At 53.4% G+C, this 57,671-nt stretch carries 44 protein-coding genes and 1 pseudogene (1 of these 45 running past the window's edge); 20 read left to right on the plus strand and 25 right to left on the minus strand.

Annotated features, from left to right (window positions below; translation table 11 throughout):
• Together EK22_RS06010 and EK22_RS23050 are read right to left on the minus strand one after the other, a co-directional pair.
• Positions 1-247 (minus strand): annotated as a pseudogene (locus tag EK22_RS06010) (IS110 family transposase); the annotation flags it as partial.
• A 468-nt stretch (positions 248-715) separates the two neighbouring features.
• Positions 716-1,252 carry a lysozyme inhibitor LprI family protein gene (locus EK22_RS23050; protein ID WP_051961712.1) on the minus strand — a complete coding sequence of 179 codons (537 nt, stop codon included), beginning with the start codon at positions 1,250-1,252 and terminating at the stop codon, positions 716-718.
• Between the two features lie 614 nt (positions 1,253-1,866).
• Here EK22_RS23050 and EK22_RS06020 point away from each other — a divergent pair.
• The 18 genes from EK22_RS06020 to EK22_RS06105 all read left to right on the plus strand — a co-directional run bounded on the left by EK22_RS06020 (position 1,867) and on the right by EK22_RS06105 (position 29,163).
• Positions 1,867-2,505, plus strand: coding sequence for a Pvc16 family protein (locus EK22_RS06020; RefSeq protein ID WP_020160899.1), 639 nt, complete (start codon positions 1,867-1,869; stop codon positions 2,503-2,505).
• The gene (locus EK22_RS06025) at positions 2,502-3,518 is read left to right on the plus strand and encodes a hypothetical protein (protein ID WP_036249006.1); all 1,017 of its coding nucleotides are present in this window, start codon (positions 2,502-2,504) and stop codon (positions 3,516-3,518) included. Before EK22_RS06020 ends, EK22_RS06025 begins: the two co-directional genes overlap by 4 nt.
• 33 nt (positions 3,519-3,551) lie before the next feature.
• Complete coding sequence (locus tag EK22_RS06030; RefSeq protein ID WP_036249009.1) at positions 3,552-5,555, plus strand: phage tail sheath C-terminal domain-containing protein; 2,004 nt, start codon at positions 3,552-3,554, stop codon at positions 5,553-5,555.
• 52 nt (positions 5,556-5,607) lie between these two features.
• On the plus strand, positions 5,608-6,045 hold the full coding sequence (locus tag EK22_RS06035) for a phage tail protein (RefSeq protein ID WP_020160896.1): 438 nt from the start codon (positions 5,608-5,610) through the stop codon (positions 6,043-6,045).
• Between the two features lie 13 nt (positions 6,046-6,058).
• Entirely contained in the window at positions 6,059-6,496 is a 438-nt protein-coding gene (locus EK22_RS06040; protein WP_020160895.1) for a phage tail protein, read from the plus strand.
• Between the two features lie 36 nt (positions 6,497-6,532).
• Complete coding sequence (locus EK22_RS06045) at positions 6,533-6,724, plus strand: DUF5908 family protein (protein WP_036249011.1); 192 nt, start codon at positions 6,533-6,535, stop codon at positions 6,722-6,724.
• Positions 6,724-7,407 carry a CIS tube protein gene (locus EK22_RS06050; RefSeq protein ID WP_036249013.1) on the plus strand — a complete coding sequence of 228 codons (684 nt, stop codon included), beginning with the start codon at positions 6,724-6,726 and terminating at the stop codon, positions 7,405-7,407. The genes EK22_RS06045 and EK22_RS06050 overlap by 1 nt, the downstream gene beginning before the upstream one ends.
• Before the next feature lie 19 nt (positions 7,408-7,426).
• Positions 7,427-9,190: a type VI secretion system tip protein VgrG gene (gene vgrG / locus EK22_RS06055; RefSeq protein ID WP_036249223.1), complete on the plus strand. Its 1,764-nt coding sequence runs from the start codon at positions 7,427-7,429 to the stop codon at positions 9,188-9,190.
• A 15-nt stretch (positions 9,191-9,205) separates the two neighbouring features.
• Positions 9,206-9,475: a PAAR domain-containing protein gene (locus EK22_RS06060; protein ID WP_020160891.1), complete on the plus strand. Its 270-nt coding sequence runs from the start codon at positions 9,206-9,208 to the stop codon at positions 9,473-9,475.
• 1 nt (position 9,476) lies between these two features.
• Positions 9,477-9,920, plus strand: a complete 444-nt coding sequence (locus EK22_RS06065) for a GPW/gp25 family protein (RefSeq protein WP_020160890.1) — start codon at positions 9,477-9,479, stop codon at positions 9,918-9,920.
• Positions 9,921-9,922: 2 nt separating this feature from the next.
• Complete coding sequence (locus EK22_RS06070) at positions 9,923-13,645, plus strand: baseplate J/gp47 family protein (protein WP_036249015.1); 3,723 nt, start codon at positions 9,923-9,925, stop codon at positions 13,643-13,645.
• Positions 13,642-17,376, plus strand: coding sequence for a hypothetical protein (locus EK22_RS06075; RefSeq protein WP_036249017.1), 3,735 nt, complete (start codon positions 13,642-13,644; stop codon positions 17,374-17,376). Before EK22_RS06070 ends, EK22_RS06075 begins: the two co-directional genes overlap by 4 nt.
• 25 nt (positions 17,377-17,401) lie before the next feature.
• Complete coding sequence (locus EK22_RS06080) at positions 17,402-21,430, plus strand: hypothetical protein (protein WP_036249020.1); 4,029 nt, start codon at positions 17,402-17,404, stop codon at positions 21,428-21,430.
• Positions 21,430-22,863: a contractile injection system tape measure protein gene (locus EK22_RS06085; protein ID WP_036249023.1), complete on the plus strand. Its 1,434-nt coding sequence runs from the start codon at positions 21,430-21,432 to the stop codon at positions 22,861-22,863. The genes EK22_RS06080 and EK22_RS06085 overlap by 1 nt, the downstream gene beginning before the upstream one ends.
• Before the next feature lie 24 nt (positions 22,864-22,887).
• Positions 22,888-26,394 carry an eCIS core domain-containing protein gene (locus tag EK22_RS06090; protein WP_036249026.1) on the plus strand — a complete coding sequence of 1,169 codons (3,507 nt, stop codon included), beginning with the start codon at positions 22,888-22,890 and terminating at the stop codon, positions 26,392-26,394.
• A 23-nt stretch (positions 26,395-26,417) separates the two neighbouring features.
• Complete coding sequence (locus EK22_RS23525) at positions 26,418-27,044, plus strand: DUF4241 domain-containing protein (protein ID WP_081917778.1); 627 nt, start codon at positions 26,418-26,420, stop codon at positions 27,042-27,044.
• Between the two features lie 48 nt (positions 27,045-27,092).
• On the plus strand, positions 27,093-28,418 hold the full coding sequence (locus EK22_RS06100; RefSeq protein ID WP_036249028.1) for an ATP-binding protein: 1,326 nt from the start codon (positions 27,093-27,095) through the stop codon (positions 28,416-28,418).
• 493 nt (positions 28,419-28,911) lie between these two features.
• On the plus strand, positions 28,912-29,163 hold the full coding sequence (locus EK22_RS06105) for a hypothetical protein (protein WP_152565011.1): 252 nt from the start codon (positions 28,912-28,914) through the stop codon (positions 29,161-29,163).
• A 705-nt stretch (positions 29,164-29,868) separates the two neighbouring features.
• Here EK22_RS06105 and EK22_RS06110 read toward each other — a convergent pair.
• From EK22_RS06110 to EK22_RS06145, 8 genes are all read right to left on the minus strand, one after another.
• Positions 29,869-30,372 carry a transposase gene (locus EK22_RS06110; protein ID WP_036249033.1) on the minus strand — a complete coding sequence of 168 codons (504 nt, stop codon included), beginning with the start codon at positions 30,370-30,372 and terminating at the stop codon, positions 29,869-29,871.
• A gap of 233 nt (positions 30,373-30,605) precedes the next feature.
• On the minus strand, positions 30,606-30,803 hold the full coding sequence (locus EK22_RS06115) for a YbdD/YjiX family protein (protein WP_027147492.1): 198 nt from the start codon (positions 30,801-30,803) through the stop codon (positions 30,606-30,608).
• The gene (locus EK22_RS06120) at positions 30,803-32,875 is read right to left on the minus strand and encodes a carbon starvation CstA family protein (protein ID WP_036249036.1); all 2,073 of its coding nucleotides are present in this window, start codon (positions 32,873-32,875) and stop codon (positions 30,803-30,805) included. Before EK22_RS06120 ends, EK22_RS06115 begins: the two co-directional genes overlap by 1 nt.
• A gap of 61 nt (positions 32,876-32,936) precedes the next feature.
• Positions 32,937-33,878 carry a tRNA (adenosine(37)-N6)-dimethylallyltransferase MiaA gene (miaA, locus tag EK22_RS06125; protein WP_036249228.1) on the minus strand — a complete coding sequence of 314 codons (942 nt, stop codon included), beginning with the start codon at positions 33,876-33,878 and terminating at the stop codon, positions 32,937-32,939.
• 16 nt (positions 33,879-33,894) lie between these two features.
• A complete protein-coding gene (gene mutL / locus EK22_RS06130) occupies positions 33,895-35,712 on the minus strand; it encodes a DNA mismatch repair endonuclease MutL (protein ID WP_051961730.1) in 1,818 nt (605 codons plus the stop codon).
• Positions 35,713-35,825: 113 nt separating this feature from the next.
• Positions 35,826-37,073 carry an N-acetylmuramoyl-L-alanine amidase gene (locus tag EK22_RS06135; RefSeq protein ID WP_036249038.1) on the minus strand — a complete coding sequence of 416 codons (1,248 nt, stop codon included), beginning with the start codon at positions 37,071-37,073 and terminating at the stop codon, positions 35,826-35,828.
• 70 nt (positions 37,074-37,143) lie between these two features.
• Positions 37,144-37,560, minus strand: a complete 417-nt coding sequence (tsaE, locus tag EK22_RS06140; protein WP_020160875.1) for a tRNA (adenosine(37)-N6)-threonylcarbamoyltransferase complex ATPase subunit type 1 TsaE — start codon at positions 37,558-37,560, stop codon at positions 37,144-37,146.
• Positions 37,557-39,023 carry a bifunctional ADP-dependent NAD(P)H-hydrate dehydratase/NAD(P)H-hydrate epimerase gene (locus tag EK22_RS06145; RefSeq protein WP_027147489.1) on the minus strand — a complete coding sequence of 489 codons (1,467 nt, stop codon included), beginning with the start codon at positions 39,021-39,023 and terminating at the stop codon, positions 37,557-37,559. The genes tsaE and EK22_RS06145 overlap by 4 nt, the downstream gene beginning before the upstream one ends.
• A 109-nt stretch (positions 39,024-39,132) precedes the next feature.
• Here EK22_RS06145 and queG point away from each other — a divergent pair, with 109 nt between their 5' ends.
• Positions 39,133-40,212, plus strand: coding sequence for a tRNA epoxyqueuosine(34) reductase QueG (gene queG / locus EK22_RS06150; protein WP_036249040.1), 1,080 nt, complete (start codon positions 39,133-39,135; stop codon positions 40,210-40,212).
• On the opposite strand, the gene ppsA is transcribed toward queG, so the two are convergent.
• Entirely contained in the window at positions 40,209-42,623 is a 2,415-nt protein-coding gene (gene ppsA / locus EK22_RS06155) for a phosphoenolpyruvate synthase (protein ID WP_020160872.1), read from the minus strand. The two genes, queG and ppsA, sit on opposite strands and share 4 nt — an antisense overlap.
• A gap of 572 nt (positions 42,624-43,195) precedes the next feature.
• On the opposite strand from ppsA, the gene EK22_RS06160 reads away from it, so the two are divergent.
• A complete protein-coding gene (locus tag EK22_RS06160) occupies positions 43,196-43,717 on the plus strand; it encodes a hypothetical protein (protein WP_036249042.1) in 522 nt (173 codons plus the stop codon).
• 55 nt (positions 43,718-43,772) lie between these two features.
• Here EK22_RS06160 and EK22_RS06165 read toward each other — a convergent pair whose 3' ends face one another.
• From EK22_RS06165 to EK22_RS06230, 14 genes are all read right to left on the minus strand, one after another.
• Positions 43,773-44,501: an oxygen-binding di-iron domain-containing protein gene (locus EK22_RS06165; protein WP_036249044.1), complete on the minus strand. Its 729-nt coding sequence runs from the start codon at positions 44,499-44,501 to the stop codon at positions 43,773-43,775.
• A gap of 29 nt (positions 44,502-44,530) precedes the next feature.
• Complete coding sequence (locus tag EK22_RS06170; RefSeq protein ID WP_020160869.1) at positions 44,531-45,157, minus strand: hypothetical protein; 627 nt, start codon at positions 45,155-45,157, stop codon at positions 44,531-44,533.
• A gap of 65 nt (positions 45,158-45,222) precedes the next feature.
• Positions 45,223-46,332, minus strand: a complete 1,110-nt coding sequence (locus EK22_RS06175; RefSeq protein ID WP_036249047.1) for a protein-glutamate methylesterase/protein-glutamine glutaminase — start codon at positions 46,330-46,332, stop codon at positions 45,223-45,225.
• A 9-nt stretch (positions 46,333-46,341) separates the two neighbouring features.
• The gene (gene cheD, locus EK22_RS06180; RefSeq protein WP_036249049.1) at positions 46,342-46,980 is read right to left on the minus strand and encodes a chemoreceptor glutamine deamidase CheD; all 639 of its coding nucleotides are present in this window, start codon (positions 46,978-46,980) and stop codon (positions 46,342-46,344) included.
• 7 nt (positions 46,981-46,987) lie between these two features.
• On the minus strand, positions 46,988-47,827 hold the full coding sequence (locus EK22_RS06185; protein ID WP_020160866.1) for a CheR family methyltransferase: 840 nt from the start codon (positions 47,825-47,827) through the stop codon (positions 46,988-46,990).
• Positions 47,828-47,878: 51 nt separating this feature from the next.
• Positions 47,879-48,358, minus strand: a complete 480-nt coding sequence (locus EK22_RS06190; RefSeq protein ID WP_036249052.1) for an STAS domain-containing protein — start codon at positions 48,356-48,358, stop codon at positions 47,879-47,881.
• Complete coding sequence (locus EK22_RS06195) at positions 48,345-49,106, minus strand: ParA family protein (RefSeq protein ID WP_232216394.1); 762 nt, start codon at positions 49,104-49,106, stop codon at positions 48,345-48,347. The genes EK22_RS06190 and EK22_RS06195 overlap by 14 nt, the downstream gene beginning before the upstream one ends.
• A gap of 6 nt (positions 49,107-49,112) precedes the next feature.
• Entirely contained in the window at positions 49,113-49,607 is a 495-nt protein-coding gene (locus EK22_RS06200) for a chemotaxis protein CheW (RefSeq protein WP_020160863.1), read from the minus strand.
• 39 nt (positions 49,608-49,646) lie between these two features.
• Positions 49,647-51,983 carry a methyl-accepting chemotaxis protein gene (locus EK22_RS06205; protein WP_235209228.1) on the minus strand — a complete coding sequence of 779 codons (2,337 nt, stop codon included), beginning with the start codon at positions 51,981-51,983 and terminating at the stop codon, positions 49,647-49,649.
• Positions 51,984-52,122: 139 nt separating this feature from the next.
• Positions 52,123-52,632 (minus strand): chemotaxis protein CheW, encoded by a 510-nt coding sequence (locus EK22_RS06210; protein ID WP_020160861.1) that lies wholly within the window; start codon positions 52,630-52,632, stop codon positions 52,123-52,125.
• Between the two features lie 16 nt (positions 52,633-52,648).
• Complete coding sequence (locus EK22_RS06215) at positions 52,649-54,754, minus strand: chemotaxis protein CheA (protein ID WP_036249058.1); 2,106 nt, start codon at positions 54,752-54,754, stop codon at positions 52,649-52,651.
• A gap of 45 nt (positions 54,755-54,799) precedes the next feature.
• A complete protein-coding gene (locus tag EK22_RS06220) occupies positions 54,800-55,162 on the minus strand; it encodes a response regulator (RefSeq protein ID WP_020160859.1) in 363 nt (120 codons plus the stop codon).
• A 400-nt stretch (positions 55,163-55,562) separates the two neighbouring features.
• Positions 55,563-55,934 carry a hypothetical protein gene (locus EK22_RS06225; protein WP_020160858.1) on the minus strand — a complete coding sequence of 124 codons (372 nt, stop codon included), beginning with the start codon at positions 55,932-55,934 and terminating at the stop codon, positions 55,563-55,565.
• 1,053 nt (positions 55,935-56,987) lie between these two features.
• On the minus strand, positions 56,988-57,671 hold the 3' portion of the coding sequence (locus EK22_RS06230; protein ID WP_051961716.1) for a phage major capsid protein. The gene runs 573 nt beyond the window's last position; only the last 684 of its 1,257 coding nucleotides appear in the window; its start codon lies beyond the right edge, outside the window; the stop codon is at positions 56,988-56,990.

Here is a 57,671-nt window from a genome sequence, read left to right on the forward strand (position 1 = left end):
CCACGAAGTTTTTGACGTAACGGGCATTCAGCAGCACGACCTGATGCCCCAGCTTAGTCAGTTCTCTCCCCCAATGATGGGCTCCGCCGCAAGCTTCTATGCCAATCAGACTCGCCGGGTAATTGGCGAAAAAAGCCAGCAATTCTGCTCGCTTGAGCTTTTTCCTGATCGCTTTGCCCTCGGCGTTCAGGCTATAGCAGTGAAAGATGTTCTTTGCGATGTCCAGGCCAACTACATTATCATTCATTTCGGGCTCCTCTTTGCTCCGTTGTTTATTGTTGGGTGCATTATGACACCGTGGGAGTGAAGAGGAGTCCATATCATCATCCTATGCAAGATTCCAGTTTCAAGAAGTCATTTTTAGCCAAATCCTTAGTTAAATAAGGCATTTTCGCGTAGCAAACCGCCATTACAGACAGGCCAGCAATATTGCGGAATATGACGGTTTTAAGGCACCGTTTATTGGTGGATTGCCAAGGCAAATCCACCCTACAATTCATCCATCATCCAGATAACAGCTGCGCTGCCGACTATCACAGCGAGGACAATGAGGATTTTCAATGATCTCATGTTGAATCTAATATTGGCAGCCTATCGTCTACCCAATGCAGTCGTAAGTTTTGAAGTCAAGCGGAACGGACTTTTGCAACCTCGTCCGGCTAAAAAATCAGCGGCGATTGCGTATTGGCCTGCGAAGCACAAGAATCGCAGAAGATTAGTTGTTAGTTTCTGGATAGTTTTTTAAGTAATGCAATAGCTCAACCACTCTATTCTTTATAATGGTTGTTTGGTATGCACTGCGCGAAATAGCGGACGACGATCCAAAATTATCTAATGTCCAGTTATTATCGATAAAGCTGTACTCCGCATCGCGAAACTGAATCCATAGCCGCTGTGAGTGTAACAAGGACTGTTTGCTGTCAGCATTAAGCTGTTTGCTTAAAGCCGTATAGGCTTGGTTGAGTTCTTGATCGAGAAAGTCACTGTACTGAACATATGCCTTGAGGATTTCCTCTTGATTTTGCGCTTGTTTCTCAATAACGATCTCATATTTCTTGCTGCGCGATTCAAAGTCTGCAACGAGATCAGGCGCATCCGGATTATCGATGGCAAAGCAAAAAGAGGCCTGTGCGAGCAACCATGCCGCTAGAAAAAAGGTTTTTGCTTTCGGCCCTATTAAAATCATTGTTTCACCACTTTTTGTAAATACCTTGTGAATAAACATTCCATTCGCATGCTCTTCTATTTTCAAGCCCTTTAGTATTAGACCACCCTATAATCCCTGCCCTGAACCATCTGTTACCCTTATCACATTTAGCAATTTAAATCGGTTGACCGCTGTTGCTTTTAAGAGTAAAAAAACAACGAGAATTTATAATAATTAAATGAATAATAGGTATTTCATATCCCCCATTTGTCCTTTAATTTAATCTGCTCACGACAGGATTGGCGCTTAAAGCAAATTGAGAATATCAACATACAATAATATATGAGACAAAGGTTTAAATAATATTTATTAAAAACATACACATATTCATTTTTTAAACAGCCTTAACAATTGCGAAATATAAATCAAAATATACTAACGACGGGCAAAGAGTTTCAGAATAAAAACCAATAGGCATTGAAAAATTTACAATCCGGTTTACACTTTGAAAAACAGTCGCCATAAGGGTCTATATTTCTGCATCCGGACGATGCCGCATCATGCACAAGGTTATCAATATAATGACCATGTCATTGATTATCAAGTGTTTTATTTGGAATGCCATTTAATTCCAGGCTATTAAATAAGGAAATACAACAGATAAGACATTCAATATTACATAGACCTGTAAATATGATTTTATAAGATGGATTTATTAGATGATTGCGCATGCATTGACCATTGTAATAAATGAAATGAATCAGCATCTTGACGATGTTTTTCAGATGGCCGCGCCGATCGTCGACCTGGGTAATATAGCGGAAGGGTTTGCAGGCGGTCCGGGAAGCGGCGGCGTTGCCAGAAACAAGCTTATATTGTCTGTGGTTAATATCAAGGAAGAGAAAGCGCTAAAAAATCTGCCCAATTATGTCCGCGACGATGTCTCGCTCAAGGCCAGCTACGAAAACCCGCCTGTTTTTCTTAATCTGCAAATACTGATTTCAGCAACGCATACTAATTACAGCGATGCGTTATTGGTATTATCCCGAGCCATTTGTTTTTTTCAGCATAAGAACGTATTTACGCCGGACAATGTCTCGCCCGGCTCAATAACGGCCAATGCGCCCAATAACCCTCTGGACCAGCTGGAAGCGTTTAAGCTGATCTTTGATTTGTATTCGCCGACCATGGAGGAAGTCAATCATTTATGGGGAACCCTGGGGGGTAAGCAATACCCCTTCGTTTTGTATATGCTGCGCATGATCGATCTGAAATTCAAGGCGGTACAAAGCGAAAGCGGCCTGATTACGGAAGTGGTCAGTGATTTTCATCACAAAACCCCGCCGGCCAATCCATGACTGAACGTATCGGCAACCGGTATCGGCCTCTGTTCGAGGTACGCCTGCTGCACCATTACTGGCTGGATGAAGGCGCTGCCGTGTTTGACCTGATCAGCGACCCGTCCCGAAAGAACAAACGATTGCACGGCTATGACAGGCGGCCTTTTCTGACGGTAGTCCCAACCGCGGCCACCGCAAAAGCTTTACAGGCCCTGAATTGCGTCTATAAAGATACGGCACCGGGTTTGATAGTGGCGGCTCCCGCCCTTCAGGTCATTCCCGCCGATACGCTGTTCGAATTCATTGTCACCGTTTCCCATGCCGATTTCTTCAACTACACCGCCCTGACGCTGCCGCCCCGGGAAATTCGCGCGCTTTATCATCAACCTGAAGATAAAGCCTATCGCTATAAAACCAATGTTTTCGTTCTTTCGAATCTGACCGGCGCTGCGCGCGGCGCAGGCGCCGACAAAACGCTGTTTTTATCGAGCCCCTATTCCGCGGGCGGCGCCGGCGACAAGGTCGAATACCTGATCGATTCAGCCGGCAAGCTGATGCAGTTGACCAGCGACGGCGACGCAGCCGATCCGACTTCCCAGCTATTGAATGCGGATGCCGCCGTTTTGCCTGTGTTCGTTCATCAAGGCGACATACCCGCCATCGTACCGCCTCCCGGCCTTGCCGGCGCACCCGAGCGCGGAATCCAGTTGACGGACGCCATCCCGGACGATGTATTCGCCCTGATCCGCCTGTCGCCGGTCAGGGCCGATGATGACGACTTCAGCTTTATTGACGACAACGGCATCGCCAAAGCGCCGCACCCGGTTTTCCAGGTTCGCTTCAAGAATCGATCGACCCTCCGGCGATACTTTGACAAGAATACGGGCGCTGTGAAATCCACAGAGCCCAATCCGCTCCCATTAACCTATTTTGGCAACGCAGGCTCAAAACAGAAACCGTCGGCAGGTTTTGTTAAAGCGGAAAAAAGCGGCACCAAAATCACCCGGCTTGTTTCGGAAATTTTCACATAACATCCTCATTGTCAAAATACCAAGGTGAAAAGCATGGCAACAATGTACAAAACCCCCGGCGTTTACATCGAAGAAATCCCCCAGTTTCCGCCTTCCATCGCACCTGTGGAAACGGCAATTCCGGCGTTTATCGGCTATACCGAAAAGGCAGATCTCAGCGGCGAATCCCTGGCCAACAAGCCGACGAAAATCGAATCCATTGCCGAATATGAACTGCTTTTCGGCGGCGCGCCTTCTCAGGACGTCACCCTGCTGCTGGATACCAACAACCAGTTTGTGCGGGCCGAAGCCACGGCAAAGCATTATCTGTACGACAGCCTGCGCCTGTTTTACGCCAATGGCGGCGGCAACTGCTACATTGTTTCGGTCGGCTCTTACTCGGACAGCCTGTCCTCTGCCGACCTCGAAGCGGCTATCGACCTGCTGGAGCAGGAAGACGAGCCGACCATCATCCTTTCGCCGGACGTTGTCTCGGACACGAGCGGACCTTATGAATTCCAGAAAAAAGCCCTGGCGCACTGCAATAAGCTGATGGACCGCGTAACCCTCTGCGATCTGACCAGGGCGGTTGACAGTAACGCATTCGAGAGTTCCGTGGCCGAATTCAGGGAAAAGATCGGCATAAACCACCTGAAATACGGCGCAGCCTATGGCCCGTGGATCAGGGCAAACTTGCCGCGCACGCTCCTGCGCCGCAATGTCAAGCTGCAGCGGGACGGTGTGGGAACGTCTGTCCAGTTGAGCAGCCTGACAGCCGATGCGGAGCTTCAGAGTCTGATTGCGGACCTGATCAATGTGGAAAATTTTGTCAATGAGGCGCTGACCAAGAAAAACACCCTTTCCGGCGGCGCGGACAAAACCCTGGATGACCGTTTAAAGGGACTGCTCGATGCCTTTAACGCGGCGGCTTCAAATGCGACGGCGGCGCAGATGCAGGCGGTATTGCAGCCGATAACGGACTACATGGTCGGCATTGTCAAGGAAATAAAATTGCGCTACGACGCTGCACCGGTTGCGGCCAATAACCGCTTCAAGCTGAAAGAGGATATCGAGAAATATATCGCCGGTTCCAATATGAAAACCGCGCTCGCAACGCTGGCGAACCACCATAAATTTTTGAACGGATTGGGCGCTGCCGACAAAATTGAACTGGTAAAATCCGGCGCAGACCTCGATGCTGTGGCCGGGTTCCTGGGGTTTACCGACGGAGCCACACTGCTGACGCCTCCCCCCGCTCCTCCGGCCGAAGTGACCGGCGCATACGCTTCCGCCACAACGGCCAACCAGCGAGGCAAGGTAGCCGTAGTGCCGGCACTGGCCGCCGCCAACGAAGCCATTGCCTTTTTCCGCTTCCTGGAAGCCACGCAAAGCAATTACGAAAAGACCCTGAACGACGCGCTGCTGACGGCGTTCGGCTTGTACAAGGATCTGGTGACGAAAGCCGCCGACGCCCTCAATGTGCTGCCGCCGTCGGGCGCGATTGCCGGGATATATGCCGCGACAGACCGGGATCGCGGCGTCTGGAAAGCGCCCGCCAATATCAGCCTGAACGCGGTGGTCGGCCCGGCGGTGAAAATTTCACAATACGAACAGGAATCCTATAACGTCGACGCCAACGCCGGCAAATCCATCAATATCATCCGCGCGTTCACCGGCAAGGGCACGTTGGTCTGGGGCGCGCGCACCCTGGCCGGCAACGACAATGAATGGCGCTACGTCAGCGTCCGGCGCTTTTTCAACTTTGCCGAAGAATCGATCAAGAAAGCGACCGAGCCATTCGTGTTCGAACCGAACGACGCCAACACCTGGGTGCGCGTGCAGGCCATGATCGAGAACTTCCTGACCGTGCTCTGGCGCCAGGGGGCATTGCAGGGCATCAAGCCGGAACACGCGTTTTACGTCGCCGTAGGGCTGGGCAAGACCATGACGGCCCTGGACATTCTCGAAGGCCGCATGGTCATCGAAATCGGCATGGCCGTCGTGCGTCCCGCCGAATTCATCGTCCTCAAGTTTTCGCACAAAATGGCGGAATCCTAAGCAATGCACTGAAACGATCTATTCTTTAAATTAAAAAACAAGGATAACCATCATGGCACAAGAATATCCGATTCCCCGATTTCATTTTCAGGTCGACTGGGGCGGCGCAAAAATGAGCTTCACCGAAGTGACCGGCCTGGTCATGGAAAGGGAAAAAATCGAATACCGGCACAGCGACAGCAAAGACTTCAACAAAATCAGCATGCCGGGCATGGTCAAGAACAGCAATATCACCTTGAAACGCGGTAAATTCGAAGGCGACTTCGACTATAACACCTGGCTGGAAGACGTCGCCAACGAGCGCGTCAACGGCCGTCGAGACCTGATCATCCGCCTGCTCAACGAAAAGCACGTACCGGTCGCCGCCTGGTCGGCCACCCGCTGCTTTCCGGTCAAGGTGACCGCGCCCGATCTCAAATCGGACGCCAACGAAATCGCCGTGGAAAGCATTGAAGTGGCGCACGAAGGCCTGAAACTGATGAAAGTCTGACGGAATCCGGCCGATGATTGATTACTATCCGCCGCTGGGTTTTTATTACAAAGTCGAATTCGGCATCAGCCAGGACAAGAACGACGTGCGTTTTCAGTCGGTGTCGGGCCTGTCGGTGGAATACGACTATGAAACCTTCAAGGAAGGCGGAGAAAACCGCTTTGAGCACAAGCTGCCGGTCCGCACCAAATACGCCGACCTGGTGCTGAAGCGCGGCATGCTGACGGACTCGGCCGTGCTGAAGTGGTTTCTCGACGCCTTTCGCGACCGCACCTTCAAGCCGGCGGATATCAACGTGATTTTGATGAACGAGAAAAGCGAACCGCTCAGGACCTGGAAAATCTCCCACGCCGTGCCGAAAAAATGGCTGGTCAGCGACTTGAACGCCAACGAAAGCGCAATCGTCATTGAAACGCTGGAATTGACTTACCGCTATTTCACCATTCAGTAGAGAGCGGCGCCATGATCGACAAACCGGTAACGGACAATGCCCATTGAGATAAAAGAGCTGCACATCCACGTCTCGGTCGATACGTCGCCCGGCCCGGCGCCCGGCGCAAAACCGGCCGGCGCCGGCAAAAACGCGATCGGCGCCGACAACGATGAAGTCAGGGAAGCCATCGTCGCGGAGTGCGTCGAGCAGGTACTGCAAATATTGCAAAACAAACAGGAACGCTGATGACTGGCAAACTGGAAAAGATGCTCATCCTTGCTTTCGAAACGTCCGAAGACGCCGAAAACGGCGGTCAGCCGGAAGCCAAAGACAAATTCGAAGCCCTGATCAACCCGGAAACCTACACGCTGGACTACAAGGTCAAAACGTCGGACGGACAGGGCCAGGGCACCAGCTCTGCGCAGGCGAAATTCGAATATACGCTGCCGGAAGAACTCTCCTTCGAGTTCCTGTTCGACAACACCGGCATCATCGACGGCAAACCCAATCCCGACGGTGTATTCGACGATGTCAACCATTTCCGGCAAATGCTGACCGGCTATCAGGGGGCATCCCACGAGCCTTATCATCTGAAACTGGTCTGGGGCAATCTGATTTTCAAAGGCCGGGCTGTCGAACTCAGCATCAACTACAAGCTGTTCAACCCCAACGGCCAGCCGATACGCGCCGTTGCCAAGGTCAGGTTCAAAGGCAGCATTGAAGAGAAAAAACGCGCCCTGCAGGAGGACAAAAGCTCACCCGATCTGACCCACGTGCGCAAGGTCAAGGCCGGCGACACTCTGCCGCTGATGTGCCAGCGGATTTACGGCGATCCGAAATATTATCTCCAGGTGGCGAAAGCCAACGGCCTCGGTAATTTTCGGCATCTGGTCCCGGGAACCGACCTGGTGTTTCCACCGCTGCGTTAACCAAGCCCGCTGAATGGCCATGAACAACGAATCGACCATCCCTACCCCGGCAACACCCGACGTCTGCACCCATGCCATACTCATCGACGGCGCGCAGATCTCCGGCGAATTCCATGTGCTGTCGATTTACGTGAGCCGGGAATTGAACAGGATTCCCACCGCCACCCTTCATTTACAGGATGGCGAAGCCGCCAAGGCGACGTTCAAGGCCAGCAACACCGACCATTTCATTCCGGGCAGGAAAATTGAAATCCAGCTCGGCTACCGCTCGCAGAACGAGCCGGTCTTTAAAGGCATCATCGTCAGGCACAGCATCAAAATCCGCAAGAACGGCGCGCAGCTGATCGTGGAATGCCGCGATGAAGCGGTAAAAATGACCCACGGCGTTCACAGCCGCTATTATGCCGACCAAAAGGACAGCGACATCATGGAAGACCTTATCGGCCGCTACGGTTTGCAGAAAGACATCGCCGCCACACCGGCGGCGCTGAAAGAAGTGGTGCAGTACGATGCCAGCGACTGGGATTTCCTGCTGTGCCGCGCCGAAGCCAACGGCCTGATCGTCAAGGTTGAGGACGGCAGGATTACCGTAGCGCCGCCCGCCGCTTCCGAATCCTCCATACTTACCGTTCAATACGGTTCCACGCTGCTGGAACTCGACGCCGAAATCGACGCCCGCTGGCAAAGCAAGGGCATCACCGCCCAGAGCTGGAACGCAAGCGATCAGGAACTGCTGACCGCGGAAGCGAAAGAACCCGCCATTACCGGCGGCGGCAATCTCGAATATGCCGGCCTCGCCGATGTGATCGGCGGTGATCCTCAAACCATCAGGCACGGCGGCAAACTGAGCCAGCCCGAATTACAGGCCTGGGCCGACGGCCGGCTGCTGAGAGAGCGTCTGGCCAAAGTGCGGGGGCGGGCGAAATTCCAGGGCTTCGCCGGCGCCCTGCCGGACAGGATCATTCAGGTGAGCGGGATCGGCGAACGCTTCGAAGGCGAACTGTATGTATCCGGCGTCCGCCACAGCTTCGCCAAAGGCAATTGGGAAACCGATGTCCAGCTGGGCCTGAGCACCGAATTGTTCGCCGAAACCTACAACCTGCGCCCCTTGCCGGCCGCGGGACTGCTGCCGGCCGTCAGCGGTTTGCAGACCGGCATCGTGACCGTGCTGGAAGACCCCGAAGGCGAAGACCGCATCAGGGTGCGGCTGCCCCTGATCAGCACCGCCGAGGAAGGTGTCTGGGCGCGCGTCGCGACGCTGGACGCCGGCAAGGAACGCGGCACGTTTTTCCGCCCTGAAATCGGCGATGAAGTGATCGTCGGCTTTCTCAGCGATGATCCCCGCTACCCGGTCATTCTGGGCATGTGCCACAGCAGCGCCAAGCCCGTACCGGAACCGGCCAAGGATGACAACCACCGCAAAGGCTATGTCAGCCGTGAAAAAATGAAATTCACCTTTGATGACGAAAAAAAGATCGTCACGCTGGAAACGCCCGGCGGCAACCGGATGCGGCTGTCCGAAGAAGACAAGGGCATCACCCTGGAAGACCAGAACGGCAACAAAATCACCCTCGACGACAGCGGCATCAAAATCGAAAGCACCAAAGACCTGATCCTGAAAGCCGCCAAGGACATAAAAATCGAAGGCATGAACACCGAATTGAAAGCCCAGACCGCCTTCAAGGCATCAGGCAGCGGCAGCGCCGAAATATCGGGCGCCAGCACCACCCTGAAAGGCAGTGCCACCACGGTCATCCAGGGCGGCATCGTTCAAATCAACTGACCCGGAGCCATCAAGATGCCCCCTGCAGCACGCGTAACCGACCTGATCACCAGCACCGCGACCTCCGGCGTTCCCATGCCGATCCTGCCGCCCGGAGCGGCCACTGTGTTCATCGGCGGACTTCCCGCGGCGCGCCTGGGCGACAACTGCGGAGCCGATGCCGTCATCAAAGGTTCGGCAACCGTTCAGATCAACGGCCTGCCGGCGGCCAGAATCGGCGACCTGACCGCCGGAGGCGGCGCAATCCTGCCGCCCGGCGCATTGACTGTGTTAATCGGTGGCTGATATGGATCGTCCCTTTCTCGGCCGCGGCTGGTCCTTCCCTCCCTCCTTCGATGCCGGCAGCGCCCGGGTCGAGATGCTGGAGCAGGAATCCGATATCGCCTCCAGTCTGGAAGTACTGCTCGGCACGAGACCGGGCGAGCGGATCATGCTGCCGCAGTACGGCTGCAATCTGGACGAATTGTTGTTTGAGAATCTGGATACGCGCATGAAAACGCTGATGGCCGACAAGATCGCATCGGCCATCTTGTATCACGAACCGCGCATCCACCTGGAAAAAGTGCAGCTCAATGACAGCCGGGAGCGGGAAGGCGTGGTGCTGATAGACATCGTTTACCGGGTGAAAGCCACCAATTCGAGATTCAACTTCGTCTACCCCTACTACAAACTGGAGGGCACCGACATTAACCTCGCTACAACCGTCAACCTTTTGCCTGAGGGCGTTTAATCATGGCGAATTCAGGCAACTGCAAGCAAAACACCGATCCCTTGAAACTGGTCCACGAAGGCACCCGCCAGGATCAGCGCTTTCCCGCGCCCTTGAATCCCGCTTACGCGCCGAGCGATGAAAGAAAGCTCGAACATGCGCTGGTGTTTGCAAAAGCCTATGCCGGACATTTGAAGTTTTATGACCTCAATAACGTCGCGACCGGCGACTGGGCGCCCTTTTTCAGCCGCGATGCCTCGGTGCAACTGGCGATTGCCGCGGTACAGGACATCGATTATTACAAAAGCAGCGTCAAGGCCTCTTTCGACTTTTTGAACAATCTCGGCAACGACGCGCCTGACAAGGAAACCGAACTGAAACAACGCCTGGGCTATCTGTTCAGCATAATCGGCACGCTCGCCAGACAACTGGAACAGTTGAAGGAAGAGCTGGCGCCCGAAATCCCGCTGAAGCACACCTTGCGCAACCTGATCCGAAACCAGCTGGCGCCGGAGTTGAAAAGGCTGATCGCCTACCACGAAGCCTTTCCCAAGTCCGATACCGATTTTGCAGGCGCCCACCCCGACATGGTTCTGTTAGGCGCGCCGACAACGGATTTCACCGGCATTTACCACTATGAGTTTTCCGCAGACTGGATAACGACTTCCGATCCCGACTGGAACGCCTACCTGTCGGGCATTGCTCCGGACAGTTCGGTTTACGGCAGCGGCGCCGGCGTGTTTGAACGCATCAATCACATCGCCACGCACAATCTCTTCAAGTCCGTCTTTGACCAGTTCCTGAAAGTCTATGTCCGCACGGTCGCGGAGGCCAGACAGTCCTTGCAGCAGACCCTGACCGGCCGCGACGATCACGAACCGCACTACGCCCTGTTCCTGGCCTTTCTGCGGTTATTCGACTATGTCCGCGCGGAAACCAATACCCTGACGGCGCGCCATCTGGATTTTTATTACCGGCAGATCCTGCGCCTGAAGGAAAAACCGGCCGAACCCGGCCATGTCCATCTTCTGGTGGAACTGGCCAAACAGGCGGATAGCCACGAAATAGCCGCAGACGCGCTGTTTAAAGCGGGCAAGGACGATTCGGGCATCGATGTCTTCTATGCCAATGACCGGACGTTTGTCGCCAACCGGAGCAAAGTCACCGCGCTGAAAACCGTCTATCGGCATGCCAACGCCCAGCATGACAGTCTGCCCTACCAGAGCGGCCGCCTGTTCGCCTCGCCGGTCGCCAATTCAGACGACGGCCTGGGCGCGAAACTCACATCCGCCGATCAGTCCTGGCAGCCCTTCTTTAACAAGCTGTACAGCCAGGGCGAACTGGCCGAAATCAGAATGCCCGGAGCCGAAATCGGCTTTGCCGTGGCTTCGCACCACTTAATGCTGGCCGAAGGCGTGAGGACCATCACGCTGCGCTTCGCCATCGACCCGGCCGGCACCCTGGACGCCGATCATAAAGCGGAGGTCGCCTGTTTCGTCAGCAGCGAAAAAGGCTGGTTTCAGGCCGAAGTAACCAAATTCGCCTCGCCTGTCAACGGCCAGTTGCTGCTGACAGTCCGCCTGGGCGGCGCCGATCCGTCCGTCGTGCCTTATTCGGCCAAAACGCATGGCTACGGTTTCGGGACCGATCTGCCGGTGCTGCTGCTGAAACTGACACACAACGAAAACAGCGATTTTCTTTATGCCGGACTTGAGTCCGTCCGTGTGCAAAAAATCGATCTGGACGTCGAGGTCATCGGCCTGAAAACCCTGGCGGTTGCCAATGACTTCGGCCCGGTCGACACGTCCAAGCCGTTTCAGCCGTTCGGCGCATCGCCCGCGACTCACAGCAGCCTGGTGATCGGCTCCAGGGAAGGCTTCCAAAAGCAACTGTCATCCTGCACGCTAAACATAGACTGGCAAACCGCGCCTGCTCCCTACCCCGGCGCCACGGTCAAAATCGGCGTGGACTTTTTGCAGAACGGCCAATGGTCAGCCGTGGAAACGCTGGCTTTTGATATCGACGAAACCGAATTTGAACTGCTGAGCGGCATTGCCAGCGAGGTAAAACCGTATGTGGACAAACCTGATCTGTCGGAACAGGCGATGTTCAACACGGCGTCCCGGCATGGCTATGTGCGCCTGAAACTCTCCGGCGATTTTGGCCAGAGTTTGTATGAACAGGCCCTGGCCACTTACATAGACAATGTCATCAATCAAGTCACCCCCAATCCCAAACCCGTCCCGCCTGCCGGCCCGTTCATTACCGAATTGACGCTGGACTACACGGCGACGCAAACCCTGCTGACCGGCAGCGGCCAGCAAACCGATTTCGACGCGCGACCGGGCCGTTTCTTTCATCTGGCCCCGTTCGGCCTCGCCGAGCAGCACCCGTTTCTGACGAGCGGCGCCCCCGATCCGTCTCTCTATTTACTGCCGCAGTTCAGGCATCTGAACAGCGCCGGCGGCAACGGCTTCGATAAAAAACTGCCGGCCAATCACCCCGTCCAGCATGAGGCCGAATGCTATATCGGCATCGCCGACCTGCGGCCGCCGCAGAATCTGGCGCTGTTCTTCCAGGTGGCCGACGGCACGGCCGATCCGGTATCGGTCAAACCGCAGCCGCATATCCACTGGAGTTATCTGCGCGACAACGAATGGGTCGGCTTTCCCGAAAACACTGTACAGGACGGCACGTCCGGACTTTTGAATTCCGGCATCATCACTTTCTCGGTGCCGGATGACGCTTCATCAGCCAATACCCTGCTGCCGGCCGGGCAACATTGGATCAGGGCCGCCGTCGCCGCGGAAAGCGATGCGGTATGCCGCCTGCAGATGGTCGCGGCGCAGGGCCTGAGCGCCACCTTCAAAGACAACGGCAACGATCCGGCCTTTGCCGCCCAAACCCTGCCGGCAGGCACCATCAGCAAACTGGACACGCCCCACGCCGCCGTCAAAAGCGTCAGCCAGCCGTTTCCGGGGTTCGGCGGCAAAGGCGCCGAGCAGCCCGACGCCTTTTATACCCGCGTCAGCGAGCGCCTGCGGCACAAGGACCGGGCCATCGCGCTTTGGGATTACGAACATCTGCTGCTGGAAGCCTTTCCGCAGATTTACCAGGCCAAATGCCTGAACCATACGCATTACGAACCCGATGAAGACGGCGGCATCTACCGGGAACTGGCGCCGGGCCATGTCACGATCGTCACCGTGCCGAACCAGCAATTCCATAACCTGCGCGATCCGCTGCGGCCCTATACCAGTCTGGGACTGCTGGAGGCCATCAAGGCATTCCTGCAGCAGCGCCTTTCCTGCTTCGTCAAACTGCATGTCAAAAATCCGCTGTTCGAGGAAGTCGGCGCGCAGTTCAAGGTGCGCTTCCACACCGGCTTCGATGAAACGTTCCATGCCGCCAAGCTCGACGAAGCCATCACCCGCTTCCTTTCGCCCTGGGCTTTCCCGGGCGGCGGCAGCCCGACGTTCGGCGGCAAGGTTTATCAATCCGTGCTGATCAACTTTGTGGAAGAACAGCCGTATGTGGATTACGTCACCGATTTCAGACTGTCCCATACTTATACAAAGCTCGACGGCAACGGCCAGAAAATCGAGGTCGTCGATCAGGACGCGACCGAAATAGAAGGCTCGAAAGCGGTATCGATACTGGTTTCGGCCAGGCATCACGCGATCGAAGTCATTGACCCCGCCCAGCAAACAACGGCCGACAGCACCTGTCCGTGTGAATCCGTATGAACAAGATACCCGATAGCCTGCCCAAACAGCCCGAACTGAAAGCCGCCGAGGATTACTACCGTCTCCGGCGCGAAGGCATCGGCTTTATCGAACAGATGGGCAGCCGTTTATGGACGGACTACAACACTCACGACCCCGGCATCACTCTTCTCGAAAACCTGTGTTACGCCATTACCGACCTGGCCTACCGCAGCGGCTGGGCTATCGCCGACCTGCTGACGCCCGCCTCGCCGCCGGCAGACGCCAAAACGCCCTTCCCGGATCAGGCCTTTTTCACCGCGCGCGACATCCTGACGGTCAATCCGCTGACGCCGGACGATTTCCGCCGCCTGCTGATCGACCTTGAGCCCGTACGCAATGCCTGGGTGTTCTGCAAGGATTGCGCCTGCGGCTTCAGCTATTACGCCTGGTGCCAGAACGATCAACTGCAGCTTTCCTATCAGAAACCCGACGAAGCGCTGCATCCCAAACGAGTCGAGCCGCAAGGTCTGTACGAGGTCTTGCTGGAACTGGAAGCGGCCCCCGAACTGGGCGACCTGAACGACCGCAAGATCAGGCATGCCTTCAGCGTTTTCGACGCCGAAGGCGATCCGCACCCGACAGCGATGGAAATGCGCTTCCCGGACTGGCAACTGGCAAATCCCGAACAGGGACGGCTGTTCATCGACAGCGGAGACGCCTTCTCGGGCCTGAACGGCGCTTCGTTCACCGTCAAGGTGAGCATCGGCGCCACCAAAACCTACGACGTATTGACAGACCCATTGCTGGATGACGCCGGGCGCGATAAATACCTGCGCGATCATTGGCGCCAGGTCTGGTATGTGCGCTTCGAGCTGGAACTTTTGCCGGGCGGCGAAAAAATCAGCATCGGCCCTGCCGCGCTGCGCGTTTTCGGCGATGTCACCGCCAAAAGCCAGATAACGGCCGCCGGCATGAAGGCCTTGTTCGAAGACACCACATCGGCGGGCTTCATCCGGCGTTACCGCAACAAGCTGATCGGAACGCAAGCGGCCGTCGGCGCCGCCAGGGACGCCTTGCAAAAGCACCGGAACCTGGACGAGGATTATTGCCGCATCCGGCTCGTCGATATCGAGGATGTGAGCGTCTGCGCCGATGTCGAAACCAAGCCCGATGCCGATATCGAACGGATACAGGCCGAGATCTGGCTGGCTGTCGAACGCTATTTCAATCCGCCCGTGCCCTTTTACTCCCTGCAGGAACTGCTGTCCGACAGCACGCCCGTGGAAGACATTTTCAACGGCCCCGAGTTGAGCAACGGCTTTATCAAAAAGGCGGACCTTGACGCTTCCGGTTTAAAAACCGTTTTACGCGTCTCCGACCTCATCAACAGCCTGATGGACATTGACGGCGTCATTGCCGTCAATAACCTGCTGCTCAGCAAATACGACGCCGAAGGCAATATCGTCAAAGGCGCCGCCGATCCAGGCTGGGCCAGCGACGGCAGCCCGGTATTCGACAGCGATAAAATCAGCGCGGCCTGGCTGCTGTATATCAGCCCCCTGCATCAGCCCCGTTTCCACAGGGAGCTGTCCCGGTTCCTGTTTTTCAAAAACGGCCTGCCGTTCGCGCCCAGACAAGACGAGGCCTACGACACCCTGATACAGTTGCGCGGCGAGATGGAGCGGCCGAAAATCAAAAACACGCTCAACGACCTGCCCATCCCCGAAGGCACATTCCGCGATCCCGAAGCCTATTTTCCGCTGCAATACGGTTTTCCGCTGACTTACGGCATCGGCCCGGAAGGCCTGCCGTCTCACGCATCCGGCCAGCGCAAGGCGCAGGCCCGGCAGCTCAAGGCTTACCTGCTGGTCTTCGAGCAGCTCATCGCCAACGCCCTGGCGCAGATCGCCCATACCGCCGACCTGTTCTCTCTCGACCCGACGACGGACCGCACGTATTTCTTCAAGGCATTCAGCGAATCCGTCATCAAGGGCTATGACGAGTTGACCGACGGTCTCGGTACCGCCGAGCTGGAAGCGATGACGGAAACCAAGCCGGAATTCCACGAGCGGCGCAACCGCTTCCTCGATCATCTGATGGCCCGTTTCGGCGAGCAATTTGGCGAATACGCGCTGCTGCTGTCCCGCTCGCAAGGCCAGGCCGCGCAGGATCACCTGATCAAGGACAAGCTTGCCTTCCTGACCGCCTATCCCGGCATCAGCCATGATCGCGGCAAGGCCTTCAACTACACCCTGCCGGTCTCGCAGGACAACCCGGCCGGCATCAAGAAACGCGTCAGCCTGCTGCTGGGCTTTCCCGACCTGGTGTTCAGCATGGATGCCGGCGAGCCGGCCGGCAGCCTTTATACGATAACCTACCAGCTGGTCGACGCCCAGCAGCACAGCTGGTTTGCCGGCAGCCTGGTCGTCGACGCCGGCGACGACGAAGACGCCAAACGCCAGGCCTGGCAGGCGCTGCTCGCGGCCATGAGCAATCCGGCGGCATACGACATTGCGCCCGAAGCGGCCGGCTATCTGCTCAAGCTGAAGGATGCCGACGACAACCCGCTGGGCCAGTCGGAGCCGCTGGCAAGCGAAAGCGAAGCCGAAGCGCTCAAGACCGAACTGCTCGGCTGGAGCGCCAACGAGCGCGCCATCGTCGTCGAACATCTGCTGCTGCGGCCCAAGTTCCCGGGCGATGCGCTCTACCCGGCCTGCGTCAGCGGCGGCTGCGGGACCTGCGGCGACGAAGACCCCTATTCGTTCCGCCTGACCTGGGTCATGCCCGGCTGGACGGCGCCTCACAACGACAATATGGACCTGCGCGGTTTCGCCGACCGCACCATCCGCCGGGAAACGCCCGCCCATCTGCTCGCGAAGATCTGCTGGGTCGGCAACGACGGTTTCACGGCCGATCCTTGCGATCCGATCGTCGGCAACGTGGCGAAGCTGCTGAGCGCGGCCTCGGCCAGCGCAGACGAAGAACAGGCCTGCGGCTGCGCGACGGCGCTTTACCAGCGCTTCAGCGATGCCTTCAGGCTGTGGTATCAGGACAAAATCCTGCGCAATTTCCAGCCGGATGAACTGAAAGCCGAATTGCAGACGCTGTTCGACACCCTGGACGCCAATGGCCTGGATTGCGCGGTCGTGATTGATGACGCGCTCTGGCAGCAGATTGTCGCACTGATGCTGGACTATTTTCAGCCCATCGCGCTCACCGGCTGGCAGTTCGAGCGCTTTGAAAATGCCTGGCGCCAGTGGCTGGAAGCCAACGCCAGAATCGACTGGACCGAAGAACGCCTGCCGGAACAGCTTCACGCCATCCTGTCGGCCAATCTGCTGAGCGCTTCGGCCGCGGATCTGTGCCGGTGTAGCGCCGGCATTCTGAGCGCATACGGCACGGCCTTTTACCAGTGGATGAGCGGCAACGTTCAGCAAGGCCGCGATTTCGGCGATCTCACCGATTTCCAGCCGATCACCATCAGCCTGCGTGAAGAAGGCGACGCCCAGGCGCCGGCCTTCTGTGCCGACGCCACGTTCAGAACCGGCACGGCCGCGGCCCTACAGACGCTGCTGGATGAGCGCTATGCCGGTTATCGGGAAGTGTCGTTCCGCCTGTGGCAGGTCGTCAACCTGCTGGCCGGACTGCGCAACGTTTATCCGGATGCGACCCTGCACGATTGCGACGACGGCAGCGATCAAAACCCGGTGCGCCTCGGCAGCACCGCGCTGGGATCGCTCCACGCCCGCCAGCCGGCCCAAACCCTCTGAAACTTCTGACAATAGTGACATCGCCATGCAACCACTAAAAGATAACTATCCGGTCTTCGAAGCCAATCAGGTACTGACCAATGCCCATCTGAACCAGATGTTCGGCTATCTGGACGAGCAGCAGCGCCTGACGCGGGCCAACCTGATCGGCATCGGCATCGTCTGCGGTCTGGAGATCAGGCTTGACGAAGCGCCGGGCACGATTTTCCTGTCCAGAGGCTGCGGCGTCACCTCGGAAGGCTATCTGATCATGGAACCGGACGATCTGGCGCTGGTTGCGTACCGGACCTACGAATTGCCCGCTGACATCGACTATCCGGCCTTCAAAAACAGCGCGACCAGCCAGCAATATCCGCTGTGGGAACTGTTTCCGGCCGGCGAACCCAATACCGCGCCTCTGGCCGACCCTGCGGGCTTCCTGGATGACAAGGCGGTGCTGCTGTTTCTTGAGCTGAAAAAAGCCGCCCTGCGCAATTGCAGCCCCAACAACTGCAACGACAAGGGTTCGGACGTCACCGTCAAGGTCCGGCGTCTCTTAATCGGCAAAGCCGATCTCGACAGCATCATTGCCAATGCGAACGATGCATCGGGTGATTTGGGGCCGGGCGATCTGGAAGCCAGGCTGGCGGCGCAGCTGGACCTGCCGGATCTGCGTCTGCCGCGCTTTAGCGTACCGGACAGCCAGCCGGTGACCAGCCATGACGTGCTGGCGGCCTTCCTGAAAATCTTCAGCGCCGGCGATCTGGCCGCCGCCCTCGGCGACGCGCTGACCCGCGCCTATCAGGCTTTTCAGCCCATCCTGAAAAAAGCCTATGCCAGCGATCCCTTCGGCGGCTTTATGGCCCGGTTCGGTTTTCTGGACAGCGCCCCGGCCAGCGCCGAGCAGGTGCGCTTTCTGCCCTATTACTATGATTTCTTCGACGACCTGATCCGCGCCTACGATGAATTCCGCTGGCAGGGCGTGGATTTGCTGTGCGCCTGCTGCCCGTCCGAAAAACTGTTCCCCCGGCATCTGATGCTGGGCCTGTTGTTTCCGGCCGGGGAAACCGATGCGCCCGGATATCGTCACCGCTTTCTGCCCTCCGCCGCCATCGGCGATTGCGAGCGGCGCACCCGCGAAGTCGTGCTGTTGTTCCGGCGCATGGCGGAGATGATCGACCGCTTTACGCACACGCCCGCTTTGCCGCCGGTAAAGCCGCAGCTGACGCATATTCCCATAGACTCGCAAATTCGCATCACGCCGTCCAGACTGGGCGATGTGACGTTGTCCGAAAAAGCCATTCCCTATTATTACCAGCAAACCGGCGAACCGCCGTTGTATCGGCTGTGGAATCCAGAGAAAACCCGGCGCCTCAGAGCCCATCACAACCTGAGTTACCGCGCGGACGAATATGTGCCGGCCGCGCCTGCGTTCGTCGCCCAGCCGCTGGCCTATGATCTGGAACCCTACAATTTCCTGCGGATAGAGGGGCATCTGGGTAAAAACTATCAAATGGTGCTGAATACCCTGCTGTCGATCAAGTCCAGCCATCGCCTGCCCATCCAACTCATCGCGCTGCGCACGGGGGCTTTCGACGACACCGCGCCCATTGATGTAAACAAGGAAAACTGCCGGTTTCAGGATCTTGAGACCCTTTACGACGTGACGCGCGAACAACTGCTGTGCGCCCTGATCAAGTCGCTGACCTATTTTTACCACCTGCCTTTCGATACCGACTCGCCGGTAAAGACGCCGGTGAAATCGCAATTCGCCGTCATCAACCGGTACGCGCCCGATTTTCTGGTGCAGACCAATACCCTGGGCCGCGCCTTTGAAGATTATATAACCCAGCAAGGCGGCGTCGTGCCGGACATCGACGCCAATCTGATGGCAAGCTGGATCAATATCTTTCCTCCCGGCGATATGCTGGTCTATTACAGCTTTTTTTATCTCATTAAACTGAGTGACGCGCTGCCTGACGATTTCGCCGACATCGATTTCGACGACGTCGAAACCCGTTTCAGCAATCTCGCCATTGTCGTCAAAGCCATCGAAGCAAGGCGCGAACACGGCATCGCCAATCTCGACGGCAACTCCGCTGTCCTGAACTGGGAGGAAATCGACGACCGGCTGGAGGATCTGCTGAACAATTGCCAGCCGGACGCCTTAAAGGCCCTGTACGACGAATATGCGCGCCGCGTCCGGGCGCTGAAGAAAAAGCAGTTTCTCGGCAACTTTTTGCCGGAACATCCGGGCATTCAGCACAAAGCCGGCGTACCGCTGGGCGGCACGTTCATTCTGGTCTACCATCAGAAGCCGGCGGCGAAAACCGGCCCTGCCGCCGGACTCAAAGCCGTCGTGCGGCGCGTCGAGCCTTTCTCGGCGGGCATCATTCTGCCCTTGCACGCCCATGCGGCCAACCTGAGGGATTTTGTCTTTGTCCGGCCGGAACCTGCCGCGGCCGCCCCGGTCAGAGACGCCGCAACCCGCGTTGCGGCCCGGGCCGACGGCGGACGGATGCCTGCCGACCCGGACCTGCTGGACGCCATCAAGCGCCTGCGCTTCCAGCAGCCTTCGCTCATCAACGCGGACCTTCAACGGGTGCTGGACGACCTGTCGGCGCTGATACCGGATTTTCCCGGCACGTTCGGCTCCCCCGATTTCGCCGGCAAGGCCGACAAAATCATCGCCGCAACGGTTGACGACCTGGCCGACGGCACCGTGATCGGCGACTTTTACCTACCCTATCTTTGCTGCTCCGACTGCGCGCCGATACAGTTCGTATTGCCTAAAACGCCGCCGACCTTTACCGTCGCCATCGGCTGCACGGAATCGGACCCGGCAGCGCCGGCAGCGGCAGTCACGATAACCGTCAAGGACGGCACACCGCCTTACCGGATCAAAATCGACGAACAGGATTTCCAGGATCTGGTCAACCCGGTCCGGTTGACGGCCGGCGAACACACTCTGGTCATCCAGGATGCCGGCGACGCCGTGTCGGCCCCGCAAACCGTCGTCATCCCCGAACCCTTGCGCCTCGGCGAACCGGAGTTCAAATGCTCGGAAGACGGCCAGACTTACGTCGCGACCCTCTCGATTACCGGAGGCACTCCGCCTTATACCGTCAACGACGCGCCGCTGGACGGCGCCAGCTATACCAGCGCACCGACGGCGAGCGGCGCCAGCCTGTTATTGCGCATCACCGATAAGCGGCTATGCACGGTGGAAACCATCCTCGCCCATACCTGCCAATTGCCCTGCGACTTGCCGGATGACGGACAGTCGCAACGCTGCGCCTACCGGCTCTGGCTGCAGCCCGCCATGGATGACGGGCGTTACCGGAGCTACAAACAGACCTCCAGACTCAAGCTGCGCTTTAATGGCCAGGACCTCGACCTGAGCGGCACCGACGATCTCCTGCAAATCAGCGTCGACGACCTTAACAGCGACTTCAAAACCGCGCTGGCCGCCGCCGCTGAAAAACTCAACGAAACCGTCAACAAGGCCATCAACGAGACTTTCGGCGAACTGAGCCGGGATCGTCTGACAATCAGCTATGCACCGGATGAAAGCGATCCTTTCGGTATTCTCTGGATAGAGCATTTTATCAAGGACGCCTTCAGCTTCACCTTCGAGTTCAGTTTCAGCAACTCGGCCTCTTCCGGCAATTTTTCCGTGCGCTACGGCAATGACGCCATCGGTGCAGCCCCCTTCGATGGCGCAATCTTTACCAATTTCGATCTGGACAATAAAGAAACCCGCGTGCCCGCCTTTGCCTGCAGCCAGCGCAACCAATGCACAGGCAGCGAGTTCGTCAGTCTTTGCGATGGCTTCGATCTGAAGCCCGATTTCGTTTTGAACGAGGAAGGCGACACGCGGTTCATCTTCGCCATCAGCGAGGAAATGCCCACGACCGGCATCGCCGCCTGGGTATGGGATTTTTCTACGCCGACCAAGGAGCCGTTTTATGTCGGCGAGAAAATAGCCATTGACTGGCAGCCCGGCGGCTTCATAAGACTGACTGCAATCAGCGACAAAGGCTGTTTCAGTTCAACGTTGAAAGACTTGCGCTAATGACCCACACCATCCGCCGGCACCATCTGCATATCCGGGTCAACGGCACCGAAGCCGACGGCCTGGCCTTGCATAACCGTCTGCCGGACTGGTGCCGGAACCGGCTGTTTCCTGCGATTGAAAGCGCGCTGGACCGATGCGTGCCGGCGACGGAACACTGGTCGCTGGAGCGCCTGGAGATCGATGTGGGCGAAATCGCTCTCGATCGGCTGGAGCAGGACTTGCCCGGATTGGTCGGGCGGGCGCTTGAAAAGTCGTTGCGAACGCTGCAACCGCCTGCAGGGCATGAGGCGGCAGCCGCGGGCGGCATCACGCAAAAACCATCGCCGCAGCGCATCGAGGAAGCCTGGGTTTATTTTTTGACGACCGGCACGCTGCCCTGGGGCCTGCGCCTGCCGGCAGGCGAGAATCTGGAACGAGCCCTGCTCAGGATCTGGCAGGAAAACCCTTCAAGCCGTCATTCCGGCGCTGTCCTTGCCGCGCTGGCATCGGCCGGCGCCAGGCAACGTCTGGTCCGGCAATTTTCCGAAGCGTTTCTGGCAATCCTGCTGAAGCGGCTTGCTCCCGACCTCGAAACAATCATGGCGAATATTATGCGCCAGCTGAACCCTGTCGAACTGGCGCCCGAGACCATCAAACCTTTTGCCAGACAACTGTGGGAGGCGGCGTTTGCCTTGATGACAAGCTCCGGCCCTTACACGGAAACCCGGATCATCCGCGCCGCCTGGCGACAGCTGCCGGTTACGGCGATCCAGCGCCACTATCTGGCAACCCTGCTGGAGCGCAGTTGGCCGGGCGTTATAGGCGAGCCCGAAAATCAGCCGCCGGATCAGCGTTTTCCCGCTTCTGAAAACACGATAAACGGCAATGCCCGCAACCCTGACGGCAGGGTTTCCGAAGACGCCCGGCCAGACCAGCACCCTGAAGCGGCTGAAGGCATTTATATCGAAAACGCCGGGCTGGTTCTGCTGCACCCGTTTCTGCCCCGTTTTTTCCAGGCCCTGGGCATCGCCTCCGAAAACGACGTCATTCTTCAGCCCGAACGCGCGCTGTGCCTGCTGCATTTTCTGGCGACCGGGCAGCGCATCGCGCCGGAGCATGAACTGGTGCTGCCGAAAATACTCTGCAATATTCCCTTAACGGCGCCCGCCGGGGCCGATATGGACCTGACCGATCCGGAAACGGAAGAAGCGGCCGCTCTGCTCGAAGCCGTGATCGGACACTGGGACGTCCTGAAAAACACCGGCATCGACGGCCTGCGCGGCACGTTTCTGCTGCGCGCCGGAAAAATCACCCGGCGCGATGACGGCGACTGGCGCTTGCAGGTGGAAAGCAAAGCCTTCGATATTCTGATGGACCAGCTGCCCTGGGGCATCAGCATGATAAAACTGCCCTGGATGCCACGGATGCTTTGGGTGGAATGGCGTTATTGACCTCATGACCATGGGTGGAAGAAGATGAAAGCGAGCTCAGAAAAATCGTCCACTACGGCATCGAAGACCGCGACCCAGACGGCGAACCGGCCCTTTTTCGCCAAGGCGGGCGGCGGCGATTTCTTCGCGCCGGCCAGCCCGTCTTTCGCCGCTTCCGTGCAAACGAAAATGACGGTCAACAAACCCGGCGACAAGTTCGAGCAGGAAGCCGACAAAATGGCCGACAAAGTCATGCGCATGCCTGATCCTGCCCTGGCGCCGATTAAGGAAGAAAAACTCCAGCGGCAACCGGAAGATAAACTGCAAAAGCAGGAAGAAGAAAAAATACAGAAAGCAGCCCTGCCGGAGGAGAAAATCCAGAAAGCTGCCGCGCCGGAAGAGAAACTGCAGAAAAAGGAAGAAGAAAAACTACAAAAAGCGGCCTTGCCGGAGGAAAAAATCCAGAAGGCCGAACTGCCGGAGGAAAAACTTCAGAAAAAAGAGGAGGAAAAAATACAAAAGGCCCCGGCTGAAGAAGAAAAACTGCAGCGCAAAGGCGACGCCGGCACGCCGGCTGCCAGTTCAAACATTCAATCGGCGATCCAGAACAAAACCTCCGGCGGACAACCGCTTTCCAGCGACGTGCGCGGCTATATGGAGCCGAGATTCAACGCCGATTTCAGCAACGTGCGCATCCACAGCGACCCTGAATCCGCCAGCCTGAACCAGCAACTGAGCGCCAGGGCGTTCACTTACCAGAACCACGTTTTCTTCTCCCAGGACCAATACCAGCCGGGCACCAGCGAAGGCAAGCAGCTGCTCGCCCACGAATTGACCCATACCATCCAGCAGGGACATGCCGTACAGCGCAGCCCGCAGGTCAACGCCACGACCTCGCCGCCGGCTGTACAGCGCTTTCTCGGCATCGATATCCCGTCCTGGCAGGACGTTCTGGACTGGCTCGCCGAAAAAGCCTACAACATTCCGGGCTACCGCATGTTCACTATCGTTATCGGCGTCAACCCGATCAACGGCGAAAGCGTCGACCGCAGCGCGGCCAATATTCTCCGGGCCATCGTGGAGTTCTTGCCGGGCGGCAAAATCATCACCGACGCCCTCGAGAAATACAACGTCTTCGAAAAAGCGGGCAGCTGGGTCGAAGGCCAGCTGAAGCGGTTCGCCAATCTGCTGGGGACCGTCAAATCCGCGGTCGACCAATTTATGGACGACATCGATTTTCTGGATGTCGTCCTGCATCCTGTGCGCACCTGGAATAGAGCTGTCGACATCTTTACCAAGCCCGTCAATGACATCATCGACTTTATAGGCAGCATTTTCCAGGCGATCCTGCAGTTCATCCGCGACGCGGTATTGATGCCGCTGGCGGCTTTGGCGCAGGGCAAGCCGGGCTTCGATTTGTTATGCGCGATACTGGGCAAAAATCCGATCACCAACGAGCCGGTGCCGAGAAACGCCGACACCCTGATCGGCGGTTTCATGAAACTGATCGGGCAGGAAGAAATCTGGGAAAACATCAAAAAAGGCAATGCCGTGCAAAAGGCGTGGCAGTGGTTCAATACCGCCCTGCAGGAACTGTTCGCCATGGTCGTGCAATTCCCGCAGGATTTCATCACGATGCTGAAGTCGCTGGAAGTGATGGACTTCATCATCCTGCCCAACCTGTTCATCAAGGTTTTCAAAGTTTTCGGCAACTTCGTCGTGAGATTTACCTCGTGGGCCTTCGGCACCACGCTCAGCCTGCTGGAAATCATCTTCTCGGTGGTCGCGCCCGGCGTCATGCCTTATATCGCCAAAGCCAAGGCCAGTTTCCAGAAAATCATCCGAAACCCGATCGCGTTTGTCGGCAATCTGGTCAAGGCGGGCAAAATGGGCTTCACGCTCTTTATGACCAACATCGGCAAGCACCTGAAAACCGCCCTGATCAAATGGATTACCGGGCCGTTGGGCGAAGCCGGCGTTTATATCCCCAAATCGTTCGCCTTGATGGAAATCGTCAGACTGGTCCTGTCGGTCCTGGGCTTAACCTGGCAAGCCATCCGCGGCAAGCTGGTCAAGATTATCCCCGACCCGATCCTGGCCGGCCTAGAAAAAACCGCCGGCATCCTGGTCACGCTGGTCAAAGACGGGCCGGCGGCCGCCTGGGAGCAGATCAAAGCCGAACTGAATGAACTGAAAGGCCAGCTGATCGCGCAAGTCACCCAAATGGTCGCTACCGAAATCGTCAAGGCGGCGATCACCAAGCTGGTGATGATGATCAACCCGGCGGGCGCGTTCGTGCAGGCCGTACTGGCCATCTGGAACACCATCACCTTCTTCATTCAAAAGATCCGGCAGATCGGCGCGGCCGTCGCGGCATTCGTCGACTCCATCTCCGCCATCGCCGCCGGCCAGGTCGCAGGCGCGGCAAAGAAAGTGGAAATGACGATGGCCCGAACCCTGACCGTGGTCATCGCGTTCCTGGCCAAATTCGCCGGCCTGGGCAGCATCCCGGAAAAAATCGTCGGCATCGTCAGGAAGATTCGCCAGCCGATCGATAAGGGCCTGGACAAGATTGTGGCGTGGCTGGGGAATATGTTGAAGAAAGCCGGTGGTTTCCTGGCCGATAAGGCCCAATCTCTATTGGAATGGTGGAAAAATAAAGTTTCTTTCTCCGACAAGAAAGGCCAATCACATAAACTCTTCTTTTCCGGGCAAAGCGAAAATGCCCGCCTTAAAGTAGCTAGCGTGGAAATGTTCACCGAGGAGTTTGTCGCCAGAATCGAACAGATACTCGCTCAGCCTGAAGAAGCTTTAGCCCGATCATTTGCCTTGCCTTATCTGTCCAGGGCCAAACAAAAGAAGCAAGAAATAGACAAAGTCAAAATTCAAATCGAGAGGGAAAAGAAAACCAATTCGCCCAGCGTTAAGTTTACAGAACAAAAACTCAAAAACCTGATGAATGAAATGGCGGTCAATATGGCCCCATTGTTCGATGTCTTGCCCGAAAACCGCGCGGATGACCTTCCTGCCGAAGCCTCTCCCGGAAAATTCGTGACCTTGCCCTATAAAGGCACTGAACGCAAAGCGGAAATTTTGTTTGCCAGCAAGGAACGCGTCAATTATGAAGTGCAATCACTTTCATCAAAGATGCAGTTAAAAACGGTCGACTTCAAAAAACGATGGGCGGCAGGAGAAATCCGGCCCTACGTCGAAGGAGGCTCACGCGAAAAGTATTTGGGGGATACCCCCGGAAAGGCATCGTCAACCGGTAGAGCAGTAATTGCCCGCTATAAAACCTCCGTTAATGAAAATAATGAAGTTTTGGTGCAATTAAAGGATGGCAGATGGTGGCCACTCTCGGATTGTGATATGAGTCACGACCCAATCGATGCGGTAGATTTCTGGAACAATACAGCCCGCAAAAACGGCTGGGTTCCCAAAGGTCCGGAAATAAGAGCCTGGATGTTAAATCCCGCGAATTATATTCTTGAGCCGAGCAGTGAAAACAGAAGCCGTGGCTCCAGACATAAACAAAAATACCTGGCGCCGTAAATCACTTTAAATTAAAGGAAATTATGTTGGATCTTTTTGCAAATTTTAAACCGTCAATCGCGGATTCAGTTTGCCAGACTATAGACATTGGCAAACTACATTTACCTTCCGGTCGCATTTTTTGCTGCGACCCTTTTCTCAGCGATGAAGTCAATGCCCTGGATATAACCGTTGCTCCTGGAAGTTATGACGTAAAGCTTTGCATCGCCTCTCTTCCTGAATGGGGAAAACGTGTTGCCCTTGCAGGACTGATCATTTCAAAACATGCTCCAATGCGTTGGCAGGAGGCAACCTATTCGACTGACGGTGAGCAACTTTCCGGTTTTCCCGTAGATGCCGGTTTGGCCTGTTTTATGGATCAGGAAACCAGACAGCGGTTTATTCAAATTTTCGATGACTTCTACACTGCAAATCCCGATGGCAACTATTACGATGATGTGCTCGCAGATGAATTCAAACTCAGCGCCGATCCAAACAATCCCCACGCTTGCGGCGACTGGACTTTGCATTATCCCAGCAAGGATAGCCCAATAAACATCGCGATGTTTGCCAGCGGATTGGGCGACGGATATTATCAGGCCTTCTGGGGCATGGATTTTATGGATAGACCCGCAATGCTTATTATCGATTTCGGACTGTTGGAAAACTGATACTCTAAGTAAGCACTCAATCGTAATTTCTATAAAACCGGCTACTCAATGAACTCCAATATTGCTAACCTTCAGATTGCTATCAACTGGCTGAGGGACATCGTCTCAGGCTGTCTGAATGTCTATTTTGGAACAACTGAAAGGTTTGAGAAAAAGCCTCTGAATTTTTACGATGAAAGCTCCTGGCTAGGAACATTCATAGAACATCACAACCCGGAATATGAGGAATTTATAGTCTTACTTCTTGCCATCGCTCCACACGTCCAACCCCACTTCTTTAACCGGCTCATCGCCGAACACCTCCCCGAAGGCGGCGATTTCCCCGAATTCGGCGGCGTCAAAGGCACCAACCACCGCGGCATCCTTCCCACCGGCGAAACCGCGCAGTTTATCCTGGCCGGCGACGATCTGGAAAAACGCCTCGAAATCCAGCGCATCCTGAGCAGCGAACACTGGTTCGCGCAAAAGCGCATCCTCTGGATGGAGCCGGTGCGCGAAGGCGAACCGATCATGAGCGGCCGCCTGGTCATCGATCCGGAAATCGTCGAACAGCTTACCGTCGGCACCGTCAGCAAGCCGCGCTTCAGCCTGGATTTCCCGGCGGAACACATCGAAACCGAAATGAACTGGGACGATCTGGTGCTGCACCCCACTACCCTGCGGCAAATCCACGAGATCGAAAACTGGATCGATCATAACGATACGCTGATGCATGACTGGGGCATGAAGAAAAAAATCAAGCCCGGCTACAGGGCGTTGTTTTACGGGCCGCCGGGTACAGGCAAGACCCTGACCGCGACGCTGCTCGGCAAGCAGGCCGGCAAGGACGTGTTCCGTATCGACCTGTCGCGCGTGGTGTCGAAATACATCGGCGAGACGGAGAAAAACCTGTCGCGACTGTTCGATAAAGCGGAAAACAAAAACTGGATTCTGTTTTTCGACGAGGCCGACGCGCTGTTCGGCAAAAGGACCGACATCCGCGACGCCCACGATAAATACGCCAATCAGGAAGTGGCTTATCTGTTGCAGCGGATCGAAAACTACAACGGGCTGGTTATCCTGGCGACGAACCAGCGCGCCAATATCGATGAAGCGTTCGTCCGCCGCTTTCAGACCATCATTCATTTCCCCATGCCCCGACCCGAAGAGCGTTATGAAATCTGGCAAAAAACCTTTCCGCCCCAAATCAGTATCGCGAGCGACATCGACTGGCGACAGATTGCTGCACGATACGAACTCACCGGCGCCAATATTCTGAATGTTACCCACTATTGCGCAGTCGAGATTCTGGCCGATCAATCCCTTTCGCTCGACCTGAAGCGCCTGGAAGCGGCTATATTGCGTGAATTTGTCAAGGAAGGAAAAGTGGTTTAGCCGGGAGTCCGGCTTGATTGAAAATGGCTGTTGCGCACGGACCTCTTCGTCTGAAGAACCCGGCCGCTAACTTCGCTGTTCAATGCCTCCTTGTCCGGATTGAACCATAACTCACCGGGCCAATCTGATCCTGGTTTCACCGCTCTTTATTGCTCAGGCCATCTTTGCCTGACTGTTTCGTAGGCAACTTTCACGCTGCCGGTATCTGGCAATCAGAGCCGCCATGACCTTCGGTCAAGCTTACCGTGAAAAAACATGTTGATCCGGGATAGTGGAAATGGCGATACACGGTCATAACTTGCCTACGCAGGAGACTTCTCGATCAATACGGTTCGTACCGCCTCACTTGTTATGATTGAGGAAGCAGCGAATACGTAATTTCTACAATAGCAAAATCGGATAATACGTGTAATACTGTTTGGCGCCTGAGTTTGTGACTTAGGTTATATAATTCAACAGCTATTTAATTTGTTCAATAACTTGGAGAATAAAAATGAGCCACTCAACTTACATGTTAGCATTCGCTTCAATGCTGGCTATTGCGAGCAGTGCAAATGCAGAACCTGTAACTTTATCTGATGTTCAAATGGATGGGGTCAGCGCTGGAGCAATAGTTATAGACCCACCGATTATTTCACTTCCCAAATTAAAAACAGACGTTTTCATGCCTGGCTCTACATCCCAGTATTACGAGCAAGAATACCAGTTGGTCCCCGGACGTGAGTATTCTTTGCAATTGTTCTAGGTCCCTGGAGCTGTCTCTCTCCTTAACGCTCAACACATTTAAGTGTCGGCGTTAAACAGCTCATCAATCTTTATATACGCTGTAATCAGTGGCGAGCTAATAACGAACCGTTTCTAGCAGCCGCTTTAAAGCCCTTAGTGCTTCAAGTCATGAGTAGCTTAATTTTTCGACCAAATAAGCAATCTCATGGATAGAAAGTTACGATGGGCTTTAACGATGAGCTTTATTGAGGAAAAATTTACTATAAATAATGGGTTGTAATACAGTATCACCTATTCAAGGCTGGTTTCGACTGGCCTTTTTTGTGCCTGGTACTACAGTTGTGGATTAGGTTTCTGCCTGCGCCGCCGGTAGTGGCAAGTACGGACCAAAGCTTGATGGCGATGTTTGTCAATAGTGGTCGTGTTTTCTATGCTGCCTGGTCTCCAGCTTTACTGTTCAATCCACACTCCTTGTCCGGGCTGAGCCATTCCTCATCGACAGGCGACCGATCCCTTTATCGCAACATAGCGCGTTAAAAACCGACGATGATTAAGCGGCCGTGATCAGGAACGGTTATCTGTCCGAACGTTCGATTCAAACAGGGCTCGGCGACATGGCGTCAAAGTGCGGAAGGTGCGGGACCCCAAGCGGGACGGGGTTTGTAACCCCGTCCCTAACGTTTCTATACCACCCAAGCCAAGCGGCTACGCTCAGTATAGCGCTTCACGTTACAAGTAATTTGGTAAGGAGCGGCGAGGCCGGATTAGCCGACGACCAAAACCAATATTCAGGCCTTGAAACATAACTTTTCCGCACCGGATTTTCATGGATATAGTTAAGCTTTTGCAAATAGAAAGCAGGGGTTTCAATCTTCTTCGGCGCATTGGTCTCCATCCAAAATTGATAACTGCCCTGCTCATCCACAAACAGTTTCAACACATTTGGCTCCGTGCTTTCAAGATTGCGCCTGAGTTTACCCGAAGTGAAGCGTTTGAAATCCCGTAAAAATCCCGCCACATCCGGCGAAGTCACTATGAGATGGATATGGTTCAGCATAAAAACGTAGCCGTTCAATTCCAGTCCTTTGTTGTCCTGGCAATAACGGATTGAATCGGACAGGATTTGCCAGCGGTTATGGCGATCGAACAGGTAATACCAACGTTGAACGGTTAGCGTGAGATAGTAAGTGCCGGCATTAAGCCCGGCGGCTACGCGTCGGGATGGCATGGTGAATCCTTTCTAATTTGGTTGTGATGCATGCGTATTTCCTTTCCCATATATTAAAAGAACGTCAGCGTCAAACGTTAAGGACGGGGTTGCAAACCTCGTCCTGCGTGAGTGCGCATTAGCGTTAGCGTAATGCGCCAGATGATAGAGGCCAACATGCTATAAATTGCGCCTTATCGTGTTCAGAGTACACCATCATTTAGCGACAGGCTGAAGATGAACGATCGATCTATTTAACAACACCGCTTCACCCCCCGCCACTTCTCCTCCTGCCACTGCTTGAAAAACTCCTTTTTGCTCAGCGGCTGGCAATGAACGTGCTCGGGGTCGGCCTGATGATGCCTGGCAAAGTGCTCCAGATAGCGCTCATAGGCATCGTCGCCGGAAAGGCGACGTACGATTTGCCAGAATGACTTAAACCTTCTAATCATCAATCCCTCACCCATTCCGCCGCCAACTGACTCGGACTATGCGGCACTTCGGTCAGCGGCCGTATCGGTTTGCCGGCCAGATGAAGCGCGCATACGCGCAGCATGTCGAATACGATCGTCCACAGCAGCGCGACGAAAAACAGCGTCAGATAAGCATCCAGGTGCAGGTTGAAGATCAGCTGCGGCGCGATGGCGGCTTTTTCGGGCGGCAGCGTGCCGGCTGCCAGTTTGTCGGACAGGTTGTTGGCGGCCGCGAAGAAGCCGATGCGGGTGTCGTCGCTGGTGATTTTCTGCCATGAGGCGGTGCTGGTGATGATGATCAGCCACGATAGCGGCAGGCCGGTCACCCAGGCATACCTGAACTTGCCGGACTTGATCAGAATGCCCGTCGCCACGCACAGGGCGATGGCCGCCAGCATCTGGTTGGCGATACCGAACAGCGGCCACAGGATGTTGACGCCGCCGTTCGGGTCTATGACTCCGATATAGAGGAAATAACCCCAGCCGCCCACGACTAGCGCACTGGTCAGGATGACCGAAGGCACCCATGAGGTTTCCGCCATTTTCGGCCAGATATTGCCGAGCATGTCCTGCAGCATGAACCGGCCCACGCGCGTGCCCGCATCCAGCGTCGTCAGGATGAAGATGGCCTCGAACATGATGGCGAAGTGATACCACAAGGCCAGCAGCCCGTCGCCGAAGGCGCTGCCGAAAATGCTGGCCATGCCGACGGCCAACGACGGCGCGCCGCCCGTGCGCGCGAACAGGCTGGCCTCGCCCATTTTGCCGGCCAGCGCCTGCATCTGCTCCACGGATACCGGAAAGCCCCATGATGAGATGGTGGCAACGGCCGCGGCCGCTTCCTTGCCGACAACGCCGGCCGGGCTGTTGATGGCGAAAAACACGCCTGGATCGAGCACGGTCGCCGCGATCATGGCCATGACCGCCACGAACGACTCCAGCACCATGCCGCCATAGCCGATCATGCGGATGTCGCGCTCATTGGTCAGCAGTTTCGGGGTCGTGCCGGATGATACCAGGGCATGGAAACCCGAGATCGCGCCGCAGGCGATGGTGATGAAAACGAACGGGAACAGCTTGCCGCCGAACACCGGCCCCGAGCCGTCGATGAATTGCGTTATGGCCGGCATTTTCACATCGGGCTGCAGCACGACGATCGCCACGGCCAGCAGCGTGATGGTGCCCAGCTTCATGAACGTCGACAGATAATCGCGCGGCGCCAGCAACAGCCAGACCGGCAGAATAGCCGCCGCGAAGCCGTAGGCCATGACCCACCAGGCCAGGGTCAGCCCTGCGTGATCGAACAGGCCGCGCAATGTTTCGCTGCCGTCGATCCAGCCGCCGCCCGCCACCGACAGCAGCAACAGCGTCACGCCCAGGGCCGAGGCTTCCAGCACCTGGCCGGGACGAAGATGACGCATGTAAATGCCGACGATCATCGCGATCGGGATCGTCGCGGCGACCGTGGACGTCGCCCAGGGGCTGTGCTTCATGGCATTGACGACCACCAGTCCGAGCACGGCGATCAGGATGATCATGATGGAAAACGTGCCGATCAGCGCCGCCGTGCCGCCCAGAGGTCCGAGCTCGTCGCGCGCCATCTGTCCCAGGCTTTTGGCGTTGCGGCGCGTGGACAGGAACAATATCACCATATCCTGCACGCAACCGCCCAGCACCGAGCCGAACAGCAGCCACAAGGTGCCGGGCAGATAGCCGAACTGCGCCGCCAGCGTCGGCCCGACCAGCGGTCCCGGGCCTGCAATGGCCGCGAAATGATGGCCGAAGACGATCCATTTGTTGGTCGGCACGAAGTCGCGGCCGTTGTCGAGGCGTTCGGCCGGCGTCGCGCGCGTCTGATCGACGGCCAGCACGGTCGCGGCAATCCAGGCCGCATAAAAACGGTAGGCAATCGCGTAGACGCACAGTGCAGCGGTAATGAACCACAGCGCATTGATACTTTCGCCGCGGTTCAGGGCTATGCCGCCGACCGCAGACGCCCCCAGGATAGCGATCAGTAGCCAGATGGCGTTTTTTAACAGGTTATTCTTCATAGCTTTTTATTAGGTTATTGTCATTTTATGCTTCTTGAATTTATGCCGGAGCCGGCCGCTGCTATAACTGCTTTCTGACTTCCGCCAGCACTCTCTCCAGCAAATCCGGCTGCCCGGTCTCAAAATTGGCCGCGTCGATTTCCCGGCGCAGCCAGGTGAACTGGCGCTTGGCCAGTTGCCGCGTGGCGACGATGCCTTTCTCGACCAGGGTGTCGTAATCATACTCGCCCGACAGGTAGGCCCAGACCTGCCGGTAGCCGACCGCCCGGATCGAGGGCATTTTTTCCGACAGGTCGCCGCGCTTGAACAGTGCTTCCACCTCTTCAACCAGGCCCTGCTCCAGCATGGTTCTGAACCGCCGGGCGATGATGTCGTGCAGGATCTTTCGGTCCGGCGGAGCGATAATCAGTTTGATTTTACGGTAGGGTATGTCCTGCGCCTGAGCTTCTGTGAATAAAGAGGTCATCGGCCTGCCGCTGATCTCGTACACTTCCAGCGCCCGTTGTATGCGCTGCGGATCGTTGGGATGAATCCGGGCCGCCGATTCGGGATCGACCTGGGCTAACCGCGCATGCAGGGCTTCCTTGCCGAACTGTTCCAGTTCCTGATCGAGCTTTGCCCGGACAGCTTCATCGGCTTCGGGCAGTACGGCCAGCCCGCTGTTCAAGGCGTTGAAATAGAGCATGGTGCCGCCGACCAGTATCGGCAGCTTGCCGCGTCCTGCGATATCGGCCATCAAGGCCAGGGCCTGATCCCGGAACTGGCCGGTCGAGAACGATTCCGCAGGGTCCAGTATGTCTATCAGGTAATGCGGAATGCCGCCGCGTTCGGCCAGCGTCGGTTTGGCGGTGCCTATATCCATGCCTCTGTAAACGAGCGCCGAATCGACGCTGATGATTTCGCCGTTGAGCGTCCGGGCCAATTGCACGGCCAGGGCGGTTTTTCCCGAGGCCGTCGGCCCCATCAGGAAGATGGCCGGGGGATGTTGGGTTTCTTGCGTCATACTGTCGAGATAAAGGTTATTGCCCGCGCAGGAAGAATTTGTCGAGATCATGGGTCGACAGTTCTATCCAAGTCGGCCGGCCGTGATTGCATTGGCCTATTCTTTCGGTCTGTTCCATTTCGCGCAGCAGGGCGTTCATTTCATCGACCGTCAAGCGCCGATGCGCGCGCACGGCGCCGTGGCAGGCCATCGTGGCCAGGAGTTCGTTGATCTGTTCCTGTACCCGGGTGCTCGCGCCGTGTTCGATGATGTCGGCCAGCACGTCGCGTATCAACGTTTCCATGTCGGCGTTGTTCAGCAGCGCCGGCGTCGAGCGCAGGATGAGGGTTTCGGGGCCTGAACGGTTCAGATCGAAGCCCAGCGACATGAAGAAGGGGTGTTCCTGCTCCGCCAGATCGGCTTCAGCCGGGCTGACTGTTAGCTTGATGGGCAGCAGCAGCGGTTGGCTGGGCACGTTGCCCTTGTGATACTGTTTCTTTAAACGCTCGTAGGTCACGCGTTCATGCGCCGCATGAGCATCGACCAGAATGATGCCGTTCGGGGTTTCGGACAGAATATAGATGTTGTGCAGATGGGCGATGGCATAGCCCAAAGGCGGCGCTCCTTTTGTTTGCGCGACCGGCTGCACCGGTTGTCGCGCGGACTCGGGTTTCGGATACAGCGCCGCATACGCCTGTATCGTTTCCTCGACATTCAAAGGCAGCGATGCCTGCTCCGGCGGCCTGGGGCTATAGACCGGCTTATGGGCTTCGACCGGTTTCGCCTGCGGCTGAGGCTGGGGCGTGAATTCCTGTACCGGTACGGAAGGTGTAAAAGACGGTTCCTGATGCCCCGGCCTCAGATCGGCCAGCGACCGGTGCAGCGCCGAGAACAGGAAATCATGCACCAGCCGGCCTTCCCTGAATCTGACTTCCAGTTTGGCCGGATGCGCGTTGACGTCGACCAGCGTCGGATCCAGCGTCAGGAATAGGACGAAGACCGGGTGCCGTCCGTGGAACAGCACGTCCTGGTAAGCCTGTTTGACGGCATGGGCGACCAGTTTGTCCTTGATCAGGCGGCCGTTGACATAGAAAAACTGCATGTCCTGCTGACTGCGCGAAAAGGTCGGCAGACCCACCCAGCCGGTTAGATGCAGGCCCGATGATTCGAAATCGATTTTGACGGCATTCTCGATGAAAGCCGAGCCGCAGATGCCGGCGACGCGGCGTTCCTGCTCGATCTCGGTAGCCGCCGGTTTCAGGTTCAGGACTTCCCGCTGATTATGGGTAAGCAAAAAACCGATATCGAAGCGGCTCAGCGCCATTCGTTTTATCAAGGTTTCGATATGCGCGAATTCGGTTTTTTCGGTCTTAAGGAATTTGCGCCGGGCCGGCGTGTTGTAGAACAGATCGCGCACGTCGACCGTGGTGCCTTCAGGGTGCGGGTCGGGTTGCGGATCGAAATCCCGCTCCGTGCCGTCGGCAGTGACGCGCCAGGCGCAGTCGGCGCCGGCGGTGCGCGAAATCAGCGTCAATCGGGCCACGGAGCTGATACTGGGCAATGCCTCGCCGCGGAACCCCATGCTGACGACCTGTTCCAGATCCTTCAGCGTGGCGATTTTGCTGGTCGCGTGCCGGGACAGGGCCAGCGGCAGATCTTCTTTTACGATGCCGCCGCCGTCGTCCCGGATCTTGATCAGCCGGAGGCCGCCCTGCTCGATTTCGACCGAGATTTGCCGGGCGCCCGCATCGAAACAGTTTTCAACCAGTTCCTTGACCACGGATGAAGGCCTTTCCACAACTTCGCCGGCGGCAATCTGGTTGATGAGTTGAATGGGGAGAGAATGAATACGCATGACCAGCCCGGATAAATGCTCTATTTTATATGACTGGGCATTGGCTGTGGAAATTTTAACGGCTGAATTTACGCCGTTGAAAGAAATGGGCGGCCTGACAGCCGCCCAGGTGATCACATATCAAGTTTGGTATTGGCTTCGGCCATGTGAGTCGTCGGTGTATTCCGTTGATTGAAATAGTTGACGATGCCTTTAAAAATGGCCAGCGCCATCTTCGATTGATGCGCGCTGCTGCGCAATTTCTGTTCTTCCGACGGATTCGAAATATAGGCGGTTTCAACCAGAATGGATGGAATGTCGGGTGATTTCAGCACCATGAATCCGGCTTTCTGCACCGAATGCTGATGCAATTCACCAATTTTTCCGAAGTGCTTTAATACGTTCGACGCCAGGTTAACGCTGGCATCTTGTGTGGCGGTTTGGGATAAATCCAGCAACACCGAAGCCAGAACATCGTCTTTATTGTCTAGCCTGACGCCGCCCACCAGGTCGGACGCATTTTCACTATTGGCCAACCAGCGCGCGGCTTCGCTGGAGGCGCCTTTTTCCGACAGGGTAAATACCGAGGCACCCTTGACATTGGGATCCTGAAAAGCATCGGCGTGGATGGAAATAAACAAGTCCGCCTTGGCCGCCCGGGCAATTTGCATTCTTTTGCGCAGGTTAACGAAATAATCGCCGTTGCGGACCATGACGGCGCTCATGCCGGGCTGTCTGTCGATCAGCGTTTTAAGGCGCCGGGCAATGGAAAATACGACGTCTTTCTCCAGAGTGCCGTGGGCGCCCTGAGCGCCGGCATCCTTGCCGCCGTGCCCCGCATCGATGGCAATTACGATGCCTTTGCTTTTATGCGCGACCGCTTTTGCTTTGACGGCCACTTTCCGGGCAACCGCTTTTTGGGGCTGGGCGGCGGGCTTGACAACGACGGGCTTGGCTTTGGCTGCTGGCTTAGCGGCCGGTTTGTCCTCGGGAGTCGCCGGGCCTTTATCGGTCAGGTTAACGATTAAATGATTGCCGTCCTTGACGCTTTCTGAACTGACTTGTCTTTTTAAATCCAAAACGACCCTCAAGTCGGTGCCGTTTTTCACCGCCGAGCGCAGCCTGACAAACAGGGGATGAGAGGCAGGCGGCTGGCTTAAAGGTTGTTTTGAACTGACATTGAGGATATCGATCACTAATCGCGACGGATTTTCGAGATGAAAAATTCGATACTTGGGAGCAGAGCTCAGATCAAACACCATGCGCGCCTGACCAGGCCCGGTAATATATTTCAATGAATTGACGTTGATTTGCTGCGCATAACTGGATACAGACAATAACTGTAATACGAAAATAAACAAGACCTTCCAGATTTTTTTCATAGCTATGATCCATATTAACAACAATCTTGTTTAGATTATAACAATATGTCCTTGTTTTTCCACTCTCTTATCAGACTTTTTTTACTAACTCGATAGTCCGCCCGGTACCTTCCGCAGTCAAGGTAATGACGACATCCGGCTCGGGCAGATAGCCCTTGCCCATGTCCGGCCATTCGATAAAACACACGGCCTCCTGGTCGAGGTAGTCCCTGATGCCTATCCATTCCAGCTCTTCCGGATCAGAAATCCTATACAAATCAAAATGAAAGACTTGTCGACCGGCCAGATTATATTCTTCCACCAGCGTATAGGTAGGGCTCTTGACCGCGCCGGTGTAACCTGCCGCGCGCAGAAAACCTCTGACCATGGTGGTTTTTCCCGCCCCTAGATCGCCATGCAAATAAACCAGACATCTGGTCGGCAACGATGCCCATAGCTGCGCGCCGAACTGCTCTGTTTCCTCTGTGTTGTTTAAATATTGTTTCATGAATTGACCAATTGCCTGAGATGGCTCATTAAATCGCTGGCCAACAGGCCTCTTTCTCCGTCTTTTTCCACCGCCCGGTCCGCCGCCAGACCATGAATATGAACGCCTTGCTGGGCCGCCTCTTTCATGGGCAATCCCTGGGCCAGCAGCCCGGCAATCACCCCGGCCAGCACATCGCCCATGCCGCCAGAAGCCATGCCCGGATTTCCCGAGGTCGAAACGGCCAGTTCATCTTCGGAGGCTATCAAGGTGCCGGCACCTTTCAGAATGGCGACACCGCCGAATTTGGCCTGAATTGCCGCGACCGAGGCGAATCTGTCCTGTTGCACTTCGGCTGTGCCGCGCTGCAATAAACGCCCGGCCTCGCCGGGATGCGGCGTCAAAATCCAGTTGGGCTTTGCGGCAGGCGCCCGGGCCAACAGATTCAAGCCGTCGGCATCGATAACCAACGGCTTTTGGGAATTTATCGCGACACTGAACAGTTCATTGGCCCAGTCGCTTTGCCCCAGTCCGGGGCCGACGATGATGACATCGGCCTTATCCAGCAATCGCTCCAGCTGGCTGGCATTTTCCACGCCATGGCACATCAATTCCGGCCTGTTCAGATTCATGAGCCCTGCATGCTCGGGCCGAGTCGCGATGCTGACCAGTCCCGAACCGACGCGCAATGCAGCCTCGGCGGCCATTCTGGCGGCTCCGGAAAAGCCCTGTTCTCCGCCTATAACCAGCACATGCCCGTAATGGCCTTTATGCGCGCAGCGCTCACGCTCCGGAAAGCGCGTTTTGATGACCCGGACCGTGCCTGACGGTACCGATTCAAACACATCATCGGGCACGGCCAGGGAGGCATAAAAAATCTCGCCGCTATAGTCGGCCGCCTGCCCGGTAAACAATCCCTGCTTCAGGCCGATGAAAGAAACCGTGCATTCGGCTTTTACGGCATAACCCATTACATTACCGGTATCGGCGCTCAGACCCGAAGGAATATCGACGGCAATAACATGTTTCAGATTGTTATTGATGAACACGATGGCCTCCGCATAAGCGCCTGTTACCGGCCTGTCCAGCCCGGTACCCAGGAGCGCGTCTATAGTCACGTCGGTCTCAATGTCCAGATCAGAATGAAACGGCACCACCGTTCCCTTGGCTTCAATGAATTTCCGGCAGGCCGTCAAGGCATCGCCAGTGAGTTTTTCTGGATCGGAAACACTATACACGTTCGCGTCGAACCCGGCTTCCAGGGCCAGCCTGGCTATAATATAGCCATCACCCGCATTATTGCCGGCGCCGCAAAAAACCGCCACCGAGTGCGCATAAGGCCATTGATTGCGGAGGCATTGAAAAACAGCATAGCCTGCCCTGCTCATCAGTTCAAAGCCGGGGATGCCGCGTTCCTGGATGGCGATCCGGTCCAGTTCCCTGACTTGCGCTGCTCGATAGAGTTTTATGGGTAGTTTATGCATGTCATCAAGCTCCAAAAAGCTTATCACTTGCATTTGAGTGCGCAATCATAAAGAATCTCCCGTAACCTTAGTATTTTGTACCTCAGCCATTATATTCCTGTATTCATCGATGGACACCACCAGCGCTCAAAAAATGGCGGATCTCGCCCGCCAAATCAAGCAATGGGGACAAGCGCTTGGCTTTCAGCAGGTCGGCATTACCGATACCGATTTATCGGAAGCGGAAGCTCATCTGCAAAGCTGGCTGGCCAATGACTTTCATGGCGACATGGACTACATGCAGCGCCACGGCGTCAAGCGCAGCAGGCCGGCCGCATTGCAGCCGGGAACCGTCAGCGTGATTTCCGTGCGCATGGATTATCTGCCCGAACCGGCCGAGTCCCTGCACAAGACGCTCGATAATCCTTATTCCGCCTACATTTCACGCTATGCGCTGGGCCGCGATTATCACAAAATGCTGCGTAACCGTTTGCAGAAACTAGCCGACAGAATACAGCGACACTACGGCCCGTTCGGTTACCGGGCTTTCGTCGACAGCGCTCCGGTCCTGGAAAAGGCGCTGGCCGAAAAAGCGGGGTTAGGCTGGATAGGCAAGCATTCGAACCTGATTAACCGCAAGGCGGGATCGTGGTTTTTCCTCGGGGAAATCTATACCGATCTGCCGTTACCGGCCGATGCAACCGCCACTTCGCATTGCGGCAGCTGTTCGGCCTGCATGACGGTCTGCCCGACCCAGGCGATTGTCTCGCCTTACCGGGTGGATGCCAGACGCTGCATATCGTATCTGACGATTGAGCTGCACGGCCCGATTCCCGAACCGTTCAGGCCGCTGATCGGCAACCGGATCTATGGCTGCGACGACTGCCAGCTGATCTGCCCGTGGAACCGTTTTGGCAAAATCACCGGTGAACAGGACTTTCATCCCCGGCACCGGCTGAATACGCAGCAATTGCTCGCTGTCTTTGCCTGGAGCGAGGCAGAATTCCTGGCCAGGACCGAGGGCTCGGCCATACGTCGCATCGGCCATGAGCGATGGCTGAGAAACATTGCCGTCGCGCTGGGCAACGCGCCGGCTTCGCCGCCCGTGATCGCGGCCTTAAAGGCCATGCTCGCTCATCCTTCAGAACTGGTGAGAGAGCATGTCCGGTGGGCCTTGGACAGGCAACTGGACCGGTTATCGCCCGGTTAACGCCTGCCCAGCCGCTGTTCGGTTTCCAGCACCCGTTGCGTGGTCTTGAGCACGGTGTCGGGATTCAGGCTCATCGAATCGATACCGATTTCCACCAGAAACTCGGCCATTTCCGGATAATCCGACGGCGCCTGGCCGCATAGACCGGAGTGACTTCCAGTCCGCCGCGCACCTTCAACAGCCAGGCGGATCATCTCTTTTACGCCGGGGTCGCGCTCGTCAAAATCCTCGGCGACAATGGACGAATCGCGGTCCACGCCCAGAGTCAGCTGGGTCAGATCGTTCGAGCCTATCGAAAAACCGTCAAAATGCTCGGCGAAGGCATCAATCTGGATGACGTTGTTGGGAATCTCGCACATCACATAGATTTTGAGACCGTTCTCGCCGCGCTTCAGCCCGAGCCGAGCCATGTACTCGAGCACGCTCCGGGCTTCCTGAACACGCCGGCAGAATGGAATCATCAGGATGACATTGGTCAGCCCCATGTCCTCGCGCACGCGTTTCATGGCGGCGCATTCCAGCGCGAACCCTTCGGCATAGGCCGGATGCGTATAACGCGAGGCGCCCCGAAAACCGATCATCGGATTGGCCTCATCGAATTCAAACCAGCGACCGCCCAGCAAGGTGGCGTATTCGTTGGTTTTGAAGTCCGACATGCGCACGACCACGGGTTTGGGATAGAACGCCGCGGCGATCGTGCCCACGCCTTCCGACAGTTGCCTGATAAAGAATTCTTTCCCTGTTTCATAAGGGCCGGTTAATTTCCTGAGCTGTTCGAGTTCGCCCGGGTCCTGAACCTTATCCGGATGCAGCAGCGCCATCGGATGCGCCTTGATATATTCGGTAATGATGAATTCCATGCGCGCCAGACCGACGCCATCGTTAGGCAGGAAACTGGTTTTGAAGGCCAGTTCGGGATTGCCGATATTGAGCATGATTTGGGTTTGCGGCCGCTGCAGCCCGGACAGATCGGTGCTTGTGATTTCAAAATCAAGCCGGCCTTCATAAATCTTGCCGATATCGCCTTCGGCACAGGATACAGTCACCAGCGCCTCGTTTTTAATGGCCGTCGTGGCATTGTCGCAACCGATGACGGCCGGCACGCCCAGTTCCCGGGCGATGATTGCCGCGTGACAGGTTCGTCCGCCGCGGTTGGTCACAATCGCCGAGGCGATTTTCATGATGGGTTCCCAGTCGGGCGTGGTAATGTCGGCCACCAGCACATCGCCGGGATTGAACTCGGACAATTGTTCGAGTCTCTCGATAACGCGCGCCTTGCCGACGGCAATCTTGCTGCCTACCGAATGTCCTGTGACAATCGGGGCGGCTTTTTGCTTAAGCGTGTATTGCTCCAGCACCATGCCGCGCCTTTGTGATTCCACGGTCTCGGGCCGGGCCTGAACGATATACAACTGACCGTCAACACCGTCCTTGGCCCATTCCATATCCATGGGTCGAGCCTGTCCGGCCTTGGCGCTGTAATGCTTCTCGATTTTAATGGCATAATCGGCCAGTGTCAGGGCATCCTGATCACTGATACAAAAATGCCCGCGCTCCTGGGCCGATGTGACTATGTTGCGCGTGGATTCGCGCGTGCGTCCCTCGCTATAGACCATTTTGATCTTTTTCGCCCCGAGCGTGCGCCTTAATACCGCCCGATGGCCCTGCTCGAAAGTCGGTTTATGCACGTAAAACTCGTCCGGATCGACGGCGCCCTGCACGACATTTTCGCCCAGTCCGTAAGCGCCGGTTATGAAAACCACGTCGCTGAAACCCGATTCGGTATCCAGCGAAAACATGACGCCGCTGGCGTCCAGGTCGGATCGCACCATTTTCATGATACCTATCGATAACGCCAGTTTGAAATGGTCGAAGCCTTGGTCGATACGATAGTGAATGGCCCGGTCGGTAAACAGGCTGGCAAAGCAGCGCTTGCAGGCATCCAGTAAAGCCTGGTCTCCGCGGATATTCAGATAGGTATCCTGCTGACCGGCAAAGCTGGCGGTAGGCAAATCCTCGGCCGTCGCCGAGCTTCGTACCGCGACGCTCAAGTCCTCGCCATACTCCTGCCGCAATCGGGCGAAGGCATCCAGGATCTCATGTTCAAGATCCCCCGGTAAAGGTGCGGCATATATTATTTCCCGTGCCTTGCGGGCCCGTTTGGCAAGATCGGCGACATTATCCGGATCAAGTTCATCCAATGCCTCATGGAGAAGTTCCCAAGCCCCGGCCTGGTCCAGCACATAACGATAAGCTTCAGCTGTTATGGCAAAACCATTGGGAATCCTGATGCCTTGCTGCGTCAATTCTCGATACATTTCACCCAATGACGCATTTTTACCGCCGACCAAAGGCACATCATCGATGGTTAACTCGTTAAACCAGCGGATGTAGTTTGCTTGTTCAGACATTATCTTTGTTCTCCTTATAAATATTCCCGACTGCCTTATGACTTGGGTTGAAAAAAAGTTACCAGCATTTGCCGGTCTCGCCAATAATTTGTCTGAAAATAAATAACCCTAGAAAAATTGTGTGACAATTTGCCACATTATCAATTATTTCAGGCATTGCTAGCATATTAGTATGCGCTCTTACTTGCCTTTGGCTTTAATCCGGGAGCTTATATTGTGATTGTTAAGCTCCTTTTTTTTTAATTTTACGGCTTGACTTCCGGTTCAAATTTACCAATCAAGCACATACATACTTTTCCACAATTCCTGTGGATAACTCTGTGCATAAGTTCTAGATAACTGCGCTCAGCCCCTGCTCTGCCTATGCTTTTATTAGATTGTAGTGTTTTTATACAAAAATATTACATTTATATATCAACAACTTATAACTTTATAATTTTGATAAATAACAGTTGTATTACAATCTACAGTCATGCTAGCACTATTAAATAGTCTGTGCATAAGCGATACATGTTAGGCTTATGAAAACATCTCATGTCAAGCATTTTCAGCCATATTATAGGGATTAAAACATGCCATTGTTTACCGCCCTTAGCCTCGCCTACAGTTTCATAGTCCAAAGCGCCAGTTCATTACTCAATACATTGAGCGCTCCGGCATTTATGTATATCGGCATGGTTTTGTCGATCAGCAGTATTGCGGGGATCGTTTTCAAGAAGCTGCCGGCGAAAATCTGGTATGACCTCTTCGCCAGCGGCGCATTATTGGCCTGGTTCGGCTACTGGAGACCATTATTTTATGATGATTCGCCGATATTTTTCTTCTATCCGCTTTATTTCGCCTTTATGACGGCGTTTGTGTCATTATTTTTTATCCAGAGATGCCAAACCATCGACTATACGACTTTCTGTTATATGAAATCGTTTTCCGAAAAGAGCAGGCTGCCGCCCTGGCTTGTAATGGCAGGCATTTTGATAAGCCTGGCATGGCATCAGCATTACCTGCTGTTTCCGACCATGATGACCGTTCTGATTGCACGGTTTGCGTTAACGAGCTGCGTTGAATACCACCTGAAAAACCGGTCGAATTTATAAACGTACGCAGGGGATAGGGATATCTGCGAGCGGCAGATATCCGGATATGTAAAAGTTAAATGGCAACGCCTACCGGCAGCGCTTCAAACCAGTCCAGAAAGCGTTTGACGTCGTCGCCTTTGAATATGCGCCCATGCTGGGGAGCCAGCATATCGATCTCAAGGTTTCTCACCCGCTCAATCCAGGCTCTTTTTGCCTGATTGGATGGCATCCAGCGCTGATGGAAATAGCGCATTTTTTCGACATGCGCATCGAATTTATCGACAAACATCGGAGCCCCCGGCGCTTCCAGTGCCGCCCCTACATCGCCTGACATCAGGATTTTGGCATGCGGATCGTAAACATGAAAGTTTGCCGAGGAATGCAGATAATGCGCGGGAATTATCTGCAATTCAACGGAATCCAGATTAATGACGCCGCCTTTATCGGGGATCGGCACGTATTCAATGGTATTACAGCCATAATGCCGCAAAAACCCTTCCCACAGCGCCGGCGCGTGGAGTTTTGCCTTAGGCAAGGCCTGGTCCCATAAGCCTAGCGATGAAATCACATCGGGATCCTGATGCGAGGCGAACAGGTCGGTTATCTGCTCCACTGGAACATGGTTCAACACCGCCGCCAGCATTGGAGCAAATAGCTCGACGCCGCCGGGATCCAATATCAGGCAACGATTGGCCGCCCGCACGACGTACTGATTGGTATCAATGATATTATCGGGTTTGTTCTGATCCCTGCCATAAGCTATCCATTGGTACGATCCTTCGTATATTTTGGTCATTTTCATTAAAAAACAAGGCCTCTTGTTATCAGCAACTACTCTGCTATCACTATAATGGATAATACACTTCTACATCGTTGTACATTATCATGAATAATCTGTGCGGCATTATCCACACTCTCGGCAACAGCTTGCAGACTTTGCATATACTCACCCGCCTGCGAGGCTTCAATTCTGGAGTTCGCGGCAATGACGCGCGCGGCCCTGGCTGGCCGCATCACGGCTTCGAGCTGATTTAGCAACTGGGAAACATGCCATCTGAATTGTCCGCGGCTGGCCTGCATTTTGATTTTTGCCGCCTCCACCCGCGCCTGAATGGATTTGCCATGGGCCGCGCCCTCGGCCATTTGAGCCGCCTGCTCGAGTTTTCGGTAGGCATCGGCGGTCCGATATTCGTTAACGGTCAGTTGATACAACAGCAAGGAGTTTTCGTTGATATCATTAACCAGTTCCAACGTTTCCTTGGCCAGTTCATTGATAAAATCGGTGATCGGCTGAAAGCCCTTGGCTTTTTCCCGGGCGCGGAATGCAATGGCTTTGGCATTTGCCGCCGCCAGGGAAATTTCTTTGGCCACTTCCATTACCGCGCCTAATTCCGCGGCAATGGAATCGACTGCGATAAACTGTGACTTGTTCTGTTTATTCGTTGTTCGCATGTTCATTTACATCCTATGAAAGGCTGCCGTCTTTAAGATCCCGTTTTCAAAGCATTACAGGGCATGTCTGTTCAGCTTACTCGGACCTGAGTCAAGGTTATAACTTGCTGCGCGATTTCCGTTATCGGCTTGACATGGTCTGTGCAGCCTAATTTAAAGGCTTCACCGGGCATGCCCCAGACCACACTGGTTTGTTCATCCTGAATGATCGTCTTCGCCCCGGCTTCATGCATTTCCTTCATGCCTTTGGCGCCATCCGTTCCCATGCCTGTCAGCATAATGCCGATAGCATTGGCGCCAACGCATTGCGCAACTGACCGGAACAAAACATCGACAGCCGGTTTATGCCGATTCACCGGCGGCCCGTCATGCAACTGAATGATATACTTGCTGCCTTCTCTGGCCAGCAGCATGTGCCTGTCTCCCGGCGCAATATAGATATGCCCGGCCTCAACCGGTTGCCCGTGCTGAGCAATACAGGCCGACATCTTTGAGACCAGATCGACATGGCGGGCGAATGATGCACTGAAGGCTACCGGCAAGTGCTGCGTTATCAAAACGGCCGGCATATCGGCGGGCAAGTCCTTGACAACGGTTTTAATTGCTTCCGTGCCGCCCGTGGAGGCACCGATAGCGATAATTTTCTGCCCGCCTTGGGGATATCTTCTTATCGACTCGGCTTTTAAAATAATATCCGCCGAATGTTTAACCTTGATATCGGACTCTGCTGTTAATCCCGGCTTTCTAACCGGCGTGGCATGGTCGCTGATTTCCTGAACGCGCGCTTTGGCCGCCATTTTTACTTTGTTGATTAATTCCTCGGCATAGTCCGTTAGTGTTTTAGCTATATTCACCTTGGGTTTGGCAATAAAGTCCACTGCGCCCAATGCCAGGGCATTTAAGGTCACGTCCGCGCTCTTTTCCGTGAGCGTCGAAACCATTACCACGGGCATCGGCCTCAAACGCATCAGGTTGCGTAAAAAAGTGATGCCGTCCATGCGCGGCATTTCGACATCCAAGGTTAATACGTCCGGATTCAAGAGTTTGATCAGATCCCTGGCCACGTAGGGATCCTCGGCCACCCCGACTACTTCAATGTCCGGGGAAGAATTGAAGATTTCCGTCAACAGTTTTCTGATCAATGCAGAATCATCAATAACCAAAACACGTATTTTTTCCATAGTTTTCTCTTAAAAAAGCTCAACCTCGCCTTCAACAGGCTCGTCCTTAATTTTGTTAAAGTACTGCATCTCTCTATTTATGATCGTATCATTATGTAAATCTTGGATTTTTTTCATGCGGACTTTGCCGGTTTGAGGAAAATACACGATTTTCCGTGGATATATATCGCCTAAATCCTGTGATAACAACAGCAGTCCTTCGGTGTCGATATATTCCAGAATGAATTCGATATTTTTAAGGCCGATATCGGATAGTGTGGGAATGATTTTACCGCCTCCAAATACCTTTAACTCAAGATTTTTTCTTTTGCCGCCATTGCTGAGAATGGTGTTAATCAAATGCTCCATGGCAAAGTTGCCATAGCGGGTGGAATTGCCCAATACGGCTTCGTTGCCCTGTTTTAGCTTTTCAGCGCTGGTTTGAGGCAACATAAAATGATTCATGCCGCCAATACCGACTTCTTTATCTCTGATGCAAGCGGCCACGCAAGACCCTAATACGGTCGTGATCAATTCATCGGCTTTGGTGACGTAGTATTCGCCGGGTAAAATTTTCGCGGCAATGATTTCATGTTCATTATCCCAGTAACGGTTGATTCGCTCGAAACCTGAAAGCGAAGGCGGGCTAAAGTTATTTTTAGAAATCATTAAATTTTTATATTAATTTTTTGTATATGGTATTGCCCACTAATCCGAACTCGGATGAAAGCTGATGCAATGATTCCGAATGGCCGATAAATAACCACGCTTTGTCGGCCAGCAATTTTGCATACTTTTTAGCCAGCAGGGCTTTGGTTTCACGGTCGAAGTAAATCAGCACGTTACGGCAAAAGATAAAGTCAAATTGCCCTCGCATAGGCCAATCTTCCATTAAATTCAATTGATTAAAACGTATCAGCCGCTGCAATTGCGGCTTGACCCTTACCCGTACCGGATTGGCTGCCTTATCACGCATAAACCATTGCTTCAGCCTTGTTTCGGATATCCCCTGTACACGATCGATCGCATAAATACCCTGTGCCGCTATGTGTAATACATTGGTATCCAGATCAGTTGCCAGAATCCTGATGGTCCAGTCCGCAGGCACGTTTTCCAGCAAGGTCATTGCGATCGAATAGGGTTCCTCGCCGGTTGAGCAGCCGGCAGACCACACTTTAATTTGCCGGGTATGTTTATTCCTGACCAGGATCTCCGGAATAACATGGTCGCGCAAGTAATCGAAATGATGATTTTCCCTGAAAAAAGAGGTGAGATTCGTGGTAATGGCATTAATGAACTCGGTGAATTCCTGCTCCGGGTGATCGTTAAGATACCGGCAATAGTCCTTGAAATTTGTAAATCCCAGCACTCTTACCCGTTTCGATAGCCGGGAATAAAACATATCGAACTTGCCATCAGGCACTTGAATTCCTGAATGTTCTTTGGACAGATTTCTTAAGAAATTAAAATCTTCCCGGGTGAATTTAAATTCACGCGTTTTTTCTTCCAGTGCCATTGCCTGCCTGCTTTTTCAATAGAGCCCAAGAATATCTAATGCCCGTTTCCGTCAGGCCTCTATATCGAGTATTCCCGATAAGCCCAGCAATGCAGCGGATTCGATAAATTTATCAGATGGTGAATTAATAATAATGTCCTTATCCAGTTTGGCCGCTTTCTGTTTCAGCGCCACAAATAATTGCAGCATTGAGGTATCGATTGAAGTGACGGCCGATGCATCCAATACAATAAGATGATTGGCATCCAGCGATTTCTTCAGCTTTTCATGCAGCAGTTTCACTTTTTGGATATTCAAAACCGCATCCAAGTCGATGAAGGGGCCATCTTGGTCGGCTTCATCCTGATCCGTCTCAGGGATATCCGTTTCGACAGCCTGTTCATTATCCGATTGATCTAAAAATTCATTTTGGTCAGTATCGGTATCAATCCCTGACAGTTGTTCTTGTGATTCCTGCATTTCGTCGATACCCTCGCCCATCCAGGCAAGAGGATCATACCCGATTAAATTATTTTCATTATTTGCCGCCATATATCATCACTCTGCTTTCCTGAAAATCCTTGGCAAGGTTACGAAAATCCCTTGCGGATCGACTTTTCGGACTATATTCTAAAATGGTTTTACCAAAGCTTGGGCATTCCGCCAGCACTGCCGTTTCTCTAATGACTGTCGCTAATATCTGTTCTGGAAAATGCTGAAGCAGAATGTTTAGCACTTGTTTCGATATAGGCCTGGTTGGTGAATATCGTGACATCACCAACAAGATTTTGTATTTCTTCTTAAATACCCTTTCAAATTTCCTGATGGTTCCCATCAGATACGACAGGCCTTGCAACGCCAGAAAATCGCCGGTCATTGGAATCAAAATTTCGTCCACGGCAAACAAGGCATTGGTCACCAGCAGGCCCGATGACGGCGGGCAATCTATAAAAACGAAATCCTGACCGCTAAGTTTCCCCTGAAGCGCATGCCTTAGTAAATCTCCGCTACGCGCGCCCTCTTCGCTTAACTGTTCAATTTCCGGAAGCCTCCGGCCCGATGCAATCAATTGCAGGCCCTCCCGAACGGAAACAAGCTGCTGTTGAAGCGTTCTGTTATTCAAGAGAACGTCGTCAATACCACTATGGTTTTGTGTGACCCCCAAGGAAACCGATAGATGGCCTTGCGGGTCGAGATCAATTACCGTAACTTTTTTTCCTGAGCCGGCAATTGCATGGCCTAAATTAGCGGAAGTCGTCGTTTTTCCTACTCCGCCTTTCTGATTGATGACCGCAACCACCCTCACCTAGCACACCATGCTATCGATGCTTTCCAGTTCATCCGGATTCAGTAATTTGTCCACATCCAGCAACATAATCATGCTTTGCTTATGAACGTATATGCCCCGCATGTAACGTGTATTTATTTTTGCTCCCAGATTCGGCGTCTGCTTGATATCGGCTACTTTTACATCCAGCACATCCGACACGGCATCGGCTACGACTCCCATAACATACGAGTTCTCATCGTGTTCAACGCAAAGCACAATAACAACGGTCATGGGTGAATATTCACTCTTCTCCATCGAAAACCGTTCCCGTAAATCAATGATCGGAACAATAGAGCCCCGTAAATTTAATGCTCCTTTGATAAAAGCCGGCGTATTGGGTATAACGCGAACGGCTTCCCACCCTCGTATCTCTTGTACTTTCAGAATTTCCACACCATACGCTTCCCCGGCAAGCTGAAAGGTAAGAAATTGCTCTATTTGACTGTTGGATGCCTGAGTATCAGTTGTCATATTTAATCTAGCTTGCTATGGATGGGTATCTATTAACCTTTAAAACTCTTCCCATTCGCTATCGTCGGCTAAGGATTTAGCGAAAATCGGCGTGGCCGGCGTTACCGGTTTAGAGGTGTTTTTTACTGATGGAATCGATGAAGCCGTTGAAACAGAATTGCTTGCTGGTGGTTTAGCTCCGGCATTGACATTGTTAACTTTAAAGAAATCGAGTAATCGGGCCATGGTCGTGGATTGCTCGCTCATTGAGACGCTCGCTGCCGAGGCTTGTTCAGCCAGGGCCGCGTTTTGTTGGGTAATATCGTCCATTTGCGCGACCGCCTGGTTGACCTGCTCGATGCCGGCGGATTGCTCGGCACTCGCAGACGCGATCTGGGACACGATGTCGCTGACCTGCTTGACGCTGTTGACGATCTCCTGGAGCGCATCGCCGGTTTCATTGACAAAACCGGATCCTGCCCGCACTTTCTGGACGCTATTCTGAATCAGTTCTTTACTCTGCTTAGCGGCATTGGCACTACGCTGCGCCAGATTGCGGACCTCCGTCGCCACGACCGAGAAGCCCCGACCTTGCTCTCCGGCTCTGGCGGCTTCTACCGAAGCATTCAACGCCAGCAGATTGGTCTGGAAGGCGATTTCATCGATAACCCCGATGATTTCAGCGATTTTATTACTGCTTTCATTGATTTCACGCATGGCCGCAATAGCTGAACCTACGACATCGCCACCTTTTTCCGCCAATTGCCGGGCAGTGTTGGCCACTTGGTTGGCCTGTTGCGCGTTATCGGCATTATTTTTGACTGTGCTGGTCAGTTCTTCCATGCTGGAAGCGGTTTCCTCCAGACTAGCGGCCTGTTGCTCCGCTCGCTGTGAAAGATTGTTGTTGCCGCTGGCGATTTCCTGCGATGAACTCTCGATAAAGTCGGCCGCATTGCGAACCTGGGCAAACACTTCACTGACTTTAGTCATGGTGTTGTTAATATTATTCTTGCACTCGGCATAAACCCCTTGATAATCAGTCGAGATAGAGTGTGTCAAGTCGCCCTCCGCCATGCTTTTCATAACGCCGCTGATGTCATTGAAAGCGCTTTCAATGACATCCGTTAATTCATTAATTTCAATGCACAGCGTCTTGAAAAAGCCTTCTTTTCCGCGCATGTTAATGCGATTGCTAAGTTCACCGACTTTAATATTGGACACCAGCTCTTCAATTTCACGCTCTATTTGGACTTCTTCCGTTCTATCATGCCATTCCGCGACAAATCCAATGCGTTCACCTTTTTCGGTAAAAACGGGGCTGGCGATTACATTCATATGATGGTTGGCAATAACCAAATCGGAAGCAAACGAACTATTCAGCTTCTCCAAAATACCACGCTGATGAGCCGGATTCTTATGAAAACTGTCAATGTTGCTGCCTAACAGAGCGCCGGCATTAAAAGCGGGTAGCTGTTTACGAATATCATCCTCGGCATCGGTGAATAATTTCAGCGCTGTTTTATTCATATAGATGATGTCGAAGTTAATATCGGCCAGCATGACGGCGGACCCGACATTATCCAACGCATATTTAATCCGCAAGTTTTCCGCAGCGACTTCCTGGGCGGCAATAAAGTCTGAATTCAATTTAACGCTCATGGAGTATAACGCGCGTAAAAAATCCCCTACTTGATCATTTCGGCTTAATTCCATGCCTTTCAGCACAAAATTGCCATTCAACAGTCGGTAGAAAATACCGATAGTATCTTCCAGTGTATTGTTGAATAACCGGGCCAGGCCAATACCTACCGCTGTTCCGATCGCCACCAGCAGCGCGGCAATGGTTAGCAGCACGTAATCCTGTGCTAAAAACAATTGGTACATCAAGAGAAGTTGGGGCAACAGGAAGGCTGTCAACGTCAAGGCGGCTTTTTTCTGGAGACTGATTTCCCTGACTGCTTTAATCCATGCGGCTAGCCCCGTAGGCCGCATTGTTTCTTTATTTGCATTAAGCTGTTTGTAAAACTGCTCGGCTTTTTCAATTTGCTCGCGTTTGAGCGCGGTTCTGACCGAAACATACTCCTGAACCTGGCCATTGGTATAAACCGGCGCCACATTCGCTTCAACCCAGTAAAAATCACCGGATTTAGTCCGGTTTTTTACCGGTGCGACCCATGGCCTGCCCTGTTTTAATGTGGCCCACATATCCTCATACGCCGCTACCGGCATATCCGGGTGCCGGACTATATTATGAGGGGAACCGATCAGTTCCTCACGGCTAAAGCCGCTGATATCGACAAATGCATCGTTTGCGTAGGTAATATGTCCTTTCAAATCTGTTCGGGTAACCAATATCATTCCTTTTTTCATCGGAGCTTCCCGATCGGTTACTGGCATGTTTATTCTCATTATAATTTTCCTCTCGAACTAAACCACACGCATAAATTTTTTATTTTCTATTTATCAGCCATTCTATTAATGGGTATGGCCTTTATGGGGTTTTATTGATAAATATCGCTTCTTTCTTGTTAGAGATTTAGCTTTCATCCTGCGTTACATCATCTAATTTCAGTAATTTATCCACATCCAATAACATCACCATGCGGTCATTGACTGATACGAGTCCGCTAATAAACTCGGTACTGACTTTAGCACCGAAGTCCGGGGCGCTTTGAATCCTGGCCTTATCGACATCAACCACATCTGAAACCGAGTCGACAACAACCCCCGTTATGCGGATTTTATTGCCATCCCCAGTCTGTAGCACAACAACCACGGTTAATTGTGTGTATTCGGCATACCCCAGATTAAACCTTTCCCTTAAATCGATAATCGGCACAATGGAACCGCGGAGATTAACCACGCCTTTTTCATAAGCTGCAACATTCGGTATCCTGGAAACCGGTTCCCAACTGCGTATTTCCTGCACGCGCAGAATATCGACCCCATACTCCTCGTTACCCAGCGTAAAACTTAAAAACTGCATGTTATTCCCTGTACGCTTGTTAAGCTGATGCTTGTTAACTTGTATATCTTCTTGCGCCATGTTTTTTATACTGCTGTCACCGGTTTGATAAACGAACCAGACCTGGAATATCCAAAATCAAGGCAACAGATCCGTCGCCTAGGATCGTTGCGCCTGAAATGCCTTCAACGCGCTTATAATTGGCTTCCAGCGACTTGATAACGACCTGCTGCTGTCCCAGCAAATCATCAACAAATAAGCCGCATCTCATACCCTGACCCTCAACGACGACAATAATCCCTTCTGCCAATTGCGATGCTTTTGCAGTCTGAACGTTAAAAATTTCGTGCATTCTGATAATGGGGATATATTCATTACGTAAACGAAAGGTCTCGCCTTTACCGGCGACCCGGTTAAGCATTTTTTCCGTTATGTTGATTGATTCGATAATGGAAACTAGCGGTACAATGTAGATTTCATCGCCAACCGCCACGGATTGCCCATCAAGAATTGCCAATGTCAGTGGCAGATGGATAGAAATCGTTGTGCCTTTGTCCAGTTCGGAAGTAATTTCAATGTTGCCGCCCAACTCCTGAATATTTTTTCTGACGACATCCATGCCGACGCCACGCCCGGATATATCGGTCAACTGTTCAGCGGTAGAAAAACCAGGCAGAAAAATCAATTCAAAGACCTGCTTATCGGTCAACGTGCTATGTTTATCGATCAGGCCCTTTTCTATCGCTTTTGCTTTTATTTTGTCCTTATTCAAGCCGCGGCCATCATCGATAATTTCTATCACAATATGACCGCCCCGGTGATAAGCCCGCAACTCAATAGTCCCTGTTTCCGGTTTACCGGCCGCAATGCGATCCGCCGGCATTTCTATACCATGATCCAGACTGTTCCTGATCAAATGCACCAGGGGATCGTTGATCAATTCGACAACCGCTTTATCGACTTCCGTATTTTCCCCGACCAGTTTCAATTCGATTTTTTTACCCAATTTGGAACTGATGTCATGGACCAGACGGGGAAAACGACTAAAAACGAAGCTGATGGGCAGCATCCGGATATTCATCACACTTTGCTGTAATTCACGGGTATGCCGTTCCAGCTGGGCAAGTCCACTTTTAAGCTGACTTTCCTTGTTCATGGCAAAATGCTCGCCTACCAGGCTCAACATGGATTGCGTGATCACCAGTTCACCTACCATATTGATGAGGGTATCGATTTTTGCGGTGTCGACTCGAATGGTACTTGATGATTTTGTGACAGTTTTTGCAGGCTCAGGCTCGGCCTTTTGAGGAGCCATCTTGTTGACAGCGTCTTCTGTCACAGGCGGAGGACTGATCGCTGCCGGCTCTGAGATGCCGCTTTCGGGCGTATTCGACAGGGTTTCCGCATCGATTGCCGGTATATGCGCTACCGGATCTTTTACCGGTTTAGCAGCAAGCGACTGGATTTCCAGCTCACAATCACCTTTAACCCAATCAAATATTTCATTAACCTCGTCCTCGGCAATGTCCCCGGCGACTTTTAAATCCCAGGCCAAATAACATGCCTCAGGATTTAACTCATAAAAGTCAGGAATATCCTGAACATTAACCGAAGCGGTCAGTTCCCCTAGCTCTGCCAGTTCCCGAAACATTCTTACCGGATCATTGCCGGTTTGAAGTAAGGTTAGATAAGGGGTAAAAGCAATTTCATAACCTTGGTGTTCATGCTGTTGAGCGGGCGCTGGCTCTGACATGGCAACAGGTGTTTCCATTGCTATTGAATGGTTCACTGGAGATGGCTCCACAGATGCCTCGCTACCATAAAGCTCAACTTCCAAGGCAGACTTCTGTTCAGCAACCCGCGTCTCATCAACATCCTGTTCCTGTTGAATTGCGGTGATCATTTCCCTCAGACAATCTACCGACCCCAACAATACATCAATTGCCGCCTGGGTTACTTGCCGGCGCCCATCCCGCATTTCGTCAAGCAGGGTCTCCATGATGTGCGTAAAATCGGCCACATTGGAAAAGCCAAAGGTTCCGCTGCCGCCTTTGATGGAATGAGCCCCCCTGAAGATCACATTGATGGCTTCCGAATCAATATCTCCCGTATCAAGATTTAATAACCCTGATTCCATTGCTTCCAGGCCTTCAAAGCATTCTTCGAAAAAGACCTGATGAAACTGTGCCATATCAATAGACATAGGCTTACCTGTATTCCTTGAACTCACTCAAATTAAGGTTAGCGGCTAACCCAAAACTTTTTTTAATATTTTTATTAGTTGATCCGGATTAAAAGGCTTGACGATCCATCCCGTAGCCCCTGCCGCCTTACCTTCCTGTTTCTTTTCCGCGCCTGATTCAGTCGTCAACATCAGCATTGGGATAAACTTGTAATTTGAAAGCAAGCGCAAATCCTTAATTAAGGTAATCCCGTCTTTATTTGGCATATTAACATCGGTAACAATGCAATCGAATTGTCTGGACTGAGCTTTAGCAAAAGCATCAACGCCATCCACTGCTTCCTCAACATCATATCCGGCACTTTTCAAGGTAAGCGAAACCATTTTTCTCATTGATGCCGAATCGTCAACTGCAAGAATACTTGCCATTGTTATCTCCATTTTTATTCTAATTCTTAAAGTCAAACTTTAGCGCTTATCATATTCATCTCAATACATTAAGTCTAATTTAATTATTCTGTTATAGAAGGTTTCTCAATAAAAAATTTTCAATTTATTTTCCTGGATGGAAATCACATAATGAAAGCCACTAGATAAATTCGCGGGCAGACATATTTCGCTCCAGCTAGAGATGAAACCAGAGAGGGAGGGGCTTGCGCTACTGTTTTCATGAAAACAGTGTAAAAGGAAGTGAGCGATCGTTATTCAGTTACAGGTGGGAACAAGTGAAATACCTGAAGAGCACGAAAAAATCATGTTTGCTCCATCAGCTATAAACTGTGCATTACTGTAATACATTGATTAAAGGACGTGCAATAAATACTCTTTTTTAATGCCTGCGGTATTCTCCATCCTCATCAGGATAATAAACGCCTAAAGGTCGATCGAAAGTATATTTACCCGGTTTCACGATTAACAGATCGGCTGTTTTTTCAAAAGCATCATGCGGCGGAGAAATCGCCGCAAAGGCCGTCAGAGGACTGATTGCCACGAAAACGGCAGAACCTGTCAATGTAGCGACGAAACCCAATGGCCGATATAAAATAATATCGATCAGATAAACCCCTGAAGGCTGCTGTTCTTCTGCCTGTGCAGAATTTATTGTTACCAGCATTGCAATAGCGAGAATCAGAATTTTCGTTTTCATATGAGTTTTAACTTGATTTAAAAAATCAGGATTATCTGAACATTTATCATCCATAAACCTTGGAAGCCAGATAATTTATTTACACCGTTCTAAATTTATTTTTGCTCGTTAAGGCATACATTTAATCAGGGTTTTCGGATTTTATTATGATCACGAAAGGAGCGCCAGCGTAAATGCAGAAACAACAAACAGTTTGCTGGCGATTATTGCCGCCACTCAAGATCCCTTAATGTATGAATGCGCGAACCATGCGCATGATGACATGCTGAAACATTTGCTTTTAACAGGCATCCTATATTTTCAAAGCATAAACGATTTTTTTCTTATTGATTGATGCGGCACAATTGCAAGATTGCACTCGCTCTCCAGCAGTACCGCTTCAGGCGAAACGCCGAGCACTCCTCTGCTTTATTAAAGACGGCAATGTTATTTAGGACTTGGCTAAAAATTACTTCCTGAAATTAGGAATCTTGTATAGGATGTGCTGAGCGCAGCAAGGCGCTTCTTAATGTTTAAATAGGGATTATTGACGACCAAATCCTTAGCCCTTTTCCAGACAAATAAGTTTGCGCCCATAAAGGCAAGCTTATCCATAGACGATCAGTTTATGCGGCGAGTTGAAGCAGAATGGCTTAATAAAATATCATAATCGATGCAGCGAACGAGATAAAAATACCGCTTCGTGCAACATCAAGTTACGAATTTTAAGTTACAGTAAACAAGCAACCATATAATTTTTCGCATATGGTTGTATTTATTGCATTTCTAGGCAATAAAAAAACCCACTAAGCCGTACAGCTTGCGGGTTTTCAGTTCTTGTATCGCTTTGAATTACATCTTGGTGCCGATGGCCGGTATTGAAAAGGCTTGATAATAAAGGCTTTACCATGTAACCGTAGAAAATATACCGTCATTTATACCGTCATTTGTTTAATGCTGCCCTTGTCTTTGACAAAAAAAAGCCGCCGGACTCTATTGAATCCAACGGCTGTTTTTACCGCTCACCATGACCATGAAAATAACATCTTGATAAAAGTATGTCATGCAGCGGCTGTCACGGTTATTTAATACGCCACTCGATGACTTGGCGCTTACCGCTAATTTTTATTAGCTTGCTGAGAACTTCAAGCATTTAACAGCGTTTGAGTTCCGCATCTGGAAGCCTACGCGACAATAAACATAAACGACCACGTTAGGCTTATCGCTGTATGGGTCCAGCAATACTTTATTGCCTGGGCGTTCAATGCCTCGCATGGCCTGATCCCAATCACCAAACCATAAAGCCTTGGCGTCTGCCTCAATGCCCGGTGCAGTCTCGCAAATAACAACAGGCTTTCCTAATAGAGTGGCTGGCGTTCCGTCTTTGACATTGCCATCATCCCATAGATAGTTGCCTTGCCCATCCTTCAACTTACTAAGTTCTAATGCCGTGGCGGAATTGCATACCCATTTTGCGTTTTTTCGGTAACCGGCCCGCAGCGTGTAAAAAACTGTTTTAACCGCGTCGAAAGGAGATGTTCCGAAATTTCCTGAAGCGCCGGTAGGGATGTGCTGGATAGTTCCAAAAGCCCGAGTAGCATCAGCGGTCGCCTCTGTTGGTATGGTATCCAAGCCGCTAGGCTTATTAATCCCGTCACCATAAAATAACGCCAGCTCCTCAGCTTCTGAAAAACTGATTGACGACTCATTGACCAGGAAGTCAACCATAGCCGTTCCGCTATCGTCGGCCAGCCTTTGGCTAATAACGGGCTCCGCGTACTCTTCATGGAGATTTGTTACTACTTTGACCAG

Origin of the sequence: Methylobacter sp. BBA5.1, from assembly GCF_000746145.1 — a bacterium.
Taxonomy (GTDB): Bacteria; Pseudomonadota; Gammaproteobacteria; order Methylococcales; family Methylomonadaceae; genus Methylobacter; species Methylobacter marinus.

What these genes read in the sequence shown, in the direction of transcription:
- EK22_RS06020 (WP_020160899.1), top strand. Translation starts at nt 1,867, where the DNA reads ATGATTGCGCATGCATTGACCATTGTAATAAATGAAATGAATCAGCAT.
- EK22_RS06025 (WP_036249006.1), top strand. Translation starts at nt 2,502, where the DNA reads ATGACTGAACGTATCGGCAACCGGTATCGGCCTCTGTTCGAGGTACGC.
- EK22_RS06030 (WP_036249009.1), top strand. Translation starts at nt 3,552, where the DNA reads ATGGCAACAATGTACAAAACCCCCGGCGTTTACATCGAAGAAATCCCC.
- EK22_RS06035 (WP_020160896.1), top strand. Translation starts at nt 5,608, where the DNA reads ATGGCACAAGAATATCCGATTCCCCGATTTCATTTTCAGGTCGACTGG.
- EK22_RS06040 (WP_020160895.1), top strand. Translation starts at nt 6,059, where the DNA reads ATGATTGATTACTATCCGCCGCTGGGTTTTTATTACAAAGTCGAATTC.
- EK22_RS06045 (WP_036249011.1), top strand. Translation starts at nt 6,533, where the DNA reads ATGCCCATTGAGATAAAAGAGCTGCACATCCACGTCTCGGTCGATACG.
- EK22_RS06050 (WP_036249013.1), top strand. Translation starts at nt 6,724, where the DNA reads ATGACTGGCAAACTGGAAAAGATGCTCATCCTTGCTTTCGAAACGTCC.
- vgrG (WP_036249223.1), top strand. Translation starts at nt 7,427, where the DNA reads ATGAACAACGAATCGACCATCCCTACCCCGGCAACACCCGACGTCTGC.
- EK22_RS06060 (WP_020160891.1), top strand. Translation starts at nt 9,206, where the DNA reads ATGCCCCCTGCAGCACGCGTAACCGACCTGATCACCAGCACCGCGACC.
- EK22_RS06065 (WP_020160890.1), top strand. Translation starts at nt 9,477, where the DNA reads ATGGATCGTCCCTTTCTCGGCCGCGGCTGGTCCTTCCCTCCCTCCTTC.
- EK22_RS06070 (WP_036249015.1), top strand. Translation starts at nt 9,923, where the DNA reads ATGGCGAATTCAGGCAACTGCAAGCAAAACACCGATCCCTTGAAACTG.
- EK22_RS06075 (WP_036249017.1), top strand. Translation starts at nt 13,642, where the DNA reads ATGAACAAGATACCCGATAGCCTGCCCAAACAGCCCGAACTGAAAGCC.
- EK22_RS06080 (WP_036249020.1), top strand. Translation starts at nt 17,402, where the DNA reads ATGCAACCACTAAAAGATAACTATCCGGTCTTCGAAGCCAATCAGGTA.
- EK22_RS06085 (WP_036249023.1), top strand. Translation starts at nt 21,430, where the DNA reads ATGACCCACACCATCCGCCGGCACCATCTGCATATCCGGGTCAACGGC.
- EK22_RS06090 (WP_036249026.1), top strand. Translation starts at nt 22,888, where the DNA reads ATGAAAGCGAGCTCAGAAAAATCGTCCACTACGGCATCGAAGACCGCG.
- EK22_RS23525 (WP_081917778.1), top strand. Translation starts at nt 26,418, where the DNA reads ATGTTGGATCTTTTTGCAAATTTTAAACCGTCAATCGCGGATTCAGTT.
- EK22_RS06100 (WP_036249028.1), top strand. Translation starts at nt 27,093, where the DNA reads ATGAACTCCAATATTGCTAACCTTCAGATTGCTATCAACTGGCTGAGG.
- EK22_RS06105 (WP_152565011.1), top strand. Translation starts at nt 28,912, where the DNA reads ATGAGCCACTCAACTTACATGTTAGCATTCGCTTCAATGCTGGCTATT.
- EK22_RS06110 (WP_036249033.1), bottom strand. Translation starts at nt 30,372, where the DNA reads ATGCCATCCCGACGCGTAGCCGCCGGGCTTAATGCCGGCACTTACTAT.
- EK22_RS06115 (WP_027147492.1), bottom strand. Translation starts at nt 30,803, where the DNA reads ATGATTAGAAGGTTTAAGTCATTCTGGCAAATCGTACGTCGCCTTTCC.
- EK22_RS06120 (WP_036249036.1), bottom strand. Translation starts at nt 32,875, where the DNA reads ATGAAGAATAACCTGTTAAAAAACGCCATCTGGCTACTGATCGCTATC.
- miaA (WP_036249228.1), bottom strand. Translation starts at nt 33,878, where the DNA reads ATGACGCAAGAAACCCAACATCCCCCGGCCATCTTCCTGATGGGGCCG.
- mutL (WP_051961730.1), bottom strand. Translation starts at nt 35,712, where the DNA reads ATGCGTATTCATTCTCTCCCCATTCAACTCATCAACCAGATTGCCGCC.
- EK22_RS06135 (WP_036249038.1), bottom strand. Translation starts at nt 37,073, where the DNA reads ATGAAAAAAATCTGGAAGGTCTTGTTTATTTTCGTATTACAGTTATTG.
- tsaE (WP_020160875.1), bottom strand. Translation starts at nt 37,560, where the DNA reads ATGAAACAATATTTAAACAACACAGAGGAAACAGAGCAGTTCGGCGCG.
- EK22_RS06145 (WP_027147489.1), bottom strand. Translation starts at nt 39,023, where the DNA reads ATGCATAAACTACCCATAAAACTCTATCGAGCAGCGCAAGTCAGGGAA.
- queG (WP_036249040.1), top strand. Translation starts at nt 39,133, where the DNA reads ATGGACACCACCAGCGCTCAAAAAATGGCGGATCTCGCCCGCCAAATC.
- ppsA (WP_020160872.1), bottom strand. Translation starts at nt 42,623, where the DNA reads ATGTCTGAACAAGCAAACTACATCCGCTGGTTTAACGAGTTAACCATC.
- EK22_RS06160 (WP_036249042.1), top strand. Translation starts at nt 43,196, where the DNA reads ATGCCATTGTTTACCGCCCTTAGCCTCGCCTACAGTTTCATAGTCCAA.
- EK22_RS06165 (WP_036249044.1), bottom strand. Translation starts at nt 44,501, where the DNA reads ATGAAAATGACCAAAATATACGAAGGATCGTACCAATGGATAGCTTAT.
- EK22_RS06170 (WP_020160869.1), bottom strand. Translation starts at nt 45,157, where the DNA reads ATGAACATGCGAACAACGAATAAACAGAACAAGTCACAGTTTATCGCA.
- EK22_RS06175 (WP_036249047.1), bottom strand. Translation starts at nt 46,332, where the DNA reads ATGGAAAAAATACGTGTTTTGGTTATTGATGATTCTGCATTGATCAGA.
- cheD (WP_036249049.1), bottom strand. Translation starts at nt 46,980, where the DNA reads ATGATTTCTAAAAATAACTTTAGCCCGCCTTCGCTTTCAGGTTTCGAG.
- EK22_RS06185 (WP_020160866.1), bottom strand. Translation starts at nt 47,827, where the DNA reads ATGGCACTGGAAGAAAAAACGCGTGAATTTAAATTCACCCGGGAAGAT.
- EK22_RS06190 (WP_036249052.1), bottom strand. Translation starts at nt 48,358, where the DNA reads ATGGCGGCAAATAATGAAAATAATTTAATCGGGTATGATCCTCTTGCC.
- EK22_RS06200 (WP_020160863.1), bottom strand. Translation starts at nt 49,607, where the DNA reads ATGACAACTGATACTCAGGCATCCAACAGTCAAATAGAGCAATTTCTT.
- EK22_RS06205 (WP_235209228.1), bottom strand. Translation starts at nt 51,983, where the DNA reads ATGCCAGTAACCGATCGGGAAGCTCCGATGAAAAAAGGAATGATATTG.
- EK22_RS06210 (WP_020160861.1), bottom strand. Translation starts at nt 52,632, where the DNA reads ATGGCGCAAGAAGATATACAAGTTAACAAGCATCAGCTTAACAAGCGT.
- EK22_RS06215 (WP_036249058.1), bottom strand. Translation starts at nt 54,754, where the DNA reads ATGTCTATTGATATGGCACAGTTTCATCAGGTCTTTTTCGAAGAATGC.
- EK22_RS06220 (WP_020160859.1), bottom strand. Translation starts at nt 55,162, where the DNA reads ATGGCAAGTATTCTTGCAGTTGACGATTCGGCATCAATGAGAAAAATG.
- EK22_RS06225 (WP_020160858.1), bottom strand. Translation starts at nt 55,934, where the DNA reads ATGGATGATAAATGTTCAGATAATCCTGATTTTTTAAATCAAGTTAAA.